Genomic DNA, 52,171 nt, shown 5'->3' with positions numbered 1-52,171 from the left:
CGATCGAGGACGTGCGGCGCCCCGGAGGCGCTGGGCGAAAACCAGGCCCGTCCGGCGATCGAGGACGTGCGGCGCCCCGGAGGCGCTGGGCGAAAACCAGGCCCGTCCGGCGATCGAGGACGTGCGGCGCCCCGGAGGCGCTGGGCGAAACCAGGCCCGTCCGGCGCTCGGGAACAGACCCCGCACCGGGGCCCGGGCCCCCGCGAGCCCCTACTCGCCCGACTCCGCCGCCAGCACGGACCGCTCCAGCTTCTCCAGCAACCCCGCCAGCTGCGCGCACTCCTCGGCCGACAGCCCCGCCAGCATCCGCCGCTCATTGTCCAGATGCTCCGAGAACAACGCGTCGATCACCGACAGACCCTCGTCCGTGAGCCGCGAGTGCACCACCCGGCGGTCCTGCGGATCCCGCTCCCGCCGGATCAGCCCGTCCTTCTCCAGCCGGTCGATCCGCAGCGTCACCCCCGCCGAACTGATCAGCCCCGAATCGGCCAGCTCACCCGCCGTACGCCGGAACGGCGCCCCCGCCCTGCGCAGCGCCGTCAGCACATCGAAGCCCGCCATCGACAGGCCCTTGCGCTCCACCGGCCGCGAGATCGCCGCGCTGTACCGCAGGAACGCCCGGTGCAGCCGGCCGAACACCTCCAGCGGAGCCGTGTCCAGCTCGGGCCGCTCCCGCCGCCAGTCCGCCACGATCGACGCCACCGCGTCCTGCCGGGGCACGAGCCCACCGGAACCGCCGGACCCGCCGGAACTCGCGGAAGCCTTCTTCGCCATCCCGGGCACTCCTCCGTACAGGTACACCTTCGTCAAGAATCTTAGCCCTCAAAGGACCGGCCCGGGCCCCCGTCAGCCCACGGAGAACCCACCTGCGATCCGCCCCCCGCATACGGCAGCATGGCCCCCATGTCCGTACTGACGCGCGATGAAGCGCAGGCCCGAGTCCAGTTCCTCGACGTACAGCGGTACACGATCGATCTCGATCTGACCACAGGGGAGGAGACCTTCGACTCCCGCACCGTCATCCAGTTCACCGCCCTCGCCGACGGTGACACCTTCGTCGAACTCAAGCCCGCCACCCTGCGCTCCATCAGCCTCGACGGGCACCCCCTGAACCCCGCGGACCTCGACGAGAACCGCTTCCCCCTCACGGCCCTCACCGCCGGCCCCCACGAACTGCGCGTCGACGCCGCCATGCGCTACTCCCGCACCGGCGAAGGCATGCACCGCTTCACCGACCCCACCGACAACGAGACCTACCTCTACACCCAGCTCTTCATGGAAGACGTCCAGCGCGTCTTCGCCGCGTTCGACCAGCCCGACCTCAAATCCGTCTTCGCCCTCACCGTCACCGCCCCCGAAGGCTGGACCGTCCTCGGCAACGGCATCGCCCAGCACACCGGCGACGGCCACTGGACCCTCGCCCCCACGCCCCCCGTCTCCACCTACCTCGTCGCCGTCGCCGCGGGCCCCTGGCACTCCGTGACCACCGAACACGCCGGACTGCCCTTCGGCATCCACTGCCGCCGCTCCCTCGCCCCCCACCTCGACGCCGACTCCGACGAGATCTTCGACATCACCCGCGCCTGCTTCGACCGGTTCCAGGAAAAGTTCGACGAGCCCTACCCGTTCGACTCGTACGACCAGGCCTTCGTCCCCGAGTTCAACGCGGGCGCCATGGAAAACCCCGGCCTCGTCACCTTCCGCGACGAATTCGTCTACCGCTCCGCCGTCACCGACACCGAACGCCAGACCCGCGGCATGGTCATCGCCCACGAAATGGCCCACATGTGGTTCGGCGACCTCGTCACCCTCGCCTGGTGGGACGACATCTGGCTCAACGAGTCCTTCGCCGAGTACATGGGCTACCAGACCCTCGCCGAAGCCACCTCCTTCACCGACACCTGGGTCGACTTCGGCGTCGCCCGCAAGGGCTGGGGATACGACGCCGACCAGCGCCCCTCCACCCACCCCGTCGCCCCCGACCCCGCCGCCGTCCCCGACACCGCCTCCGCGATGCTCAACTTCGACGGCATCTCCTACGCCAAGGGCGCATCCGCCCTGCGCCAACTCGTCGCCTGGCTCGGCGAGAAGGACTTCCTGGCCGGCATCAACACCCACTTCGCCCGCCACAAATTCGCCAACGCCACCCTCGCCGACTTCATCGACAACCTCGCCTCCGCCACCGACCGCGACGTCCACGCCTGGGCCGACCAATGGCTGCGCACCACCGGAGTCGACACCCTCACCCCCCACATCACCGAAACCGACACCACCTGGTCCCTCACCGTCGACCACCAGGGCACCCGCCCCCACCGCATCACCGTCGGCACCTACGACCACGCCATCGACACCCAAGCCGGCCCCGAGCGGCTCGTCCTGCGCGACCGCTTCGACATCGGCATCCCCCACGACACCCCCCAGGACAGCGCCACCGCCCGGACCGGCCGCCGCCCCGCCCTCGTCGTCCTCAACGACAACGACCTCACCTACGCCAAGATCCGCCTCGACCCGGACTCCTGGAACACCGTCCTCAACAACCTCTCCGGCATCCCCGACGCCCTCACCCGCGCCGTCGTCTGGAACGCCGCCCGCGACATGGTCCGCGACGGCGAACTCGCCCCCACCACCTACCTCGAAGCCGCCCGCACCCACCTCCCCCACGAAACCGACCTCGCCCTCCTCCAAGGCGTCCTCGCCTTCGCCGACACCCAGGTCGCCGCACGCTACGTCACCCCCGGACAACGGCCCGCCGCCCTGGCCACCCTCACCGCCCTCACCCGCGACCTCATCCGCCGCACCGAAGACGGCACCCACCCCGGTCTCCGCCTCACCGCCGTACGCCACTACATCGACGCAGCCACCCAGCCCGACACCATCCACGGCTGGCTCACCGACGGCACCGTCCCCGGCGGCCCCGAACTCGACCCCGAACTGCGCTGGCGCATCCTCACCCGCCTCGCCGTCCTCGGCGCCACCGACGAAACCGCCATCGCCGCCGAACTCCGAGCCGACCCCAGCGCCACCGGACAAGAAGGCGCCGCCCGCTGCCGCGCCGCCCTGCCCACCCCCGAAGCCAAAGCCGCCGCCTGGCACGCCCTGTTCACCGACGACACCCTCTCCAACTACCTGTTCACCGCCACCGCCCAAGGCTTCTGGCAGCCCGAACAGACCGACCTCGTCACCGCCTACGTCCCCCGCTACTACCCCGAAGCGACCGCACTCGCCGCCCGCCGCGGCCCCGCCATCGCCGAAGCCGCCGGACGCCACGCCTTCCCCGCCCACGCCATCGACGCCGACAGTCTCCACCTCGGCGAACAAGCCCTCACCGACCAGGCCCTCACCCCCGCCCTCCGCCGCAAACTCACCGACCAGATCGACGACCTCCGCCGCGCCCTCACCGTCCGCGACGCCCACTGACCCACACCCCGCACCACCCCACCACCCGTGCCCGGCCCGCCCTCACCCCGAGGACAGGCCGGGCACACCCGTATGCGGACACCCAACCGCGCGCACCCCTACCACCCGAACCCCCCGCCAACACCCTCGAACACCCACCCATCCCCCTTTCGAGTTCAGATCACCAGGCTCCCCGGCAGCGCCCACCGAAACCCGGACAAGCTGCAATGTCCACCCGCGCGCACCCGAAGGGCCACCCAGCCATGCCCACCCCACCCCTCGCCGGATCCACCACCGGCCCCACCGCCCTGCGCCCCCTCATCGACACCGTCCTCACCGCACTCCAAGAAGGCGCCCGCCGCCGCGCCGGCCCCCTCCCCGCCGGCGGACCCGACACCGTCACCACCCACATGCGCACCGCCCTCGACCCCACCATCCCCGAACACGGCACCGGCCCCCACCACGCCCTCGCCACCCTCATCGGAGCCCTCACCGAAGGCGCCGCCGACCCCGCAGACCCCCTCTGCGCAGCCCACCTCCACACCCCACCCCTCGCCCTCGCCACCGCCGCCGACCTCGCCGCCTCCGCACTCAACCCCTCCATGGACTCCTGGGACCAGGCCCCCGCCGCCTCCACCCTCGAAGCCGCCACCACCCAAGCCCTCGCCGCCGAGATCTACCCGCACCACACCCACCCCGACGCCCTCATCACCACCGGCGGCACCGAAGCCAACCAACTCGCCCTGCTCCTCGCCCGCGAACGCCACGGCACCATCCAGACCATCACCGGCACCAACGCCCACCACAGCATCACCCGCGCCGCCTGGCTCCTCGGCCTCCCCGCACCCCTCACCATCCCCGCCCCCCACGGCACCCTCGACCTCGCCGCACTCCACACCACCCTCACCCGACAACAAGGCCCCACCCTCGTCACCGCCACCGCAGGCACCACCGACACCGGCCAGATCGACCCCCTCACCGACATCGCCGACCTCTGCCACACCCACGGCGCCGAACTCCACATCGACGCCGCCTACGGCGGACCCCTCCTCCTCAGCCCCACCCACCGCCACAAAGTCAACGGCCTCGACCGCGCCGACAGCGTCACCCTCGACCTCCACAAACTCGGCTGGCAACCCGCATCAGCCGGCATCCTCGCCGTCCCCGACCACCACCACCTCGACCCCCTCCACCACCACGCCCCCTACCTCAACGCCGACGACGACACCCACGCCGGACTCCCCGACCTCCTCGGCCGCTCCCTCCGCACCACCCGCCGCCCCGACGCACTCAAAATCGCCGTCACCCTCCAAGCACTCGGCCGCACGGGCCTCGCCGACCTCATCGACCGCACCTGCGCCGCCGCCCACCACCTCGCCGACCTCATCACCAAGACCCCCACCCTCGACCTCTACGACCGCCCCACCATCACCACCGTCCTCTTCCGCCCCACCAACTCCGACGACCACACCGTCGCCACCCTCCGCCGCACCCTCCTCACCCGAGGCCACGCCGTACTCGGCCGCGCCCGTACCCAGGGCCGCCTCTGGCTCAAAGCAACCCTCCTCAACCCCCACACCACCCCCGACGACCTGCAAAAACTCCTCGACCTCGTCACCCACCTCACCACCGAACTCACAGAAGGCAGCACGCACCGATGACAGCCCGGCCCGACCGGCCCACCCCCCAGACCGACCAGCCACACGACCTCGTCGGCATCGGCATCGGCCCCTTCAACCTCTCCCTCGCCGCCCTCACCCACGGCCTCCCCACCCCCCTCACCGCCGCCTTCTACGAACAACGCCCCGCCTTCCACTGGCACCCCGGCCTCCTCATCGACGGCGCCACCCTCCAAGTCCCCTTCCTCGCCGACCTCACCACCCTCGCCGACCCCACCAGCCCCTGGACCCTCCTCAACTACCTACGCACCCGCGACCGGCTCTTCCCCTTCTACTTCGCCGAGCGCTTCCACATCCAACGCGCCGAATACGACGCCTACTGCCGCTGGGTCAGCGAACAACTCCCCGGCCTCCACTTCAGCCACCACATCGACGCCATCCGCTGGAACCACCGACACGCCCACTTCGACATCGACTTCACCCAACTCGACCCCCACGGCGAAGCCGAAGCCCTCGGCCGCACCCACGCCCGCAACCTCGCCCTCGGCATCGGCACCGAACCCCACATCCCCGCCCCCCTGAAACCCCTCGCCGACGCCGGAACCGTCCCCCTCATCCACTCCGCCGACTACCTCCACCACCGGGAACAACTCCTCGCCGCCGAACACATCACCGTCATCGGCTCAGGACAATCCGGCGCCGAAATCTTCCTCGACCTCCTCCGAGCCCGCCCCGCCGGCAACGAAAAAATCCACTGGCTCGCCCGCACCCCCGCCTTCGCCCCCATGGAGTACTCCAAACTCGGCCTCGAACACTTCACCCCCGACTACACCCGCTACTTCCACGCACTCCCCGAACCCGTACGCGACCAACTCGTCCCCCACCAATGGCAACTCCACAAAGGCATCGACCACGACACCATCACCGCCATCCACGACGAGCTCTACCGCCGCACCCTCCACGGCGGCTGGCCCGACGCCACCCTCACCCCCGGCGTCCACGTACGCACCGCAGGCCGCGTCGCCACCACCCGCATCGAACTCCACCTCGAACACACCCAACAAGGCACCCGCACCCGCCTCACCACCGACGCCGTAGTCCTCGCCACCGGCTACCGCGAACGCCCCCTCGACCACCTCCTCGGCAACCTCGCCACCCACCTACGCCGCGACACCGCCGGACGCCCCCGCATCGACCACCACTACCGCCTCGACCTCGACCCCGCCATCACCGGCGCCATCTACGTACAGAACGCCGAACGCCACACCCACGGCGTCGGCGCCCCCGACCTCGGCCTCGCCGCCTGGCGCAGCGCCACCATCCTCAACAACCTCACCGGCACCACCCCCTACCCCCTCCCACAACGCACCGCCTTCACCACCTTCGGCCTCACCCCCCAGAACCCGAACATCCCCGCCCAACCCCCCACCCTCATCCCCCTCGTCCAAGGCAACTGACCAGCCGCGGACACACAAAAAAGCGGCCGCCCACCTCCCCCCAAGGGAAGCGAGCGGCCGCCTCACACACACCCGCACACCGACCGGAACACCGGCACACCGGACACCCGCAGCCGGAACACCGACGCCTAGAACACCGGCGTACCGTCCCGCGTCAGACGCCAGCCCACCGAAGCGAACTGCGCACCATCCACCGACCCCTTCGCCTGCACCCACCCGATGATCGTGTTCCGGATCTCCTCCGAATTCGCCCACACCTGCTTCGCACCCGGCACATGCGGGAAATTACCCCCACCGCTCGCCCGGTAATTGTTCACCGCCAGCACGAACTGCGCCGCCGGATCGATTGCCTTCCCCTCGAACGAAAGATTCACGATCCGAGAACCATTCGGCTTCGCGATGTCGATGTCATACGTCAGACCCGACACCGCGTCATAGTTGTAATCCGGCGTGTTGTCCGCGTTCGTCAACTTCGCCGTGTCCACCGGAACACCCGCCGCCGTCTGCACGTAATACCGCGCCGAGAACTCCAGATAGTCCTTGATCTGCGCACCCGTCAGCAACCGCGCCTCAAGCGTGTTCTCGAACGGATACAGACCCGCCGCATCCTTGATCGTCACATTCCCCGCCGGAATCCGCGCCGTACGCGAGAAACACGACGCCTGCGACAGCACCGGCAACGCCGCGTACTCGCCACCCGCCAGCGCCGCCTTCACCGTCTCCGCCTGGACGACATTGATCAGATCGATGATCGGCTCGTCCTTCCACGCCGCCTCAGCCGTCGTCATCGCCGCAGTCGACGTACCGATCACCTGATTGACGTACGCCACCACCTTCTTGTGCTCGTCCACCAACAGCTTCGTGACCTTCGGATCCTCCGCCACCGTGTTGGAGTTCAGCACCCGGGAACCAGCCTTCTCGACCACCCAGCGGCCCCTCTCCCACACCACATCGAAGTCGAACAGCGTCAGCCGCTGCCCCCACTTCAACGGCTCCGACAGCACCACCTTCTTGCCGGTCTCCTTGTTCTCGACGAAGTACTCCGGAATCTCCAGATGGGCGTGACCCACCAAAATCGCGTCGATCCCCGGCACCTGCTCCGCCACCAGACCCGCGGCGTTCTCCACGTACGGAACCTGATCCCCGTACGACGACGTCCCGCTGTTACCCGAATGCGCCGCGACGACAACCACGTCCGCACCCATCGAACGAAGCCGCGGCACATACTTCGCCGCCTGCTCCTCCAGACCCGGGAACACCATCTTCCCGGCCACGTTCGCCTTGTCCCAGATCGCGATACCCGGATTCGTCAGCCCCAGGATCCCCACCCTCACGTCCCGCCCGTGCGGCGTACGCAACGTCTTGATCACATACGGCGCGAACGCCGGCCGCAACGTCTTCGCATCCAGCGCGTTCGCACCCAGCAGCGGGAAATCACACTGCTCCTCGAACTTCCGCAGCACCGGAATGCCGTAATTGAACTCATGGTTGCCCAGCGCCGCCGCGTCATAACCGATCGCGTTCATCGCCTGCGCCATCGGGTGCACCGGCCCGTGCTTCGCCGTGATCGGATCGATCTTCGCGTAGTAGTACGACAACTGCGTGCCCTGGATCGTGTCACCCGCATCGATCATCAGGGTGTTGTGACGGCCCTTCTCCCGGCGCACCTGGTCCACCAGCGTCGAGATCTTCGCCAGCCCCACGTCGTTGTGCGCCTTGTCGTCGAACTCCTGGTCCGTGAAGTAGTCCCAGTTGAAGACGTTCCCGTGCAGATCCGTCGTACCCATCACCGTGAACGAGTACCGCTTCGGCGGACGCCCGTGCCCGGCCCCCCGGCCCTGCGCCGAGGCAGGCGCCGCGGCACCACCCGTGATCGCCGCACCGGCCCCGGCCGCGGCCGATGTGCCCAGGAACGTCCTTCGGTTCAGCGGCATCTCGTCTCCCACATCTCAGTTCACTCCGTGCCCAGTTCGATCCGTACACCACGCGCGTAGACCCCACGCACGCGTGCACAACGCGCGTAGATAATCACCCACGCACCACCCCCGGCAACACCCCCGACAGGTTTCTGTTCGATGACCACCCCCCGACGCACCGGTTGCCACAGCGAACCCCGCACCGACCCCACTCACCCCCACGACACCCGAACCCCCTCCCCGCACGCTCATCCGAGCACTCGGCCGCACACTTCAACCCTTGTCAAAACCCCTTCACCCAGAGGTCGTTGAGCAGTCATGCGCAGCCAATTAACTACCCGTAGGTAAGGTCTAGGCTCAGACCATGCGCCGAGCCAAAATCGTTTGCACCCTAGGACCCGCCACCGACACATACGACCAGATCAAAGCCCTGGTCCACGCGGGAATGGACATCGCCCGCCTCAACCTCAGCCACGGCACCTACGCCGAACACGAAGACCGCTACCACCACGTACGCAAAGCGTCCGACGAAACCGGACGCAGCGTCGGCATCCTCGCCGACCTTCAAGGCCCGAAGATCCGCCTCGGACGCTTCCGCGAGGGACCCGTACTCCTTGAACGCGGCGACGACTTCACCATCACCGTCGAACCCATGGAAGGCGACCGCCACGCCTGCGGCACCACCTACAGCGGCCTCAACACCGACGTCACCGCAGGCGAACGCATCCTCATCGACGACGGCCGCGTCACCCTCGAAGTCACCCGGGTCGACGGCCCCCGCGTCCACACCACCGTCATCGAAGGCGGCATGGTCTCCGACCACAAAGGCCTCAACCTCCCCGGCGTCGCCGTCTCCGTCCCCGCCCTCTCCGAAAAGGACATCGAAGACCTCCGCTGGGCCCTGCGCACCGGCGCCGACGTCATCGCCCTCTCCTTCGTCCGCAGCGGACGCGACATCGAAGACGTCCACCGCATCATGGACGAGGAAGGCCGCCGCCTCCCCGTCATCGCCAAGGTCGAGAAGCCCCAGGCCGTCGACAACATCGACGACATCGTCGCCGCCTTCGACGGCATCATGGTCGCCCGCGGCGACCTCGGCGTCGAAATGCCCCTGGAGCAGGTCCCCATCGTCCAGAAGCGCGCGATCAAACTCGCCAAGCGCAACGCCAAGCCGGTCATCGTCGCCACCCAGATGCTGGACTCGATGATCGACAACTCCCGCCCCACCCGCGCCGAGGCCTCCGACGTCGCCAACGCCGTCATCGACGGCACGGACGCCGTGATGCTGTCCGGCGAGACGAGCGTCGGCAAGTACCCCATCGAGACCGTCCGCACCATGTCCCGCATCGTCGAGGCGGCGGAAGAGGACATCCTCGCCAAGGGCCTCCCGCCCCTCACGGACCGCAACAAGCCCCGCACCCAGGGCGGCGCGGTCGCCCGCGCGGCAGCGGAGATGGGCGACTTCCTCGGCGCGAAGTTCCTGGTCGCCTTCACGCAGAGCGGCGACACGGTCAAGCGGCTCTCCCGCTACCGCTCACCCATCCCGCTCCTGGCCTTCACCCCGGACCCGGCCACCCGCTCCCAGCTGAACCTCACGTGGGGCGTGGAGACCTTCCTGGGCCCGCACGTGGAGTCGACGGACGCGATGGTGGCGCAGGTGGACGAGGAGCTGCTGAAGATCGGCCGCTGCCAGAAGGGCGACGTCGTGGTCATCACGGCCGGCTCCCCGCCCGGCGTCGCGGGCTCGACGAACCTGGTGCGCGTGCACCACATCGGCGAGGACGACGGCCCTCAGTAGGGGGCTCGCCCAGTATTTCGGCCCGACGTGTGCATCCATGAGCGCCACGGATGCCCGTCGGGCGACGGAGATGTTGTACTCCTTGCCCGCGCGGGTGCAGTGCGTCCACTCGATGCCGAGCTTGTCGAGGGTGTCGGTGTAGAGGCGGCGGATGTCGTCCGAGACGTTGGTGAACCAGTACCGCGGATACTCGTACCGCTTCCGCACGCCGCCCACCATCCTGGTGGTCCAGTTCATGTTCCGGCATCCGTCGGAGTGGATGAGGCCACGGATGAAGTCCCAGGGGTGGGCGTCGACGATGTCTTGCTGCCAGGTTTCGAGGGCGATGCGGCGGTCGTGCTTTCTGCCTGGGCCGTGCTGGGGGAAGAGGCAAGTCCAGTGCTTGGTGAAGGACTTGACCTCGACGCACCCGCTTCTGTGGCGCCGCCCTGTGCGTGGCAAGGGCATTACTCGGCGCATCGCAGATTCGGCTTCACCGATGAGGCCTGGGTGCAGGTCGCCGCAGAAGATCGAGAGGTGATGCTGCTTCGGCTTGGAGATGATGTGCCCGTCGCCGAGGTAGAGGCCCAGTAAGTAGGCGTAGGCGAGATGGTCGAAGTCGCGGCCGGTACACATAGGGCAGTCGGTCGGCCGCTCGAATTGAATCCCGCGTTGCTTGCGATCCTCGTGCAGCCACCAGCCGACTGTTCCGCGGGGCACATTGAGGAGTTCTGCGACCGTTCGATTTGTGGTTCCGCTCCGTAAGAGGGCGAGCGCTTCGTCACGTATCGACGGATTGTGCTGTTCCATGCAGCGAAGTCTCGTGCGAGCTACGCGAGTGTGTGCCCAGGTTGAACATGAGTTCACTGGCAGGAGTGAAGATCGCCAAGCCTCTGTGAACCTTGGAATGAAAGGGAAAGTGCCCTGGGTGGGATTCGAACCCACGCTGTCGGTTGTTTGAGAACCGTGTCTCTTCCGCTGGACTACCAGGGCTGGCATTAGGATCAAAGGCTAGCGTTGACCCGCTGTGACTCAAACATACAGGAGCTAGGTAGGCTCAGGTAGCAGCACCTGCCCTGAACGAGGAGCCCCGTGACCACCCCCGAGTCGCCCCAGCCCGTCGCCGACGACGACAAGTCGCACGTCCCGCCGCTGACGACCCGCGTCGTCATCGCCGAGGACGAGGCCCTGATCCGCCTCGACCTCAAAGAGATGCTCGAAGAAGAGGGGTATGCGGTCGTCGGTGAGGCCGGGGACGGGCAGCAGGCGGTCGAGCTGGCCCGGGAGCACAAGCCTGACCTGGTGATCCTCGATGTGAAGATGCCGGTCCTCGACGGGATCTCCGCCGCCGAGAAGATCGCCGAGGAGTCCATCGCGCCCGTCCTGATGCTGACCGCGTTCTCGCAGCGCGACCTCGTCGAGCGCGCCCGGGACGCCGGGGCGATGGCATACCTGGTGAAGCCGTTCAGCAAGAGCGATGTCGTGCCGGCCATCGAGATGGCGGTGTCGCGGTTCGCGGAGCTGAAGGCGCTGGAGGGCGAGGTCGCGGACCTGGCGCAGCGGCTGGAGACGCGGAAGCTGGTCGACCGGGCGAAGAGCATTCTGCAGACGGACTACGGTCTCTCGGAGCCGGCCGCGTTCCGGTGGATCCAGAAGACGTCGATGGACCGGCGGCTGTCGATGCAGCAGCTGGCGGAGGCGTTGATCGAGGACGCCGAGGAGAAGAAGCGGGCGGCGGAGTAGCCGTACCCGTACCCGTACGTGTGCACGAAGAAGCCCGCGCCCCGGATGTCCGGGGCGCGGGCTTCTTCGTACGCGGGCTCAGTCCTCGCCGAGGTACGCCTTGCGGACGGACTCGTCGTGGAGGAGGTCCGCTCCGGTGCCGGAGAGGACGATCTTGCCGATCTCCATGACGTGGCCCTGGTCCGCGAGGGAGAGGGCGGCCTGGGCGTTCTGCTCGACGAGCAGGATGGTGGTGCCGGAGGCCTTGAGTTCGACGATGGTCTCCATGATCTTCTGCATCATGATCGGGGAGAGGCCCATGGAGGGTTCGTCGAGCATGAGCAGTTTGGGCTGGGACATGAGGGCGCGTCCCATGGCGAGCATCTGCTGTTCGCCGCCCGAGAGGGTTCCGGCGGCCTGCTTCCGGCGTTCCCCGAGGATGGGGAAGAGGTCGTAGGCGCGCTGGATGTCCTTCTCGATGCCGGCCTTGTCGTTGCGGAGGTAGGCGCCGAGGAGGAGGTTCTCGGTGATCGTCAGCCGGGGGAAGATGTGGCGGCCCTCGGGGGAGTGGGCGAGGCCCAGGGCGACGATCTTGTGTGCGGGGATGTTGGTGAGTGGTTTGCCCTCGAAGAGGATGCGGCCGCCGATGGGCTTGAGCAGTCCGGAGAGGGTGCGCAGGGTGGTGGTCTTGCCGGCGCCGTTGGTGCCGATGAGGGTGACCACCTGGCCGGCGTCGACGGTGAAGGAGATGCCTTTGACGGCTTCGATCTTGCCGTAGGCGACGCGGAGGTCCTCGACCTCGAGCAGTGCGGTCATCGGGTGTCCTCCTCCTCGGTGGTGGTGTCCTTGGTGCTGGTGGGTGCTGCTGCTTCAGCCTTGGCTTCGGTTTCGGTTTCGGCCTCGGCCTCGGCCTCGGCCTCCGCCTCCGCCTCTGCCTCGGCCTCCGCTTCCGCCTCTGCCACTGCTTCCGCCGCTTCGACTTCGGCGACTTCTTCGGCGCCGGGGGCGCCTTTGAAGGGGGTGCCGAGGTAGGCGGCGATGACGCGGTCGTCGCTCTGGACGACGGAGGGGGTGCCTTCGACGAGCTTTTCGCCCTGGACGAGGCAGGCGACGCGGTCGCACAGGTTGAAGATGAAGCGCATGTCGTGCTCGATGACGAGGACGGCGATGCCCTGGTCCCGGATGGCGAAGATGAGTTCTTCGGTGACGCGGGTTTCCTGGGGGTTCATGCCTGCGGTGGGCTCGTCCAGGAGGAGGAGTCCGGGGTCGCTGGCGAGGGCGCGGGCGATTTCCAGCTTGCGCTGGTCTCCGTAGGGGAGGTTGCGCGCGAGGTGGTCGGCCTTGTCCTGGAGGCCGATGAACTCGAGGAGTTCCATGGCGCGTTCGCGGCTGCCGTTTTCGGCCTTCGTGTAGCCGGGGAGGCGCAGGAGCGCGGACCAGAGGCCTTCCTTGGTCCTGGTGTGGCGTCCGACGAGGACGTTCTCCAGGACGGTCATGTTGGCGAAGAGCCTGATGTTCTGGAAGGTGCGGGCGATGCCTGCCTTGGTGACGAGGTGGGGCTTGGGCGGCAGGACGGTGCCCTTGTAGCGGACTGTGCCCTCGGTGGGGACGTACAGGCCGGTGAGGCAGTTGAAGAAGGTGGTCTTTCCGGCGCCGTTGGGGCCGATGAGTCCGACGATCTCGCCCGCGTCGACGGTGAGGTCGACGCCCCGTACGGCGGTGAGTCCGCCGAAGCGCATGGTGACGCCGCTGGCGTCGAGGACGGTGGTGGCGGTCTTCGTGGTGGTGGTCATGGTGGTCACGCCCCCGCCTTGGCGATGCCTGCGCCGCTGTCTTCGGACTGCCGTGGTTCGGGCACGTCGATCGGTTCGTCGTTCTCGTGGAATTCGAGCTGTTTCCTGCGGTCGGCGACCAGGCCTTCGGGGCGGAAGCGCATCAGGAGGATGAGTGCGATGCCGAAGAGGAAGAGCTGGTAGTCCTGCATGAACTGCAGCTTGGCCGGGATGAGGTAGAGCAGTGCGGCGCCGACGAAGGGTCCGCTGAGGGTTCCCATGCCGCCGAGGATGACGGCGGCGAGGAGGAAGGCGGAGTTCGGGGGTACGGAGCCGGCGAACTGGTACTGCTCGGGTGTGACGGTGTAGTTGACGTGGGCCTGGACGGTGCCGGCGAGTCCGGCGAGGGTGGCGCCGAGGGCGAAGGCGAGGAGCTTGAGCCGGAAGGCGTTGATGCCCATGGCGGTGGCCGCGGTCTCGTCCTCGCGGATGGCGACCCAGGCGCGGCCGATGCGGGAGTCTCCGGAGCGTCGGAAGACGAGGACGACGACGGCGGTGACGACGAGCATCAGCAGGTAGTAGTTGGCCGGCCTGCTGAGGGTGAAGGGGCCGACGTCGTGGCTGAGTCCGAAGTCGAATCCGAAGAAGTCGAGGTCGGGGATGCTGGGGATGCCCTGGGAGCCGTTGGTGAGGTCGGGTCCGCTGTTGCCGTTGAGGTTGTTGACGGTGACGCGGAAGATCTCTCCGAAGCCGAGGGTGACGATGGCGAGGTAGTCGCCGCGCAGCCTCAGGGTCGGGGCGCCGATGAGGACGCCGAAGATCAGGGAGACGACGGCTCCGGTGAGGACGGCGGCCCAGAAGGGGAACTGGACGCCGATGGCGGAGAGGGGTGCGCCGGAGACAAGGGCGGCGGTGTAGGCGCCGACGCCGAGGAAGGCGACGTAGCCGAGGTCGAGGAGGCCCGCGAGGCCGACGACGACGTTGAGGCCGAGTGCGACGGTGGCGAAGATGAGGATGTTCGCACCGATGAGGGCGTATTCCGCGGTGTCCTGGGTGAAGGGGAAGCAGAAGGCCGCGGCCAGGGCTGCGGTGAGGGTGACGTTGCGGTGCTTCGTGGTCAGCGCGGTGATGCGGGCGATGAGTCCGGCCCGGGTGAGTGCGGTGAAGGCGAAGCCTGCGGTGATGAGGAAGCCGATGAACTGTTCGGATTCTTCGGTGGGGATGTCGACGCCGAAGGTGAAGATGTAGAGCGCGACGCCGAAGGCGCCGGTGATGATCAGGATTTCGGCCCAGGCCGGGAGGGTCTTGGCGCGGCCGACGGAGGGTGCGGCGAGGCTGTTGCGGAAGAGTTTCCACGGGCCGGGCCGGGGTTCGTCGGCGGGGAGCGGTTGGTCGCTGGGGAGTCCGAGGGCGGCGAGGAGGGCGATGAGCGCGCCGATGCCGCTGACCCAGGCTCCGGGTTCCAGGTTGACCACGCCGCCGAGTTCGTAGGCGATGGCGCCGAGGGTGTAGCCGGTGGTGCCGAGGGTGGCGAGGGCGAGGAGGCGTACGGGGCTGTTGGTGCCGCCGGGGGTGAGCCAGCGCAGGCCTCGGATGCCGTATCCGCCGAGCGTGAAGACGAGCGTGAGGATCGCGGCGGTGAGGGTGAGGATCTGGAGGCCGCCGGGGTAGCCGGTGACGGTGAGGTCGCCGGGGAATTCGGAGGTCCAGGTCCAGGGGAGGAAGGTGCCGGCGAGTGCGATGGCCGCGCCGGCGGCGGTGGCGATCCGGGCGAGGGGCGCGGGCAGCGGGATGAGTGCGTTCTGGGTGGTCATCCGTATCACGCCCGATCCGCGACGCGTTCGCCGAGCAGGCCCTGGGGCCGGAGCAGCAGGACGACGATGAGGAGGACGAAGGCCCATACGTCCTTCCAGGCGCCGCCGCCGAAGAGGTCCATGCCGGGGACGTCGCTCATGTAGCCGGTGGCGAGGGATTCGGCGACGCCGAGTACGACTCCGCCGAGCATGGCGCCGTAGATGTTGCCGATGCCGCCGAGTACGGCTGCGGTGAAGGCTTTGAGGCCCATGAGGAAGCCCATTTTGAAGCCGATCTGGCCGTTCTTGAGCCCGTAGGCGACGGCGGCGACGGCGGCGAACGCGGCACCGATGGCGAAGGCCATGACGATGATGCGGTCGGTGTTGATGCCCATGAGCTTGGCGGTGTCGGGGTCTTGCGAGGTGGCTTGCATGCCGCGGCCGGAGCGGGTCTTGGAGACGAAGAGGCCGAGGGCGATCATGCAGACGGGTGCGGCGATGAGGACGAAGAGGTCACCGCGCTGGATGTGGGCGCCGAAGAGGTCGAACGCTTCGCCCTTGAACTGGGGGAAGGGGCGGTCCTTCGTGGCGTTGGGGTACCACTTCCAGATGGCCTGCTGGAGTGCGAGGGAGAGTCCGATCGCGGTGATCAGCGGGGCGAGCCGGGGTGCGGTGCGCAGCGGCCGGTAGGCGAAGCGTTCGGCTGCGACGCTGACCGCGACGGAGCATATGACGCCGCCGATGATCATGAGGGGGACGATCGCGAGGAGGTTGGAGCCGGCCGGCATCCAGAGGTACACGGTGAGAGCTCCGAAGCCTCCGATCATGAAGATCTCGCCGTGGGCGAAGTTGATGAGCTGGATGATTCCGTAGACCATCGTGTAACCGATCGCGATGAGTCCGTACATCGCGCCGAGGATGAGTCCATTGGCCAGCTGTTGCGGCAGTTCGTGCACCGCAGGGCCTCCGTGGAGTGGTTCGGATATGGCACCGCGCGGGAGTGCTCGTAGCGCTCCCGCGCGGTCTGGTGTCAGTCAGTGAGTGACCGGGAGCTTGTTACGGCTTGTAGGCCTCGCTGAGCTTGGACGTCCACTTGCCGCCGTCGACCTGGTAGGCGGTCATCATGGTGTTGGTGGTGTCGCCGAATTCGTCGAAGGAGACGGGGCCGGTGACGCCTTCGAAGTTGACCTTGCTGACGGCTTCGAGGACCTTGGCGCGGGCGTCGTCGGGGAGCTTGCCGTCGTTGGCGGCGACGACGGCCTTGACGGCCTCGATGATGGCCCAGGTGGCGTCGTAGGTGCCGCCGCCGTAGGCCTCGTAGGCGTCCTTGTATCCGGCCGTCTTGTAGTCGGCGATGAACTTCTTGGCGGAGTCGAGCTCTTCGACGGGCTTGCCGACGGAGGTGGCGATGTCGCCCTGGGCCTTCTTGTTGAGCTTGATGAAGTCGGCGCTGTACATGCCGTCGCCGCCCATGAGGGGGATCTGGACGCTGTCCTTGAGCTGCTGGCTCAGGGGTGCGCCGGCGGGGTACTCACCGCCGTAGTAGACGGCCTTGGCGCCGGACTTCTTGACCTTGGTGACGACGGCGTTGAAGTCGCGGTCGTCGGGGTTGACGTGGTCGGAGCCGGCGATCTTGCCGCCGAGGCCGGTGAAGGTCGCCTTGAAGGAGGCGGCGAGTCCGGCGCCGTAGGGCTTCTGGTCGTCGATGAGGTAGACCTGCTTGATCTTCGCGTTGTTGTACAGGTACTTCGCGGCGAAGGCGCCCTGGATCTGGTCCGTGGTGGCGGTGCGGAAGTAGGTCTTGAAGGGGCGCTTCTTGTCGCCGGTCTTCCAGTTGTCGCCCTGGGTGAGCTCGGTGCCCGTGTTGGCGGGGGAGATCTGGGTGAGGCCTGCGTCGTTGAGCGGCTTCTGCATCGACTGGGAGACGCCGGAGTTCAGCGGGCCGACGACGCCGACGACCTTTTTGTTGTCGATGAACTTGGTGGCGTTCTGCTGGCCGACGGAGGGCTGGGCCTGGTCGTCGAGGGGCTGGACCTCGAAGGTGATGCCCGGGACCGTCTTGTCCTTGTTGGCCGTCTTGGCGGCGAGGTCGGCGGAGTTCTTGATGCCGAGGCCGAGGGCGGAGAGGTCACCGGTGAGCGGTGCGTCGACGCCGATGACGACGGTCTGGGTGTCGCCGCTGCTGCTGTCCTTCTTGTCGTCGTCGCGCGACCCGCAGGCGGTGAGTGTCAGTGCTCCTGTGGTGAGCACTGTGGTGAGGATGAGCAAAGAACGGTGTCGCACGAAAGGTCCTTTCCCTGGCGCGGCCTCCTCTGCTTGAGGTGCCGTGTCGTTCGCCGGGCCGTACTGGGGTGGTACAGGGCCGTGCTGCAGACGCGCCCGGCGGCGCGGTGACTGGCGGTGACTCTAAGGGCAGGGGTGGGGGTCGGGGATGGGGGTGGCGCAGGATGTGACTGTCTTGTTATGCCCTTGAGCAAGGCTTGAGGTGACTGTGTGGACATGTACGGCTTTTTACCGGACGGTGAAGTGACCGCATGCTGAGAACGCGCAGCTCTGCTAAGGGGCTTGAGCGATCTTGGTGCTGTCGCGCGGTGGGGGTGTGTGGGGGCGCGGGAGGGCGCGCCTAGGTGCCCGGTGCCTGCGGGGCCGGGTCGGTCGTGCGGCGTCGGCCGGGTGCGCATTGCGGGTTTGTTACGCAGTGTTACGTCCGGCGTGGTGTGGTCGACGCGGTGTGGTGGGTGGGCAGGCGGGGCGTGGCTGATGAGTGGGCCACGGAACGGCGGGGGTGGTCAAGGGCGTTGTCCGCCGGTGTTGTGCAAGTTCTGTGTCGGGGGCGGTGGTTGTGCCCGGGTATGGCGCTGCCCGGCCGGGTTCGTGCTCCGGCCGGGCAGGGGTGGTGCGGGGTGGTGGGGGGTCAGGCGGCGTCGGGCTTGGGGGCGTCGCGCAGGAGGCAGGTGAGGCGGGCGGTGCAGACGCGCTTGTCGTGTTCGTCGGTGATGACGATCTCGTACGTGGCGGTGGTGCGGCCGCGGTGTACGGGGGTGGCGACGCCGGTGACGAGGCCGCTCCGTGCCCCTCGGTGATGGGTGCAGTTCAGGTCGACGCCGACGGCGACCTTGGTGGCGCCGCCGTGGAGCATGCTGCCGACGGAGCCGAGGGTCTCGGCGAGGACGGCGGAGGCGCCGCCGTGCAGGAGTCCGTAGGGCTGGGTGTTGCCTTCGACGGGCATGGTGCCGACGACGCGTTCCGCGGAGGCTTCGGTGATCCGGACGCCCATGCGTTCGCCGAGGTGGCCCGCGGAGAAGAGGGCGGGCAGGTCGACGCCGAGGGCGGCGTACTCGTCGATGATCTCCTGGGGGAACTGGGGTGTGGTGTGCTCGCCCATGGGTCCGGCTCCGATCGTCTGCGGTGGTTCGCTGCTGTGTGCACGTTCCTGTGTGCACTGTTCTTATCAGACGACTGAGCGGGCGCTTAGTGTGCCCGCCCGGAGAGTGTCAGCGCACGTTCTCGAAGCGCACCACGACGGACTTGCTGGCGGGGGTGTTGCTGGTGTCGGCGGTGGAGCCGAGGGGGACCAAGACGTTGGTCTCCGGGTAGTAGGCGGCGGCGCAGCCCCGGGCGGTGGGGTAGTGGACGACGCGGAAGCCGGGGGCGCGCCGTTCGGCTCCGTCCTTCCATTCGCTGACGAGGTCGGTGTAGGAGCCGTCGGCGAGGCCGAGGGCGGCGGCGTCGTCGGGGTTGACGAGGACGACGCGGCGGCCGCCCTTGATGCCGCGGTAGCGGTCGTCGAGGCCGTAGATGGTGGTGTTGTACTGGTCGTGCGAGCGCAGGGTCTGCAACAGGAGGCGGCCTTCGGGGAGGTCGGGGAACTCGACGGGGGCGGCGGTGAAGTTCGCCTTGCCGGTGGCGGTGGGGAAGCGGCGGGAGTCGCGGGGGGCGTGCGGGAGGGTGAATCCGTCGGGGTGGGCGACGCGGGCGTTGAAGTTCTCGAAGCCGGGGACGACGCGGGAGATGCGGTCGCGGATCGTCGCGTAGTCCTTCTCGAACTCCTCCCACGGGGTGGTGGAGGCGGGGCCGAGCACGGCGCGGGCGAGGCGGGCGACGATGGCGGGTTCGGAGAGCAGGTGGGGGCTCGCGGGGGTGAGGTTGCCGCGGGAGGCGTGCACCTTGCTCATGGAGTCCTCGACGGTCACGAACTGCTTGCCGCCGGCTTGGACGTCCTTGTCGGTGCGGCCCAGGGTGGGCAGGATCAGGGCGCGGGCGCCGGTGACGGCGTGGGAGCGGTTGAGTTTGGTCGAGACGTGGACGGTGAGGCGCGCGTTGCGCATGGCGGCCTCGGTGACGTCGGTGTCGGGGGAGGCGGCGACGAAGTTGCCGCCCATGGCGAAGAAGACCTTGGCGTCACCGTCGCGCAGGGCCTGGATGGAGCGGACGACGTCGTAGCCGTGGTGCCGCGGTGAGGTGATGGAGAATTCCCTGTCGAGGGCGTCGAGGAACGCGGGTGCGGGCCGCTCGAAGATGCCCATGGTGCGGTCGCCCTGGACGTTGGAGTGGCCGCGCACGGGGCAGACGCCGGCGCCGGGCCGGCCGATGTTGCCGCGCAGCAGCAGGAAGTTGACGACTTCGCGGATGGTGGCCACGGAGTGCTTGTGCTGGGTGAGGCCCATGGCCCAGCACACGATGGTGCGCTTCGACGCGAGGACCAGGGCGAGGGCCTCTTCGATGGCGGTGCGTTCGAGGCCGGTCGCGGCGAGGGTCTGCTCCCAGTCCGCTTCGGCGGCCGCGGCGGCGAACTCCTCGTAGCCGTGGGTGTGTCCGGCCACGAAGACCTCGTCGACGGCGCCCTCGGTCGCGAGGATCATCTTGTTGAGGAGCCGGAAGAGGGCCTGGTCGCCGCCGATGCGGATCTGGAGGAACAGGTCGCACAGTGCCGCGCCCTTGACCATGCCGAGGGGGGTCTGCGGGTTCTTGAAGCGTTCGAGTCCGGCCTCGGGCAGCGGGTTCACCGAAATGATCTTCGCTCCGGCGGACTTGGCCTTCTCCAGGGCGGAGAGCATCCGGGGGTGGTTGGTCCCGGGGTTCTGTCCGGCGACGATGATCAGATCGGCGTGGTGGAGGTCCTCCAGGGAGACGGAACCCTTTCCGACGCCGATGGTCTCGGTGAGGGCCGAGCCGGACGACTCGTGGCACATGTTGGAGCAGTCGGGCAGGTTGTTGGTGCCGAATTCGCGGGCGAAGAGCTGGAGCAGGAACGCGGCCTCGTTGCTGGTGCGCCCGGAGGTGTAGAAGAGGGCTTCGTCGGGGGAGCCGAGTGCGCCGATTTCCTCGGCGATGACGGCGAAGGCGCGCTCCCAGGTCACGGCCTCGTACCGGTCGGCGCCCTCGGGCAGATACATGGGTTGCGTGATGCGGCCCTGCTGGCCGAGCCAGTAGCCGCTGCGGGTCGCGAGGTCGGCGAGGGGGTGCGCGGCGAAGAAGTCCGGGGTGACGCGGCGCAGGGTGGCCTCTTCGGCGACGGCCTTGGCGCCGTTCTCGCAGAATTCGGCGGTGTGCCGCTTGTCGGTTTCGGGCCAGGCGCAGCCGGGGCAGTCGAAGCCGTCCTTCTGGTTGACCTTGAGGAGGGTCTGCGCGGCACGGCGGACGCCCATCTGCCGCTGGGCGACGCGCAGGCTGTGGGCGACGGCGGGCAGCCCGGCGGCGGCGTGCTGGGCCGGCTCGACGCGGGGCGCGTCCTGGACCGGGTCTCCCGCGGGCGGCTTGGTGGCCATCGTGCTCTCCTTCGGGCCTGCCGCGGACCCGGGTGCGGTCCGCTGGGGGTGATTCCTTCTCCTCGATCCTGGCACGCGGCCGGGGCGGGCCGCCCGCCGCGCCGCCGTCGGCGGCCCGGGGCGGTCGCCGGTCCGGATTGTCAGTGGTACGTGGCAGGATCGGGGTGTGGCTGAGACGGCATCGAAGAAGACGGCAGACAACCGACCGCGCCTGCTCCTGATGGACGGGCACTCCCTGGCGTACCGGGCGTTCTTTGCGCTGCCTGCGGAGAATTTCACGACGGGGGCGGGACAGCCGACGAACGCGGTGTACGGCTTCGCGTCGATGCTGGCGAACACGTTGCGTGACGAGGCGCCGACGCATTTCGCGGTGGCGTTCGACGTGTCGCGCAAGACGTGGCGCTCACAGGAGTTCCCGGAGTACAAGGCGAACCGTTCGAAGACGCCGGACGAGTTCCGGGGCCAGGTCGAGCTGATCGGCGAGCTGCTGGACGCGATGCACGCCGAGCGTTTCGCGGTCGACGGCTTCGAGGCGGACGACGTCATCGCGACGCTGGCGACCCAGGCCGAGGCGGCCGGGTTCGAGGTGCTGATCGTCACCGGCGACCGGGACTCGTTCCAGCTGATCACGGACAACGTGACGGTGCTCTACCCGACCAAGGGCGTCTCCGAGCTGACGCGGTTCACGCCCGCGAAGGTCGAGGAGAAGTACGGGCTCACCCCGCAGCAGTACCCGGACTTCGCGGCGCTGCGCGGTGACCCCTCGGACAACCTTCCGGGCATCCCCGGGGTGGGTGAGAAGACGGCCGCGAAGTGGATCAACCAGTTCGGTTCGTTCGACGAGCTGGTGGCGCGCGCCGAGGAGGTCAAGGGGAAGGCCGGGCAGAATTTCCGCGACCACCTGGACGCGGTGCGGCTGAACCGGCGGCTGACCGAGATGGTCCGCGATGTGGAGCTGGCGAAGACCCCGTCCGACCTGGAGCGCGCTCCGTACGACCGCACGGCGGTCACCGGGGTGCTCGACGTGCTGGAGATCCGAAACCCGAGCCTGCGTGAGCGGCTGCTCGCGGTGGACCCGGGCAAGGCCGAGGACGAGGCTCCGGCGCCGGCCGCGGGCATCGCGCTGGACGGTTCGGTGCTGGGCGCGGGCGAGCTCGCGCCGTGGCTGGCCGAGCACGGCTCCCAGCCGCTCGGCGTCGCCACGGTCGACACCTGGGCGCTCGGCAGCGGCACGGTCACGGAGATCGCGCTCGCCGCGGCCGGCGGGGCCGCCGCCTGGTTCGACCCGGCGCGGCTCGACGAGGCGGACGAGCAGGCGTTCGCGGCGTGGATCGCGGACCCGGACCGGCCGAAGGTCATGCACAACGCGAAGAGCGTGATGCGGGTCTTCCCGGAGCACGGCTGGCGGACCGAGGGCGTCTCGATGGACACCGCGCTCGCCGCGTACCTGGTCAAGCCGGGCCGGCGCTCCTTCGCGCTGGACGCCCTGGCCGTGGAGTACCTGGGGCGGGAGCTGGCGCCGGCGGCGTCGTCCGACGGCCAGCTGGCGTTCGGTGCGGACGACCAGGCCGAGGCCGACGCGTTGATGACGCAGGCCCGTGCCGTCCTCGACCTCGGTGACGCGTTCACGACGCGGCTGAAGGAGGTCGGCGCCGCCGAGCTGCTGCACGACATGGAGCTGCCGACATCGATCCTGCTGGCCCGTCTGGAGCGGCACGGCATCGCGGCCGACCGGGCCCATCTGGAAGGTATGGAGCAGCAGTTCGCGGGCGCCGTGCAGCAGGCGGTGAAGGAGGCGCACGCCGCGGTGGGCCGTGAGTTCAACCTCGGTTCCCCCAAGCAGCTCCAGGAGGTCCTCTTCGGCGAGCTGAACCTGCCGAAGACGAAGAAGACGAAGACGGGGTACACCACCGACGCCGACGCCCTGGCGTGGCTGGCCGCGCAGACCGAGCACGAGCTGCCGGTGATCATGCTGCGCCACCGCGAGCAGGCGAAGCTGCGGGTGACGGTCGAGGGCCTGGTCAAGACGATCGCGGCGGACGGCCGTATCCACACCACGTTCAACCAGACGGTGGCGGCGACCGGCCGGCTGTCCTCCACCGACCCCAATCTGCAGAACATCCCCGTCCGTACGGACGAGGGCCGGGCGATCCGCCGGGGCTTCGTCGTCGGCGAGGGCTTCGAGACGCTGATGACGGCGGACTACAGCCAGATCGAGCTGCGGGTGATGGCGCACCTGTCCGAGGACGCGGGCCTGATCGAGGCGTTCACGTCCGGCGAGGACCTGCACACCACGGTCGCCTCGCAGGTCTTCGGCGTCGGGAAGTCCGCGGTCGACCCGGAGATGCGGCGCAAGATCAAGGCCATGAGTTACGGGCTGGCGTACGGGCTGTCCGCGTTCGGTCTCTCCCAGCAGCTGAACATCGAGGCGGGCGAGGCCCGGGGCCTGATGGACACGTACTTCGAGCGGTTCGGCGGGGTCCGTGACTATCTGCGCCGGGTGGTGGAGGAGGCCCGGGCCACCGGCTACACGGAGACGATCTTCGGCCGTCGCCGCTACCTGCCGGACCTCAACAGCGACAACCGTCAGCGCCGTGAGACGGCCGAGCGGATGGCACTCAACGCACCGATCCAGGGCACGGCCGCGGACATCGTCAAGGTCGCCATGCTCCACGTCGACCGGGCGCTGACCGACGCGAAGCTGAAGTCGCGGATGCTGCTCCAGGTGCATGACGAAATCGTGCTGGAGATCGCCACGGGCGAGCGGGAGCGGGTGGAGAAGATCCTGCGCCACGAGATGTCGGCGGCGGTGCGGCTGCGGGCGCCGCTGGACGTGTCGGTCGGGGTGGGCGGGGACTGGGAGTCCGCCGCTCACTGACGCGGGGCTACGCCGCCTGCGGTGCCCTCAGTCGCCGGCCCGGCTCGCGTCCCGGGCCGGGCCGGCGACGGGGTGCGCCGGTGCGGGGGCGCCCCGGCGCCGCAGCCGCATCCACACCCCGTACAGGACGAGTCCGGCCGCGAGCCCCGCGCCCGCGCCGAAGCAGGCGGTCGGGATGATGTCGAGCGGGGTGTCGATGCGTCCGAAGTACGCGTACCAGCGCGCGCACCGGTGCACGGCGCCCAGCAGGACGCACAGCCCGATGGCCGCTCCCGCCCACCACCGTTCCCGGGGTCCCAGGGCGGGTACGGACGCCGGTACCGGAAGGGCCCCGGTCCGGCGCAGCCCGGACCCGGTGAACCACACGAGCACCGTCAGAGCCAGGGCCGAACTGCCGTACTGCACCAGTTGGAACACCGGGTATCCGCCCACCTGGTGGTCCAGCACCGGGATCAGCCGCACCCCCCACCGGTCGTGGTGGGTGAAGGCGTCCCAGCAGACATGGGTGGCCGCCCCGATGACGGCCGAGACCACGAACCACACACCGTCCCGCAGGCCGCGAGGCCCGTGCTCCGGTGGGCGCCGGGCCCCGCGGACCCATGCGTGCACCCGCCCCTGCCATCCCGAGGGCAGGAGCGCCACGAGGGGTTCGCGCAGCAGCAGCCACAGCGCCACGGTCGCCGCGGTGATCAGGACGTCCACCGTGAACACGCCCCACCAGGCGTGGGTGACCTGCCCGAACTCCATGGCGCCCGGTACGGCGGTGTCCGCGTAGTACGTCACGTCGGGGGCGAACGAGCCGGCGACGAGAGCCGAGGCGAGGAGCGGTCCGCGCCCTGTTCCGTCGCGGCGGACGCCGGGGAGGACGGCTGCGGCGTGGCTGAGCGTGAACGGCATGGGGGAAGTATGCGCGAGCCGTCGTCACGAATCTTTCACCAACCGGACAACTTGCGGACCCGAAGGTGAGAAACCAGTAAGAAGCGGTCAGGCCGCTGTGTGCGCGCGGCACAAGTTGCCGTAGGGTCGCCTGAGTCCAGGCGCAGGGGAGCGCGGACAGCTGACGAGGGGGAGGGCCACACGTTATGGCAGCGCAATTCGGTCGCCGGCTGCGCAGAGGGGCGACCACGACTGCCGTGGCGGCCGCGGCTGTGGCGGCACTCACCGCTTCGCAGGGCCCCGGTTCGCCTCTGATCGCGTCCGACGGGGACCAGCCGACCGCCGGTTCGACGCCCTCGGGTGACGGTGCCGCGTCCGGCAACTCGCCCTACTTCACCGACCTTCCGCCGCTGGCCACGCCCGACAAGCCGGGCGCCTCCGTCAATCTGCCGGTGACGGGCAGCGCGGAGTCGGGCATACCGGCGTCGGTCCTGGCGGCGTACAAGAAGGCCCAGCAGACCATCGGCGTCACGGACGCCGCCTGCCGGCTGCCGTGGCAGCTCCTCGCCGCGATCGGCAAGGTCGAGTCGGGACAGGCCCGCGGCGGCCGCGTCGACGCGCAGGGCACCACCTTCTCGCCGATCCTCGGCCCGGCCCTCAACGGCCAGGGGTTCGCCCTGATCAAGGACACCGACCACGGTGCCTACGACGGGGACTCCACGCACGACCGGGCGGTCGGCCCGATGCAGTTCATCCCGTCCACCTGGGAGACCTGGGGCCAGGACGGCAACGCCGACGGCCGCCGGGACCCCAACAACATCTACGACGCGGCGCTCGCCGCCGGGCGCTATCTCTGCGCCGGCTCCCGCGACCTGTCGCTCGCCGCCGACGTCGACCGGGCGGTCCTGAGCTACAACCACTCGGACGAGTACCTGCGTACCGTCCGCTCCTGGTTCGCGTACTACAACCGGGGCACCCACGAGGTGCCGGACGGCACCGGCGTCCTGCCCGCCGACACCGGCACGGGCACGCTCCCGGACCTCGGCACCGGCACCCATGGCGGCGGCCCGTCCTCCTCCCCGTCGCCCTCGCCGTCCGGTACGCCGACTCCCACCCCGACGCCCCACCCCCCGGCCAAGCCGAGCCCCACCCCCACGCAGCCGGGCAGCGGTCCTGGCGGCTCGACGACGTCCCCCGCCCCGACCCCCGAGCCCACGCCGACCCCGGCGCTCGCCGCCGTGCAGAACGCGGGCACCGGCGAACTGACCGCCACGGCGGGCGACGCCTTCGCCCAGCGGATCAAGGTCCGGGCGAAGAGCAACCTCGGCAAGCCGCTCGCCAAGGTGTCCGTGACCTTCACCGTCGTCGGTGACACGGACACCACGTTCGACGGCGCGAAGAAGTCCGTCACCCTCGTCACCGGGTCCGACGGCACCGTCACCGCACCGGTGCTGAAGGCGGGCGAGAAGACGGGTGCGTTCACCGTGCGCGCGACGGCGACCGGCACCTCGCTGCCCGCCGTCAGCTACCCGGCGACCGTCACCGCCCGGCAGGCCGACGCCATCGCCAGGACGGGCACCGCGGAGCTGACCGCCGTGGCGGGCCAGACGTTCGCCGACGTCACCGCCGCGGCCACGTACAAGGGCGCCGCCGCCGACCGGGTCGCCGTCACCGCCACCATGATCACCGACGATGACAAGCCGGTGGAGAACGGCAAGGGCCCGTACTTCACGGACGACGCCGGGAACCCGGTCCGCACCCTCGTGCTGACCACGGACGCCGACGGCAAGCTCACCCTGTCGCACATCTACGCCGACGGCGCCGCGGGCACGTACAAGCTGCGCCTGACCACCGAGGGCGGCGCCACGGTCGTCATCGAGCTCACGGTCCAGGCCCCTGCCGCCTGACCCACGCACACCAGGGCCCCACCGCCCCGAACAGCCCCTTCGCCGGCACCCGGCCAAGGGGCTGTTCTACGTGTTCTCATCTCCGGCCGGAGTTGCTACGGTGCCCCAGCCCTGACGACCCATCAGTTCCGCGCCCCGGGAGGACGAGCATGCGTGCACTGGTCGCCGCCGCCATCGGACTGGCCGCCGCCCTCGCCCTCGTCCTCACCATCAGCGCGATCGGCGCGCCACCCGGGGAGACCTCGCCCGAACCCCTGCTGACCACGGTCCCCGGGCCGAAGAACTAGTGCCGCGGAACGCAGAGGAAGGACACCCATGCGCAGCCGAGCCGGCCTCGTACTCCTGGCCTTCGCCGTCTTCTTCGCCGCGCTGTCGCCGCTGCTGCGCTGGTACGCCTTCCCGCGGCTCGCGAAGATCCCGCCGAACCAGTACCAGGAGACCGTGCTGGAGGCGAAGCCCGCGACCCTGCTCGACTACAGCACCCTCACGGCCAAGAAGGTCGACAAGATCACCATCGTGCAGACCCTCAAGGGCAACGTGGAGGAGTCCGAGAAGATCGAGCGCAGCGCCGGCCGCGACGTCGTCGTGTGGGACGCCCTCTCGTACGTGCAGGGCCCCGACGGCAAGATGGTCTCCAAGATCCCCGAGCGCTACATCTTCGACGCGCACAGCCAGGACCCGGTCCACGCCACGGGCGAGATGGTCGACGGCGACCCGGTGAGCCGCGAGGGCATCGAGTTCAAGTGGCCCTTCCTCACGGAGAAGCGCGACTACCAGTACTTCGACGCCCAGACCCGCACCAGCTCGCCCATCCACTACAAGGGCACCCGCGACTTCCGGGGCATGGACGTCTACTACTTCGAGCAGACCGTCCCATGGACCAAGGTCCCCATGCCGAAGACGATGCCGATCGAGGGCATCACCCCGGAGCAGCTCGCCAAGACCGGCATCAGCCGCTGGTACACCACCAAGCGGATGTTCTGGGTCGACCCGGTCACCGGGGCGCCGGTCAACGGCGAGGAGGTGCACAAGGAGGAGCTGCGGAACGCGAAGGCGATGGGCATGTCCCAGGACACCGTCACCGTGTTCGCCGGGCACGTGAAGATGCGCGAGGACTACGTCGTCTCGATCGTCGACCTCGTCAAGTCCCAGCGGCTGCTCGTCCTGCTGCTGACCTCGTACCTGCCCTGGGGCTTCCTCGTCCTCGGCTGCGGGCTGCTGGCCCTTTCGCTGTGGCTGGAGGCACGCTCCCGGCGGCCGGGGCGAGCACAGCCGCGACCCGCGTCCGACCCCGTCCCCGACCCGGCGCCTACTCCCGCCTGAGCCGGGCCTTGGTGAAGCGGGTCGCCTCCACCGTCGTCGGGTCCTCGGGCCACGGATGCCTCGGATAGCGGCCGCGCAGCTCGGCCCGCACCGCCTTGTAGCCCTCCCGCCAGAACGACGCGAGATCCGCCGTCACCGCCGCCGGGCGCCCGGCGGGGGAGAGCAGGTGCACCAGGACCGGGACGCCGGCCACCCGCGGGGTCTCCTGGAGACCGAACAGCTCCTGCAGCTTCACCGCGAGGACGGGCTGCGGACCGCCGTACTCCACCCTGATCCGTGAACCGCTCGGCACCTCGATCCGCTCCGGGGCCAGCTCCTCCAGCCGTGCCGCCTCCCCGGTCGCCCACGGCAGCAGCCGTCGCAGCGCCTGCCCGGCGTCGATCCCGGCCAGGTCCGAGCGCCGGCGGGCCCGCGACAGCTCGGGCTCCAGCCAATGCCCGGTACGGTCCAGCAGCGCCTCGTCCGAGACGTCCGGCCAGGGTGCGCCGAGCTCCCGGTGGAGGAAGGCCAGCCGCTCCCGCAGCTGTCCCGTGTCCCGGCTCCAGCGCAGCAGCCCCAGACCCTCCCGCCGCAGTCCCTCCACCAGGGCCTCGCGGACCAGCGCGGGATCCGGCCGCTTCAGCGGGCGCGCCGACAGTTCGACGGCGCCGAGCCGCTCCACCCGGCGGGCCACCACGTCCTGGCCGTCCCAGCGGACCTCCTCGCCCGCGAACCGCAGGTGCCCGGCCGCCAGCCGTGCCGTGTCCTCGTCGATGACGGCCGCGAGCCGGACCTGCGCGGACGCGGCGTGCGCCGGACGGTCCGCGACCGCGACCGCCAGCCACGTCGCACTGCGCAGTCGCGATCCGTCCCGCAGCTCCGCGCCCGTGCCGGACGCCATCAGGAACGTCCCCTCGCCCCTGGCCCGCGCCACCCGCTCGGGAAACGCCAGAGCCGCCACCAGGCCCGCGGCGGCATCATCGGTACCGGACGGGCCGGACCCGCCGTCGCCGCCCGCCGAGGAGCCGCCCTTCGCCGTGGAGCCGCCCGTGGAGGAGCCGCCCGCCGAGGAGCCGCCCTTCAGCGAGGACGAGAGCCGCCGCACCTCCTGCCGCCAGCGCCCCGCGTAGCCGTCCTGGCCGCGTCGCGCGGCACGGAGCGCGGCCGCGAGATCGTCGCCGTAGTCCCGCGGCGGTTCCTCGCTGAGCAGCGCCACCACCTCCGCGGCCCGGCGCCCCCCGACCTCGGCCGCCCCGTCCAACAGCGCCCGGGCCAGCCGTGGGTGCAGCCCCAGCCGGGACATCCGTACGCCCCGGTCGGTCACCTTCCCCCCGGCCTCCACCGCGCCGACCGCCGTCAGCACCTCGCGCGCCGCGGCCATCGCACCGGCCGGCGGCGGGTCCAGCAGCGCGAGCCCCGCGGCGTCCGGATCGCCCCAGCAGGCCGCCTGGAGGGCGAACGCGGCCAGATCGGCCACCTTGATCTCGGGGGAGGGGAACCGGGCGAGCCGCCCGTCCTCCGCCTGCTCCCAGCAGCGGTAGACCGTCCCCGGAGCCTCGCGGCCGGCCCGGCCCGCCCGCTGGCGGCCCGCCGCCTGCGAGGCCCGCACCGTCGTCAGGGCGCTCAGCCCCCGCGCGTGATCGGTGCGCGGTTCCCGCGCCAGCCCCGAGTCGACGACGGTCCGCACCCCCGGCACGGTCAGCGACGACTCCGCCACCGAGGTCGCCAGCACCACCCGCCGCCCCTCCGACGAACCCGCCAGCACGGCGTCCTGCACGGCCGCCGGGGCCCGCCCATGCACCTGCAGCACCTCGGCGGCCACCCCGGACAGCTGACCGGCGACCCTGCCGATCTCGCCGACCCCCGGCAGGAAACACAGCACGTCGCCGTCCCGCTCGGCCAGCGCCCGCCGCACCACGGAGGCGACATGGGTCAGCAGCGCCGGATCGACCCGCATCCCGTGCGGCGGCCGCACCGGACGGGCGGGCGGGGCCCACACCACCTCCACCGGGTGCGACACGCCCCGCGCCTCGATCACCGGAGCGTCGCCGAGCAGCCGCGCCCAGCCTTCCGCGTCCGTGGTCGCCGACGCGGCGACCAGGCGCAGGTCGGGCCGGATCGCCTCCCGTACGTCCAGGAGGAACGCGGCCACCGTGTCCGCGTCCAGATGGCGCTCGTGGCACTCGTCGATGATCACCACGTCGACGCCCGCGAGTTCCTGGTCGCGCTGGAGCCGCTGGAGCAGCACCCCGGTGGTGAGGACCTCCACCACCGTGTCCGGCCCCACGACGCGCTCCCCGCGCACGGTGAACCCGACCCGTTCGCCGGTCCGCTCGCCCAGCAGCCACGCCATGCGCCGGGCCGCGGCGCGCGCGGCGATCCGCCGTGGTTCGGCGACCACGACGCGGCGCGCCGGGCCCTGGCCGGTCAGACCGGCCAGGACCAGCGGGACGAGGGTGGTCTTGCCGGTGCCGGGCGGTGCGCACAGCACCGCGACCCCGCGGTCGTCGAGCGCCCGCCGCAGCGCGGGCACGGCGGTGCGGACGGGCAACTGGTCCAGGGCGTCGGTGCGGATCACGCCCCCAGTCTCGTACGCGGGGGCCGCGGCCCGGTCACCGGACGGCGCTCAGCCCCGTGCGCGGACGAAGAACAGGGGTTCCGGCGCCCGGCCCCGTGCGCGGACGATGACGGGGGCCCAGGGGCCCGCTCCCCGGCACGGACTCCTCGGAGCCGTCCCGGCGCTCAGTCCCGTACGCAGACGAAGATCGCGGTCCCCGGGATCAGGTTGCCGCGCAGAGGTGACCAGCCGCCCCACTCCTGGTGGTTCCACGCGGGCCACTCCGGTTCGACCAGGTCGGCCAGGCGGAAGCCGCCCGCCACCACGTCCCGCACCCGGTCGCCGAGCGTGCGGTGGTGTTCCACGTACACCGCCTCGCCCCGTTCGTCCTGCTCCACGTAGGGGGTGCGGTCGAAGTACGAGGCGGCGACGGACAGGCCTTCGGGCCCCGGCTCGTCGGGGAACGCCCAGCGGACCGGGTGCGTGACGGAGAAGACCCAGCGGCCGCCGGGGCGCAGCACCCGGTGGACCTCGCGGAACACCTGGACCGGGTCGGCGACGAACGGCACCGCGCCGTAGGCGGAGCAGGCCAGGTCGAAGGAGCCGTCCCGGAAGGGCAGCACCCCCGCGTCCGCCTCGACCAGCGGAATGCCGTCACCGATCCGCAGTGCGTGCTGGAGCTGGCGGTGGGAGAGGTCGAGCGCGACCGGCCGGGCACCCTGCGCGGCGAGCCAGCGCGAGCACTGCGCCGCGCCGGCGCCGATCTCCAGGACGTCGAGGCCCTTGAGCGACCCGGCGGGTCCGAGCAGCCCGGCCTCGGCCTCGTCGAGCCCCTCCGGACCCCAGACGAAGCGGTCGTCGCCCAGGAAGCCGCCGTGGTCGTTCTGGTACTCGTCGGCGTTGCGGTCCCACCAGCCGCGGCTGGCCCGGCTGCTCTCGGCCTCGTCGGCGCTGCGGCGTGTCGCCTCGGGTTCGGCCGCGTAGATCTCTTGGCTCATCGTGTCCGTCGTTGTAGTTTGCCTTCACCCCGTCGTACGCGGTACGTACCAGGGGGGACCGGTGTGTGCGGAACCCGTGTGTCCGGAACATCTCCGGGGCCGATGTGGCCTCGGTGAACCTGAGTTGTGCCGGGTATGGGTCGTTCCGCCCCTGGTGTGCGCCTTCGCGCATTGACCGTGCCCTGCTGCCCCCGTATGCTACAAGTTGCGCTGCGAGCCTGCGCGCCTCAGACCTAGCAGGCCGCGCTCGCATCTGTATGTATGTCCCCTCGGTTCACGAGAGGCGCCTCCCGGTCCACGGGACCGGCGCTTCCCAGGCTGTCCGGCTTCTGCAGAGGCGATACGGGCTCTCGGCGTAGCAGTACCTACGACTCACTGTCCGTACCGGAGCCCTTTCCCACATGACGAGCAGCACCGAGACCACCGCCACCACTCCGCAGGTTGCGGTCAACGACATCGGCGACGCGGACGCGTTCCTCGCGGCGATCGACGAGACGATCAAGTACTTCAACGACGGCGACATCGTTGACGGTGTCATCGTCAAGGTTGACCGGGACGAGGTTCTCCTCGACATCGGTTACAAGACCGAAGGCGTCATCCCGAGCCGCGAGCTCTCGATCAAGCACGACGTCGACCCGAACGAGGTCGTCAAGGTCGGCGACGAGATCGAGGCCCTGGTTCTCCAGAAGGAGGACAAGGAAGGCCGCCTGATCCTCTCGAAGAAGCGCGCTCAGTACGAGCGTGCCTGGGGCACCATCGAGAAGATCAAGGAAGAAGACGGCATCGTCACCGGTACCGTCATCGAGGTCGTCAAGGGTGGTCTCATCCTCGACATCGGCCTCCGTGGCTTCCTGCCGGCGTCGCTCGTCGAGATGCGCCGCGTCCGCGACCTCCAGCCGTACGTGGGCAAGGAGCTCGAGGCCAAGATCATCGAGCTGGACAAGAACCGCAACAACGTGGTCCTGTCCCGCCGTGCCTGGCTCGAGCAGACCCAGTCCGAGGTCCGCCAGACGTTCCTCACGACCCTCCAGAAGGGTCAGGTCCGCTCCGGCGTCGTCTCCTCGATCGTCAACTTCGGTGCCTTCGTGGACCTGGGTGGCGTCGACGGTCTCGTGCACGTCTCCGAGCTGTCCTGGAAGCACATCGACCACCCCTCCGAGGTTGTCGAGGTCGGCCAGGAAGTCACCGTCGAGGTCCTCGACGTGGACATGGACCGCGAGCGCGTGTCCCTGTCGCTCAAGGCGACGCAGGAAGACCCGTGGCAGCAGTTCGCCCGTACGCACCAGATCGGGCAGGTCGTTCCCGGTAAGGTCACCAAGCTCGTTCCGTTCGGTGCGTTCGTGCGCGTCGACGAGGGCATCGAGGGCCTGGTCCACATCTCCGAGCTGGCCGAGCGCCACGTGGAGATCCCGGAGCAGGTCGTCCAGGTCAACGACGAGATCTTCGTCAAGGTCATCGACATCGACCTCGAGCGTCGTCGCATCAGCCTCTCGCTGAAGCAGGCCAACGAGTCCTTCGGTGGCGACCCGGCCTCGGTCGAGTTCGACCCGACGCTGTACGGCATGGCCGCGTCGTACGACGACCAGGGCAACTACATCTACCCCGAGGGCTTCGACCCCGAGACCAACGACTGGCTCGAGGGCTTCGAGGCTCAGCGCGAGGTCTGGGAGACCCAGTACGCCGAGGCGCAGCAGCGCTTCGAGCAGCACCAGGCCCAGGTCATCAAGTCCCGCGAGGCCGACGAGGCCGCTGCTGCCGAGGGCGCTGCCGCCCCGGCCGGCAGCGCTCCGGCTGCCTCGGGCGGCAGCGGTGGCGGCTCGTACTCCTCGGAGTCCGCGGACAACTCCGGCGCCCTGGCGTCGGACGAGGCCCTGGCTGCCCTGCGCGAGAAGCTGGCGGGCGGCCAGAGCTGACGCTCTGACCTTCCGGCCGGTCATCGGCTGCAGTAGATGACGGTGAGGCCCGCTCCCTTCGGGGGGCGGGCCTCATGCGTGTCCGGGGCGCCGCTACGGGGTGACGGCGATGTTGGTCAGGCCGTAGCCGCCGGAGACGGTGTTGTTCGCGTAGACCGTCGTGGGGCAGCTCGCGCTGTAGTTGGTGACGTTGAACGCGAGCCGCTTGTCGCCCGTCGAGCCGGACAGGTCCGAGGTGTTGTTGCGGAAGACGGTTCCGCAGCCCCAGCCGCTCTGCTGGGAGTGCGTCTCGTAGCCGTTGGCGGTCGTACGGGAGCCGTGGTTGCCCTCGACCAGGACGGCGTTGCCCTTCACGTCGACCCAGGAGTCGTCGTAGTTGGCGCCGGTCAGTCCGCTGCCGTCGAAGGTGTTCCCGGCGATGCGCGCACCGGTGGTGCCTTCCTTGATGTCGACGTTCTCGCCGCCGACGCCCGGACCGATGGTGTTGTCCAGGATCTGCACCCGGTCGCTCCGGTCGGAGAGGTCTCCCGCGGTGCCGACGTAGACGCCCTCGCCCATGCCGCGGCCGTCGTGCCCGGTGTCGTAGATCCGGGAGGCGCGAAGGACGCCGTCGCTGCTGGACTTGCGGAAGTGCACCCCTTCCATGTCCAGATCGTGCACGGTCACCGAGTCGATGATCACGCCGTTGGCGCTGTCGGCCACGATTCCCTTCTGGCCGCCGGTGACGGTGAGGCCCTTCACCGTCCAGTACGAGGCGCCGTTGAGGTGCAGGCCGTAGCCGCCGCCGGCCGTGAGCACCGCCCCCGCCGAGCCGGTGAGGGTGATGCGCGCGGAGGCGGTGCCGGGCACGAGTGCCTTGAAGTTTCCGGTGTACGTGCCGTCCGCGAGGTGGATGGTGTCGCCGGGAGCGGCCGCGGTGAGCGCCGCCTTCAGCTGCGCGGCGGTGCTCACCTCGATGACCGTCGCGGCCCCTGCCGGACCGGCTAAGGAGAGGGTGAGCGTGCCGGTGGCGAGGACGGTGGCCAGCAGGGCGGGGAACAGGGTGCGGGTGCGCATGGGGGATGCCTTCCCGTGAAGGGTTCAGGACGTTCTCGTACATGAATGTGGGGCGAGTGTCTGAACTTGTTGCCCAGTGACGGTAGGGACGCGGTGTGGCCATGTCAAGGTCTGGACCAATAGTCGCGGATGTGGCGGGCGGGGTGAACACAGGGAAACGTGCGGGATACACGAGTAGCTGACGGCCCGTAACACACCCTTGCCAGGATCCCGGCAACCTCAAGATCCGAAGGGGAGCCGGGACATGACTCACGCTTCGCACCACTCGCCCGCGACACCGGGCGCGAGCCGCCGTACCTTTCTGCGCAACGTCGGTCTGTCCGGCGGGGCAGGCGCGATGTTCGCCACCATGGGGGCGCTCGGCCTCGCCCCCACGGCCCAGGCCGCAGGGCGCGAACCGGCCTTCCGTGCCCCGAGCAGGGGTGACTTCCACCTGAAGGGGAAGGCCGCCGCCAAGGTGGTCGTGGTGGGCGGCGGCATCGCCGGTCTCGCCACCGCCTACGAGCTCGGCAAGGCGGGGTACGACTGTACGGTCCTGGAGGCCAGGAGCCGGACGGGCGGCCGCAACTTCACCGTGCGCGGTGGTGATTCCACCACCGACATCTACGGGGTCAAGCAGACCGCGCGGTTCTCCGACGGGCAGTACATGAACGCCGGACCTGGCCGGATTCCGCAGTGGATGGTCACCCTCGACTACTGCCGTGAACTCGGCGTTCCCATCGAAGTGTTCACCAACGTGAACGCCAACGCCTATATCTACAACGAGAAGTCGGGCATGAAGGCCCCCGTGCGCTACCGCACGGCCAAGGCCGACGTGTACGGCTACGTGGCCGAACTCCTCTCCAAGGCCACCGACAAGGGAGCGCTCGACCGGCAGATCACCGCCGACGACCAGGAGCGGCTGCTCGAGTTCCTCAAGGACTTCGGCGACATCGGTGACAGCCTCGACTACACCGGCAGCCCCCGGCGCGGGTACCGCGTCGACCCCGCCGCCGCAGGGACCCCCGGTGAGGTGCTCGGGTCCGTCCCCTCCGCCTCCGAGGTCTTCGCCAGCGGTGTCGGGCGGTACTTCGCCTTCGAGTTCGAGTACGACCAGGCGATGCTGATGTTCCAGCCGGTCGGCGGCATGGACCGGATACCGGCGGCGCTGACCCGGGCGATAGGGGAGCGCAGGATCCGCACCGGCGCGGCCGTCACGGACATCACCGGCACCGCCCACGGCGTCACCGTCACCTACACCCAGGCCGGGCACACCCGCAGCATCGAGGCGGACTACTGCGTCGCCGCCCTGCCGCCCAACATCCTCGCCAAGACCTCCCACAACCTGGGCCCCGCCGTGCAGACCGCGCTGGAGGCCTGCAGGCCCTCCTCGGCCGGAAAGATCGGGCTGGAGTACCGGAGCCGCTGGTGGGAGAGCGACCACCAGATCTACGGCGGCATCACCGAGACGGACATGGACCTGGCCCACATCTGGTACCCGTCCTACGGTCACCAGGGCAGCCGGGGCACCCTCGTCGGGTACTACAACACCGGTGCCAACGCCGACGCGTACGCCGCCCTCAGCCCACGGGAACGCGAGGCGCGCGCCGTCGCGCAGGGCGTGAAGATCCACGGGGAGAAGTACCGCACGGAGCTCGCCACCTCCTTCTCCCACCACTGGCGGCAGACGCCGTACCTGGAGGCCGCCTGGCACTCCCTGGCGGGCGGCCCCGACGCCCCCGTCTTCGCACCGCTCAACCAGGCAGCGGGGCGGGTGTACTTCGCGGGTGACTACCTGAGCCACGCGGACGCCTGGCAGCACGGAGCGTTCACGTCCGCACGAAAGGCGGTCACGGCACTGCACGCGCGGGTACTTGGGTAAACACCATGTGAAGGGGCACGGGCGGGAATGCCCGTGCCCCCCGGGACGTTCTTCTTCAGGAACACAAGGAGGAGCGGTAACCGTGCCTGATCCGCAGAGTTTGTACGAATGGGAACCGAAGGGCCTGGCTGTCGTCGACATGGCGCTCGCCCAGGAGTCGGCCGGCCTGGTCATGCTCTACCACTTCGAGGGCTACATCGACGCGGGTGAGACCGGTGAACAGATCGTCGACGGACTGCTCGAATCGCTGCCCCACCAGGTCGTGGCCCGCTTCGACCACGACCGCCTCGTCGACTACCGCGCACGGCGCCCCCTCCTGACGTTCAAGCGCGACCGCTGGTCGGCCTACGAGACCCCGACGCTGGACGTCCGGGTGGTCCAGGACGCGACCGGAGCTCCCTTCCTCCTGCTGTCCGGCCCGGAGCCCGACGTGGAGTGGGAGCGGTTCGCCGCCGCCGTCGAGCAGATCGTCGAACGGCTCGGTGTCCGGCTCGCCGTCACCTTCCACGGCATCCCGATGGGCGTGCCGCACACCCGTCCGGTCGGCGTCACCCCGCACGGCAACCGCACCGACCTCATGCCCGGCCACCGCAGCCCGTTCGACGAGGCACAGGTACCTGGATCCGCCGCTGCCCTCGTCGAGTACCGGCTGATGGAGGCCGGACACGACGTCCTCGGCGTCGCCGCCCACGTACCGCACTACGTCGCGCGCTCCGCCTACCCCGACGCGGCGCTCACCGCACTGGAGTCGATCACGGCGGCGACCGGACTGGTCCTGCCGACCGTCGCCCACTCCCTGCGCACCGAGGCGCACCGCACCCAGACGGAGATCGACCGCCAGATCGACCAGGGCGACGAGGAACTCGTCTCGCTGGTCGAGGGCCTGGAGCACCAGTACGACGCCGTCGCCGGTTCCGAGACCCGGGGCAACCTGGTCGCCGAGCCGGTGGACCTGCCGTCCGCCGACGAGATCGGCCTCGAATTCGAGCGGTTCCTCGCCGAGCGCGAGGGCGACGGCTGACCTCGGGCCGGACCCACTTTCAGCGGCCCCGCAGGCGGCACTAGGCTGCCGCCCATGCTGAAAGTGGGCCTGACCGGTGGCATCGGCGCCGGCAAGAGCGAAGTGTCCCGGATGCTCGCCGGATACGGAGCCGTCCTCATCGACGCCGACCGGATCGCCCGCGAGGTCGTCGAGCCGGGCACCGCCGGGCTCGATGCCGTCGTCGAAGCGTTCGGCGCCGGCATCCTCACCCCCGAGGGGACGCTGGACCGGCCGAAGCTCGGCTCGATCGTCTTCGCCGACAGCGAGCGCCTCGCCGCCCTCAACGCGATCGTCCACCCGCTGGTCGGCGCCCGCTCGGCGGAGCTGGAGAAAGCCGCGGGCCCCGATTCCGTGGTGGTCCACGACGTGCCCCTCCTCACCGAGAACGGCCTCGCCCCCCTCTACGACCTGGTCGTCGTGGTCGACGCCGCGCCGGAGACCCAGCTCGACCGCCTCGTACGGCTGCGCGGAATGACGGAGCAGGAGGCGCGCGCCAGGATGGCCGCGCAGGCCACCCGGGAGGAGCGGCGCGCGGTGGCCGACCTGGTCATCGACAACGACGGACCGATCGAGGCCCTGGAACCGCAGGTCCGCTCGGTCTGGGGAGAGCTGGCCCGCCGCGCCGCGGCCGGCTGACCCCGGGCCGGAACACCGGCGGCCGGGCAGACGTTCACCTGACGGTGGACGAGGGAAGGATGCGACTGTGCCCGAGAGGAACCCCGAAACACACGTCATCGACTTCCGTGCGGCCGAGCAGCTGCTGGCGGCGCGCGACCCCCGGGGCGCCGTGCACCTGCTCGACTCGGTGATCGCGTCCCACCCGGAGAACACCGCGGCCCGGCTGCTGCGTGCGCGCGCCTTCTTCGCCGCCGCCCAACTGCGCCCCGCCGAGCTGGAGTTCGAGCTGGTCCTGGAACGGGAGCCGGACAACGCGTTCGCACACTTCGCCCTCGCCCGCACCTTCGAGCGCTCCGGCCACCCGGAGCGGGCCACCCGCCACTTCCGGCTGGCGGCGGCGCTCGACCCGAACCCGGAGTACCTGAAGGCGGCCCGCTTCGACGCGCAGGGCTGACCCCCGCCCGCCGACGCGGATACGGGACGCGCAGGGGGGGCCGACCCCCGTCCGCCCACGCGGATACGGAGGGCTGAGCGCTGCCTCTACTCAGTGCCCCTAGCGTCAGTGCCCCTCGCGTCAGTGCCCATAGCGCCCCCGGCCCCCGTGATCGGGTTCGTACGGCGGGACGGAACGGCCCGGCTGGTAGTGCGGCCCCTGGTGCAGGTGGTGGACGATCACGGTGAGGTCCACCAGGACGAGCACGAGCAGCACCCCGCAGGCCGCGGCCCACCCCGGCCGGTCGGTCAGTGTGAACGCGGTCAGGCCGAAGACGGCCCAGGCCAGGCCCCATAGACTCAGCCAGAGCCGCATCCGCAGAGGACTGCGGGCTGTCGTCGGTTCATTACCGGTACGCATGGCGATCGCCTCTCCTACCAGCATGAACCCGCGACGGCGTTTGTGCAGGAACCGACGGAAGAGAGTGGGGGCCGGCCGTGAACGGCGCAGCATGGGGGAACGCCGAGGTCCGCGGGGCCCGGGTCCGCGGATGTCTGCTGGGCGGGGCGATCGGGGACGCCCTCGGCAACCCGGTGGAGTTCCTGTCCCTGGCCGGCATCCGCCGGGCCCACGGGGAACAGGGCGTGCGGGGCCTCACCGCCGACGAGGAGGGGATCGTCGGACGGATCACGGACGACACCCAGATGACCCTCTTCACGGCCGAGGGACTGATCCGGGCGCACTCCCGGGCCCTGGGCAAGGGCATCGGCGGCGCCGAGACGGCGATCATCAGGAACGCCTATCTGCGCTGGCTGGACACCCAGAACCATCCCGCGCCGCCGGCCCGGGGCGGAGACGACCCCGTGCGGACCGGGTGGCTCAGGCAGCAGCCCTGGCTGTACGCACGCCGAGCCCCCGGAAACGCCTGCCTGACCGGCCTCGCCGCCGGGCACATCCCCGAGCCGGGGGCCCCGATCGGCGAGCCGGGCCCGGTGAACACCGGTTCCAAGGGCTGCGGCACCGTCATGCGCTCCGCCCCCTTCGGCCTCACCGGCCAGGACGGCCCCGAGGCCTTCGCGCTCGCCGCCCGGTGCGCGCAGATCACCCACGGCCACCCCACCGGCGCCCACGCCGCCGGAGCGCTCGCGGCGATCGTCGCCCATCTGCTGGAGGGCGACTCCCTGCCGGGGTCCGTCCTGCGGGCCATGGACCTGCTGGCCCGCCACCGGGGGCACGAGGAGACGACCGCCGCCCTGCGTGGCGCCGTCGAGCTGGCCGCGCAGGGAGCGCCTGGCGCCGAGAAGGTGGAGTCGCTCGGCGCGGGCTGGGTGGCCGAGGAGGCGCTGGCCATCGCCGTGTACTGCGCGCTGGTCCTGCCGGAGGCCGGTCAGGTGGGCGAGTCGCTGCTGCTCTCGGTCAACCACTCGGGCGACAGCGACTCCACCGGAGCGGTCTGCGGCAACCTGCTCGGCGCCCACCACGGCGACACCCACCTCCCACCCTCGTGGCTGGTGCGCACCGAGGGCCGGGCCCTGATCGCCGAAGTGGCCGACGACCTGTCCCTGGAGTTCACGCACGCCGTCGACTGGCCGCACGGGCGCTACCCCGGGTGCTGAGCCGGCGGGTCAGCCCGTCAGCATCGCCGCTCGCAGCGTCTCCACGGTCGCCGCGTCGAGCGTGATCCCCTCACGTACGTACGTGTCGACGTACCCCGCCCACGGGCCTCCAGCACCTCAGCGCGGCACCGGTGGCCCGTCGTTCGGTGTGACCGGTTCGTTCGGTGTGACCGGGGAACGCCGGGTGCCGACCGTTCGTTCGGCAGGCGTGAGCGAACGAGCGGTACGTGAGGGATATGCGGGGACGGGGCCCGGCGCGATCACCCCCGACGGCTGCGCGGTCGAGCTGTACGCGCGGCTGGCCGTCGGTGACGAACCGGATGTGATCGCGGCGGCCGTCCCCGCCGGATCGAGCATTCTGGAACTGGGCTGCGGGGCGGGCCGGGTGACGCATCCGCTGATCGGCCGGGGCTTCGACGTCACGGCGGTGGACGAGTCGGCGCAGATGCTGGAGCAGGTGCGGGGTGCGCGCACGGTGTGCAGTCCCATCGAGTCCCTGGACCTCGGCGACGAGACCTTCGACGTGGTCATGCTGGCGTCGTTCCTGGTGCACTCGGGCGACCACCAGGTGCGGGAGGGGCTGCTGCGGACCTGCCGGAGATATGTGCGCGACGGCGGATCGGTACTCCTCCAGCGCGAGGGCGAGGACTATCACGTCCGGCTGCCGCGCGAGCGTGTCCATCCGGCGGGGTACACCACGCGGATCGTCTCCTCCGATCCGGTGGGGGACGGGGTGCACTCGGTGCACGTCGGGTACGAGTTCGAGGACGCGCGCTGGACGCAGACCTTCCTGTCGAGGCCGCTGTCGAAGGAACAGTTCGAGGGGTATCTGGAGGCGGCCGGACTGCGGGTGGACCGCTATCTCACGGACGACGGCATATGGGTGCGGGCCGTGCCCAAGTAATCGGGACGCAGGGCGAATGCGCGAGCGCCGGAGCGATGAGTTTCGGTCGGGGAGCCGGTCTGACCTGGTGTGAGCGACACCGCGCACCGCTTCCCCGAGGAGACTCCCATGTCCGAGATCACGACGGCCCCGTCCACGCCGGCCGTCTCCACCGCCCCGTCCGCTGCCGCCGGCCGCCGTGTCCGGGGCGCCGTCGCGCTGGGTGTGGCGAGGTACGCGCTCGCCCTCTTCCTGGGTTTCAGCGGAATCGCCAAGCTGATCGCCCATGAGTCCGCCATCGAGTCCTTCGAGCGGATGGGCTGGGGCCAGGGCGCGATGTACGCCATCGGCGGGCTGGAGACGGCCGGGGCGATCGCCCTGCTGATCCCGGTGCTCGCCGGGGTGGCGGCCCTGGCCTTCTGCGGGCTGCTGGCAGGTGCGTCGATCGTCCAGCTGACGCTCCTCGACCCGCCGAACGCGGTCATGCCCGCGCTGCTCATCGTGGTGATGGTCCTGATCGCCCGGGAGCGCCGGGGCGAAACGGCGGCGTTGATCGCGTGGGCCCGCCGCGGTGCGTGAAGCCGACGCCGGTGCGGACACGCACCGGGTGCGCGACAGCCCGGCACCGCGCCGCATCCACCGGATGCCTGCGGTGCCAGGCTGCCGGGCACCCGGTGAGGCCGCGCGCCCGTGGGGGTCTGCGTCCGGCCCGTCGTCATCAGCGCGCCCGCGCGCTCGGGGCCGGTGCTGCCGGGCCCGCCACGCCGGCGGACCGCCGGATCAGTGGACGGTGGTGAAGCTGCGCCAGGGCGGCGCGCCGGGCGCGTTGACGTCGGTGAACGTGGTGGCGACATAAGTCGTACCCGGGCCGGTGCAGTTCGGTGTGGGGTACAGGATGATGTCGATCAGGGTTTCGTTGGAGACTTCCTTGGCCCCCGCGGGGGCGAGCCGGTGGCAGCCCTTCACCGCGGGGCTGTTCAGCAGGATCACGGCGTCCCGCTCGGTCGTGTAGATGACCGGGCCGACGGCGGTCCGGCCGAGGCCCGAGCAGCCTGCCACGGTGAGGGTCAGGAGCGCGGTCCCGGCGGCGATGCCGAGACGGCGGCGTCGGTGGTCGATCACGGGCATGGGCGGGTCCTCGTCTGTCTCGTCCGGATCATCCGTACGCACTCCGTCACGTCACCTCCGAACGCCACGGAGGGACGTGCTGACGCTGGTCACCCTGCCCGCTCCCGGGGGGCCCGGCATCCGGGAAGCGGCCGGGCGGGGGACGGGAGGACGGACGGAGGTTCGCCCGCTGTCCAGAGGGGGCATAACGTGGTAATAGCGCTCAATACGGCGTGAGGCAGATGTTCCGGTTCTCCCGGATGGCAGGGGGCCGTCATGGTCCAGGAGCTATTGATCGTGGTAGTGGCGGCGGTAGCGGCGGCCGCCTTGTACATGGCAGCGGCCGCGCGGGTCGTCAAGCAGTACGAGCGTGGCGTGGTGCTCAGGCTCGGCCGGCTCCGCAACGACGTGCGCGGGCCCGGATTCACCATGGTGCTGCCCGGCGTCGAGCGGCTGCGCAAGGTCAACATGCAGATCGTGACGATGCCCGTGCCGGCGCAGGACGGGATCACCCGGGACAACGTCACCGTGCGGGTGGACGCCGTCATCTACTTCAAGGTGGTCGACGCGGCGAGCGCGGTCGTCGAGGTGGAGGACTACCGGTTCGCCGTCTCGCAGATGGCACAGACATCGTTGCGTTCGATCATCGGAAAGAGCGATCTGGACGATCTGCTCTCCAACCGGGAGAAGCTCAACCAGGGCCTGGAGCTGATGATCGACAGCCCCGCGGTCGGGTGGGGCGTGCAGATCGACCGGGTCGAGATCAAGGACGTCTCGCTGCCGGAGACGATGAAACGCTCCATGGCCCGCCAGGCGGAGGCCGACCGTGAGCGGCGTGCCCGGGTCATCAACGCGGACGCGGAACTCCAGGCGTCCAAGAAGCTGGCCGAGGCGGCGTCGGAGATGTCCGCGGAACCCGCCGCGCTGCAGCTGAGGCTGCTCCAGACCGTGGTCGCGGTGGCGGCGGAGAAGAACTCGACCCTGGTGCTGCCGTTCCCCGTGGAGCTCCTCCGCTTCCTGGAACGGGCCCAGCAGCAGCCGGCCCCGCCGCAGCAGACCGGCCGGCCGGTGCCGCAGGCGGTGGACCGCCGGGCATCGGAGGCGCCGAGCGCGGAAGGCGTCCTGGACGAGGCGCAGCCCGTGGACCGTGCGCCGGAGGCGCCGAGCGCGGAAGATGTCCTGGACGAGGCGCAGCCCGTGGCCCGTGCGCCGGAGGCGCCGAGCGGGGCCGGGGAGTCCGCGCCGCCGACGGCCGAGTCCGAGGCACCGTGGGCCGAGCCCTCCGCACCGCCCCCCTCCGCGCCGCCGGCGGCGGGTCCCGGACCCCTGCGTCCCGCCGCGCCGGAGGCGCCGGCCCCGGCTTCCGGGCGGCCCCGCCCCGTCGGCTCGAAGCCGCTCACCAGACACTGACCCGGCGGTCCCCCGGGCGCTGCCCCGGTCATACTCCGGCCGCTGCCGGACCCCGTACGAGCTGCGGGCACGGCGGCGGCCGGTCCGCTGTCAGACCCCCCGCCTAGACTCGCGAGTCGAAGGGTGCCCGTGCCGGACAGGCTGACCAGGCACGCAGGACCGAGGACACAAGGGCTCACCAACGGGGCCCGGACGGGAAGGGGAGGAGGGAGCGTGGGCATGGGTATCGCACCGCCGCCGCAGGACGCGGCGGTCGGCCGTCTGCTGCGCTGCGCCGCGGTCTTCCTGCCCGGCACACTCCCACGCGAGGGGCGTATCGCGTTCTGGGACCCGGAAGGGCGCCCCCTGCCCGGCCCGGGCGACCTGTGGGGGCCCGGCGCAGAGGCCCCGGCGGGCGCCGCAGGACCCGCGGAGGCGGACGGCTCGGGGGTACGGTCCTCCGAGATCACCGTCGTCCGGCGCCAGGGCGACCAGGGCGACGTCCGACGGAGCACCGTGCCCGCCCTGCTTCTCCCGGTGGCCGAAGCCGTGCCCCTGCTGGCCCGGGCACGCCACCTGCGGTCCGCCCACCCCGCCACCCGCTGCTGGGGCGCCGCAGCCCTGCACGCACTCCACCTCGTGTCCCGCGGCCGGATGCTCCCCGGACTGACGGCCGACGACCACGACGCCTGGCGGGCCGGACCGCGCGACGCCGAGGACGTCGCCCATCTGCGCGCGGTCGCCGCCGCCATGCCCGCCGAGGGATACGCGGTCCCCTTCCCGGACCGCACCCCCCTTCAGGTTCCCGACCCCGTGCCGCTCATCGGCGCCTTCCTCGACGCGGTGGCCGACACCCTGCCCCGGACACCCGCGGCCGCCTTCGCCATGGGTGCGCCCTTCGCGGCCCGGGAGGGCCGGCACCTGCCCGGCGCGCGGGAGTGGGCCGTGGAGGTCGCGGCCGGACTGGACGCGGGCGTACGGGTGTCGCTGCGCCTGGACCTGTCCGCGTACGAGCTCTTCGACACGACCGGCGCCGATGACATGCGCGGCGACGCCGACGACACGGCCGACGGGCGCGCGCCCGTCGCCGCCCGGCACGCCGGCGCCGCCGTCACGCAAGTACACAGCCTCGCCGACCCCACCTACGTCGTGGACGCGGCCGCCCTCTGGAACGGCACCGCGGGCGAGCCCTTCGGCCCGCGGGCACAGATCGACGCCGTGCTGGCCCTGCGCCGCGCCGCCCGCGTATGGGCCCCGCTGGAACGACTGCTGGACCAGCCCGTCCCCGACGTACTCGCCCTCACCGAGGACGAGTTGCAGGAGCTGCTGGGCGCCGCGGGGGCGCGGCTCTCGGCCGCCGGAGTCAGCGTCCACTGGCCCAGGGAGCTCGCCCGCTCCCTCACCGCGGCCGCGGTCGTGAGGCCCGCGCCCGGCTCGGCCACCGACGGCACCTCGTTCTTCGACGCCGACCACCTCTTCGCCTTCGACTGGCAGCTCTCCCTGGGGGACCAGAAGCTGACCGAGGCCGAGATGGACGTGCTCGCCGAGGCGCACCGGCCCGTGGTGCGGCTGCGCGACCAATGGGTCGTCGTCGACCCCGCACTCGTGCGCAAGGCACGCAAGCGGGAGCTGGGCCTGCTCGACCCGGTGGACGCCCTCGCCATCGCCCTGACCGGCAGTGCCGAGGTGGACGGCGAGCAGGTCGAGGCGGTTCCGGTCGGCGCGCTGGAAGCGCTGCGCGCCCGCATCGTCGAGGACGACACCCTCATCGCACCGCCGCCCGGCCTCGACGCCACCCTCCGCGACTACCAACTACGCGGTCTGGCCTGGCTGGACCGGATGACGTCGCTGGGCCTCGGCGGCTGCCTCGCCGACGACATGGGCCTCGGCAAGACGATCACCCTCATCGCCCTGCACCTGCACCGCGCCCACCCCGCGCCCACGCTGGTGATCTGCCCCGCCTCCCTGCTGGGCAACTGGCACCGGGAGATCAACCGCTTCGCCCCCGGCGTCCCCGTGCGCCGGTTCCACGGCGCCGGCCGCACCCTGGCCGGGCCCGACGGCGGCTTCGTCCTCACCACGTACGGCACCATGCGCTCCAGCGCGGCCGAACTGGCCGCCCACAGCTGGGGACTGGTCGTCGCCGACGAGGCGCAGCACGTGAAGAACCCGCACTCCTCCACGGCGAAGGCGCTGCGCACCATCCCGTCCCCGGCCCGGGTCGCCCTGACCGGCACCCCCGTCGAGAACAACCTCTCCGAGCTCTGGGCGCTGCTCGACTGGACCACTCCCGGGCTGCTCGGCCCCCTCAAGGCGTTCCGGGCCCGCCACGCCCGCATCGTGGAGAACACCGGCACGGCCGCCGGGATCGCCAACGACGAAGCGGTGGAACGCCTCTCCCGGCTGGTCCGGCCCTTCCTGCTGCGCCGCAAGAAGTCGGATCCCGGCATCGCCCCCGAGCTGCCGCCCAAGACGGAGACCGACCACCCGGTCTTCCTCACCCGTGAACAGGCCACCCTCTACGAGGCCACGGTGCGCGAGACCATGGCGTACATCGAGGCATCGGAGGGCATCGCCCGGCGCGGCCTGATCATGAAACTGCTGGCCTCGCTCAAGCAGATCTGCAACCACCCCGCGCAGTACCTGAAAGAGGAACCGACCCGTCTCACCGGCCGGTCGGGGAAGCTCGCCCTGCTCGACGAACTCCTCGACACGATCCTCGCCGAGGACGGCTCGGTGCTCATCTTCACCCAGTACGTGACGATGGCCCGGCTGCTCTCCGCGCATCTCACCGCGCGGGCGATCCCCTCCCAGCTCCTGCACGGCGGCACGCCGGTGGCCGAGCGGGAACGGATGGTGGACCGATTCCAGTCCGGTCAGGTGCCGGTCTTCCTGCTCTCCCTCAAGGCCGCGGGCACCGGGCTCAACCTCACCCGGGCCGCCCATGTCATCCACTACGACCGCTGGTGGAACCCGGCGGTCGAGGAGCAGGCCACGGACCGCGCCTACCGCATCGGGCAGACCCAGCCGGTCCAGGTGCACCGTCTCATCGCCGAGGGCACCGTCGAGGACCGGATCGGCGAGATGCTGCTGGCCAAGCGGGCCTTGGCCGACGCCGTGCTCGGCACCGGCGAGAGTGCGCTGACCGAGCTCAGCGACCGTGACCTGGCCGATCTCGTCTCGCTCCGGAGGCCCGCATGAGCCCCCGCCCCGCTTCCGGACCTCCGGCGGCCGGCCGCCCCGATCCGCGGCCCGTCGCCCGCTCCCGGCCGGGCCCCGACGACCTGCGGCGGACGTTCGAGGCCGTGCCGGCGCGCACCTCCGGCGACGACGAGCCGTTCGCGGACAGCTGGTGGGGCCGCGCCTGGGTGGCGGCGCTGGAAGCCCTCTCGATGGACGGGCCGCGACTCTCCCGCGGACGCGCGTACGCGGACAGCGGGAACGTCGCCGCGATCACCGTCACCCCCGGCCGGGTCGTCGCCTACGTGCACGGCAGCCGCCCCCGCCCCTACCGCGCGGAACTCCGGCTGCGCACGCTCACCGACCCCGACTGGGACACCTTCCTCGACGAGGCCGCCGCCCGCCCCGGCAACCTCGCCGCACTGCTCGCCAAGGAGATGCCGCACTCCCTCGCCGACACGGCCGCCGCCGCCGGCATCCCCCTGCTCCCCGCGGCGGACGACCTCGATCCCGGCTGCTCCTGCCCCGACCGCGGCTGGCCGTGCAAGCACGTGGCGGCGCTCTGCTACCAGATGGCCCGCCTCCTGGACGCCGACCCGTTCGTCCTGCTGCTGCTGCGCGGCCGGGGCGAGCGGGAACTCGTGGAGGAGCTGGGCCGTCGCAACGCCGCCCACTCGGCGCGGGAGCGGCCCGCGGCGCCCGCCGCCCCGTCCGTACCGGCACGGGAGGCCCTCGCCGAGCGCTTCCTGCCGCCGCTGCCCGCCCCGTTCCCGGTGGAGCCGCATCCGGGCCAGCCGCCCTCGTACCCGGAGTTCCCCGGCGCACGGGATCCGCTTGCCCTGGACCAGCTGGCCACCGACGCGGCCGCCCGCGCCCACGCGCTCCTGACCACCGGCGTCGACCCGCTGGCCGGGCTCACGGCCTGGCAGGACGCCGTCCGGCTGGCAGCCGCCCGCCCCACGGCCGGACTCACCGCCACCACCCGCGCCCTCTACCGCGAACTGGCGTCCGCCACCGGCCGCACCACCACCGACCTCGCCCGGGCCGTCGCCGCCTGGCGCCAGGGCGGAGCCGAGGGTCTCGCCGTCCTGGAGACACCGTGGGACCCCCCGGCCGGCCCGTTCGACCGCGCCCGCCCGGCCCTCGCGGCGGCCGGCTTCCCCCGCTTCCAGCCGTGGCGCAACCACCTCAACCACCCCGGCGGCACACTCCAGCTCCGCTTCGGCCACGACGGCCGGTGGTACGGCTACGAGTCCGACCCCGGCGCGGACGAGTGGTGGCCCAGGGCCACGCCGGACTCCGACCCGGTGGGCGCGCTCCTGGAACTCAGCGGAGGCTGATCCGGGGCCGCCCCTTCAGCTGTTCAGGTACACGAGCAGGCCGATCACCAGCACGGCGAGGACGGGCAGCATGATCAGCCGCGCCTTGCGGAACGACTCGTCGTCCTGCTGCGCCAGCCCCCGCCCGGCGCCGTGGACGGACGCCAGGTGCTCCCCGGCCATGTCGATGATCCGCCGTGTCGTCAGCAGCGACGGCGACCAGTCGCAGTGCGTGCAGACGAGGAAGTCCCGGTACGGGTCGTACCGGAAGTCCCGCTCGATGTTGACCGTGAAGACCTGGCCCTCTTCGGTCGTCGCGGTGAAGTGACGTACGGGTGTGCCCATGCGGCGTGCTCCCTGCTGGTCGGCGTCCGGTGCCACGGCACCCGGCCGCGGCACAGTACCGGACGGCTCAGGAACCGCCCCGGGCGGGCAGCACGGCGTCGACGGCGGCAGCGGCGAAACCCGGCGGAACCGGCTCGCTGCGCAGCAGGGCCCGCATCCATACGGCTCCGGCGATTAGGTCGAGCAGCAGCTTGGGATCGACGTCCACGGGGAGTTCGCCGCGTGCGGCGGCCCGGGCGAACACCGGCTGCCCCGCCGGACGACTGCGCCCGCCGGACGACTGCGCCCGCCAAACCGCGGACATGGGCGTCGTACGGAAGCCCTCCGAGGACCGGGCGCGCACCGGTGCGCCACAGGCGCGGGGGCCGTCCGCGCCCGGCAAAAAGCGCTGGTGCGGCCCGTGTTGACGTTGCTAGATTCCGGGACGTGGCGAAACTCAATCAGATCATCGCAGTGGAGAAGGGCGTCAAGTCCAAGGCTCACCAGGACCTGACGGCGGCACATCACGGCCTCCAGAAGGCCGGACTGCTGGCCGGGATCTCCCGGACGTACCAGCCGAAGGACGAAGAGGGTGAGCAGCTGCCGCCCGAGTCGACCCTGGTGCAGATCAAGGCCGAGGACGTGCTGCGGGAGACCGCGGCGACCCTCACCCGTCTCTTCGACGTGACCGCCACGAAGGACTGGGCGAACTGCGCGGCCCGCGCCGACGTCTCGGTCGACGGACGCGTGCTGGTGAGTGACGTGCCGGTGTCGTACCTGCTCTTCCTGGAGAAGCAGCTCACCGACATCAACACCTTCGTCCGCAAGCTCCCGGTGCTCGACGCCTCCGAGGCGTGGACCCAGGACCCCTCGACGGACTCGTGGAAGACCGAGCCGGTGCGGACCCTGCGTACGAAGAAGGTCCCCCGCAACCACGTGAAGGCGGAGGCCACCGAGAAGCACCCGGCGCAGGTCGAGGTGTACTACGAGGACATCCCGATCGGTTACTGGACGACGGTCAAGTTCTCCGGGGCGCTGCCCGCGCGGCGCATCAACGAACTGCTCGACCGGGTGGAGAAGCTCCAGCAGGCCGTCAAGTTCGCCCGCGAGGAGGCCAACGGCGTGGACGTCACGGACCAGCGGGTGGGTGATGCGGTCTTCGGTTACCTCTTCGGATGAGGTGACCGACCATGGAATCCCCGGCGGCGGCCGACGCGGCCGGGGTGCGCGAGGAGCGCAAAGCTGAAACTGAAGTTTGTCGTGACGACGCGGTTCAAGTGGAGGTTCGAGTCCTCCCCCCGGCACTTTTCGTACCTCCGGTACGGACGCGCGCCGGGGTGGCCCAAATGGCAGAGGCAGACCGCGATCAATCTCAGACTCTTGCTCCAGACTCAGCATGCGCCGCCTATCGCCGGATCAACCGGGCCCGTGCCCGTGCGCGTCGAGATGCCGGTTCGACTCCGGCCCGCGGAGCTTCGGTCTGCGGTCGTCTAAAGGCAGGACGCGGCGACATAAAACTGACACGGGACCTTTAAAAGTGCCGGCGTGCCGTACAGGCGGCAATCACAGGGCTCGGGGGCCGGCTACGCCCCCGGGCCCGCTCCCGTTCCCGGGCCCCGCGTCACGCCGCTGCGCGTAGCGACACCCCTCGGCCGGCGAAGAAGCGCTCGAACGCGGCCAGGGGAAGGTCCGCGGCCCGGGTCGCGGCCGTCGTGCCGGACGGGTTGTGGAAGTGGACGCCCGCCCCGTCGGCCGTGCGGGACGTCACGAGCACCAGGTGCCCGCCGCGTCCCGGGGCGGGCCGCCGCGGGTGGCGGATCGCGTAGTGCACCGACGCCATGACGGACCTGCCCTCGTCCAGCAGTTCCAGGATCTCCGCCGGTGCGAGATGCCGGTGCACCGTGGCGTCCAGGCCGTGCTTCTCCCGTGCGTACGCGGCGAAGGGCGCGTAGACCAGGCCCCGGATCACCCCGTCGTCGTCCTCCGTGTACGCGCCGTACCCCAGCGCTCCGTCCCGGAGCGCGAAGAGCGACGGGGCGTCGGCGCCCAGCGCCATGCGCAGACAGGTCATCCCGCACAGATGACCCGCCCAGCGTGCGTACTCCTGCGGCGAACGGGCTCCCGACTCCGCCCAGGCGGGATCGGTGACCGGATCGCGGCCGCCCTCGACGATCGCGCCGACGAGGTCCGGGGAGGCGAACTGGGTGTGGACGGGGGTCAGGCAGTCGGGGCAGCTCACAGTCGGTCGGAATTCCCTTCTCACCGGCGGCGGTTCGGTCCGGCAGCCGTCACATCCGGGCGGGGCTCACTGACGGTATCCGGCCAGGAAGCGGCCGATCCGGCTGATCGCCGCGTCAAGATCGTCAGCGTACGGGAGGGTCAGGATCCGGAAGTGGTCGGGCCGCGCCCAGTTGAAACCGGTGCCCTGTACGACCTGGATCTTCTCGCGCAGCAGCAGGTCCAGGACGAACTTCTCGTCGTCGACGATCCGGTGCACCTTCGGGTCGATGCGCGGGAAGGCGTACAGCGCGCCCTTCGGCTTCACGCAGGACACCCCGGGGATCTCGTTCAGCTTCTCCCAGGCGCGGTTGCGCTGCTCGTACAGCCGGCCCCCGGGCACCACCAGTTCCCGGATCGACTGGCGGCCGCCGAGCGCGGCCTGGATCGCGTACTGCGCCGGGGCGTTGGGGCACAGGCGCATGGAGGCGAGCATGGTCAGCCCCTCCAGATAGCTGCGGGCGTGCTGCTTCGGACCCGACACCACCATCCAGCCCGAGCGGAACCCGGCCACGCGGTACGTCTTCGAGAGACCGCTGAAGGTGAGGCAGACCAGATCGGGGGCGAGGGTCGCCACGCTGTGGTGCTCGGCGTCGTCGTACAGGATCTGGTCGTAGATCTCGTCGGCGAACACCATCAGGCCGTGCCGGCGGGCCAGGTCGAGGATGGCTTCCAGGACCTCGCGCGGGTAGACGGCGCCGGTCGGGTTGTTCGGGTTGATGATCACGACGGCCCTGGTGCGGTCAGTGATCTTCGACGCCATGTCGGCGAGGTCGGGATTCCAGTCCGACGCCTCGTCGCACACGTAGTGCACCGCCTTCCCGCCGGCCAGCGTCGTCACCGCGGTCCACAGCGGGTAGTCGGGGGACGGGATGAGCACCTCGTCGCCGTCCTCGAGCAGCCCCTGCACCGCCATCGAGATCAGCTCGGAGACGCCGTTGCCGAGGAAGACGTCGTCGACGCCGACCTCCGTCAGCCCCATCGCCTGATAGCGCTGCGCCACGGCCCGGCGGGCGGACAGGATGCCGCGCGAATCCGTGTAACCGTGGGCCTGCGGGAGCATCCGGATCATGTCCTGGACGATCTCCTCCGGCGCCTCGAAGCCGAACAGGGCCGGATTGCCCGTGTTCAGCCGCAGCACGCTGTGGCCCGCCTCCTCCAGGGCGTTGGCCTGTTCGATGACCGGTCCCCGGATCTCGTAACAGACCTCGTTGAGCTTGCTGGACTGGCGGAATTCCATGCGGTGCCTCCCCGACCCGATTGCGATACTTGGTTTTACCAAGCTCGGGCTTGGAAAGTCCAACAACATGTCTAGACTGCGTCGCATGCCACGTCAGCAACAGCCCGAAACCCGCCCGGCCCGCCGTCGGAGTTACGACCAGTTCTGTGCCGGCGCCAGGGCCCTGGACGCGGTC

The 52,171-nt window shown here is 70.6% G+C and carries 41 protein-coding genes, 2 tRNA genes and 1 pseudogene (1 of these 44 cut by a window edge); 23 read left to right on the top strand and 21 right to left on the bottom strand.

Features of this window, described 5'->3' with window-relative positions; genetic code table 11:
• Nucleotides 1-210 precede the first annotated feature (210 nt).
• Nucleotides 211-774, bottom strand: a complete 564-nt coding sequence (locus tag ABZ454_RS07965) for a MarR family transcriptional regulator (RefSeq protein WP_356314884.1) — start codon at nt 772-774, stop codon at nt 211-213.
• Between the two features lie 129 nt (nt 775-903).
• Here ABZ454_RS07965 and pepN point away from each other — a divergent pair, with 129 nt between their 5' ends.
• The 3 genes from pepN to ABZ454_RS07950 all read left to right on the top strand — a co-directional run bounded on the left by pepN (nt 904) and on the right by ABZ454_RS07950 (nt 6,472).
• Nucleotides 904-3,417: an aminopeptidase N gene (pepN, locus tag ABZ454_RS07960; protein WP_359536530.1), complete on the top strand. Its 2,514-nt coding sequence runs from the start codon at nt 904-906 to the stop codon at nt 3,415-3,417.
• A 242-nt stretch (nt 3,418-3,659) separates the two neighbouring features.
• On the top strand, nt 3,660-5,057 hold the full coding sequence (locus ABZ454_RS07955) for an aminotransferase class V-fold PLP-dependent enzyme (protein WP_359536529.1): 1,398 nt from the start codon (nt 3,660-3,662) through the stop codon (nt 5,055-5,057).
• Nucleotides 5,054-6,472: a SidA/IucD/PvdA family monooxygenase gene (locus ABZ454_RS07950; protein ID WP_359536528.1), complete on the top strand. Its 1,419-nt coding sequence runs from the start codon at nt 5,054-5,056 to the stop codon at nt 6,470-6,472. Before ABZ454_RS07955 ends, ABZ454_RS07950 begins: the two co-directional genes overlap by 4 nt.
• A 128-nt stretch (nt 6,473-6,600) precedes the next feature.
• Here the strand turns inward: ABZ454_RS07950 and ABZ454_RS07945 are convergent, their stop codons facing one another.
• Entirely contained in the window at nt 6,601-8,406 is a 1,806-nt protein-coding gene (locus tag ABZ454_RS07945; protein ID WP_359536722.1) for a 5'-nucleotidase C-terminal domain-containing protein, read from the bottom strand.
• 346 nt (nt 8,407-8,752) lie between these two features.
• Between ABZ454_RS07945 and pyk the strand changes: the two genes are divergently transcribed.
• Entirely contained in the window at nt 8,753-10,186 is a 1,434-nt protein-coding gene (gene pyk, locus ABZ454_RS07940) for a pyruvate kinase (protein ID WP_359536527.1), read from the top strand.
• 12 nt (nt 10,187-10,198) lie between these two features.
• Here the strand turns inward: pyk and ABZ454_RS07935 are convergent.
• Nucleotides 10,199-10,975: pseudogene (locus ABZ454_RS07935) on the bottom strand (helix-turn-helix domain-containing protein); the annotation flags it as partial.
• Nucleotides 10,976-11,085: 110 nt separating this feature from the next.
• A tRNA-Leu gene (locus ABZ454_RS07930) sits at nt 11,086-11,158 on the bottom strand.
• A 99-nt stretch (nt 11,159-11,257) separates the two neighbouring features.
• On the opposite strand from ABZ454_RS07930, the gene ABZ454_RS07925 reads away from it, so the two are divergent.
• Nucleotides 11,258-11,908 carry a response regulator gene (locus ABZ454_RS07925; RefSeq protein WP_356314868.1) on the top strand — a complete coding sequence of 217 codons (651 nt, stop codon included), beginning with the start codon at nt 11,258-11,260 and terminating at the stop codon, nt 11,906-11,908.
• A gap of 78 nt (nt 11,909-11,986) precedes the next feature.
• Here ABZ454_RS07925 and ABZ454_RS07920 read toward each other — a convergent pair whose 3' ends face one another.
• The 7 genes from ABZ454_RS07920 to ABZ454_RS07890 form a co-directional block, all read right to left on the bottom strand.
• A complete protein-coding gene (locus tag ABZ454_RS07920; protein WP_356324248.1) occupies nt 11,987-12,703 on the bottom strand; it encodes an ABC transporter ATP-binding protein in 717 nt (238 codons plus the stop codon).
• Nucleotides 12,700-13,680 carry an ABC transporter ATP-binding protein gene (locus ABZ454_RS07915; RefSeq protein WP_359536721.1) on the bottom strand — a complete coding sequence of 327 codons (981 nt, stop codon included), beginning with the start codon at nt 13,678-13,680 and terminating at the stop codon, nt 12,700-12,702. Before ABZ454_RS07915 ends, ABZ454_RS07920 begins: the two co-directional genes overlap by 4 nt.
• Nucleotides 13,681-13,685: 5 nt before the next feature.
• On the bottom strand, nt 13,686-15,473 hold the full coding sequence (locus ABZ454_RS07910; protein ID WP_356324246.1) for a branched-chain amino acid ABC transporter permease: 1,788 nt from the start codon (nt 15,471-15,473) through the stop codon (nt 13,686-13,688).
• A gap of 5 nt (nt 15,474-15,478) precedes the next feature.
• A complete protein-coding gene (locus ABZ454_RS07905) occupies nt 15,479-16,408 on the bottom strand; it encodes a branched-chain amino acid ABC transporter permease (RefSeq protein ID WP_356324244.1) in 930 nt (309 codons plus the stop codon).
• A 100-nt stretch (nt 16,409-16,508) separates the two neighbouring features.
• Complete coding sequence (locus ABZ454_RS07900) at nt 16,509-17,720, bottom strand: branched-chain amino acid ABC transporter substrate-binding protein (protein ID WP_359536719.1); 1,212 nt, start codon at nt 17,718-17,720, stop codon at nt 16,509-16,511.
• A 646-nt stretch (nt 17,721-18,366) separates the two neighbouring features.
• Entirely contained in the window at nt 18,367-18,837 is a 471-nt protein-coding gene (locus ABZ454_RS07895; protein WP_356324242.1) for a hotdog fold thioesterase, read from the bottom strand.
• 109 nt (nt 18,838-18,946) lie between these two features.
• Nucleotides 18,947-21,220 carry an FdhF/YdeP family oxidoreductase gene (locus ABZ454_RS07890; protein ID WP_359536526.1) on the bottom strand — a complete coding sequence of 758 codons (2,274 nt, stop codon included), beginning with the start codon at nt 21,218-21,220 and terminating at the stop codon, nt 18,947-18,949.
• Between the two features lie 166 nt (nt 21,221-21,386).
• On the opposite strand from ABZ454_RS07890, the gene polA reads away from it, so the two are divergent.
• The gene (gene polA, locus ABZ454_RS07885; RefSeq protein ID WP_356324237.1) at nt 21,387-24,098 is read left to right on the top strand and encodes a DNA polymerase I; all 2,712 of its coding nucleotides are present in this window, start codon (nt 21,387-21,389) and stop codon (nt 24,096-24,098) included.
• A 27-nt stretch (nt 24,099-24,125) separates the two neighbouring features.
• Here polA and ABZ454_RS07880 read toward each other — a convergent pair whose 3' ends face one another.
• Entirely contained in the window at nt 24,126-24,995 is an 870-nt protein-coding gene (locus tag ABZ454_RS07880) for a DUF4184 family protein (protein WP_359536525.1), read from the bottom strand.
• Between the two features lie 185 nt (nt 24,996-25,180).
• On the opposite strand from ABZ454_RS07880, the gene ABZ454_RS07875 reads away from it, so the two are divergent.
• The 3 genes from ABZ454_RS07875 to ABZ454_RS07865 all read left to right on the top strand — a co-directional run bounded on the left by ABZ454_RS07875 (nt 25,181) and on the right by ABZ454_RS07865 (nt 28,204).
• Nucleotides 25,181-26,881: a lytic murein transglycosylase gene (locus ABZ454_RS07875; RefSeq protein ID WP_359536524.1), complete on the top strand. Its 1,701-nt coding sequence runs from the start codon at nt 25,181-25,183 to the stop codon at nt 26,879-26,881.
• A 149-nt stretch (nt 26,882-27,030) separates the two neighbouring features.
• Nucleotides 27,031-27,168, top strand: coding sequence for an SPW_0924 family protein (locus ABZ454_RS07870; protein ID WP_356324231.1), 138 nt, complete (start codon nt 27,031-27,033; stop codon nt 27,166-27,168).
• Between the two features lie 28 nt (nt 27,169-27,196).
• The gene (locus tag ABZ454_RS07865) at nt 27,197-28,204 is read left to right on the top strand and encodes a DUF3068 domain-containing protein (protein ID WP_356324229.1); all 1,008 of its coding nucleotides are present in this window, start codon (nt 27,197-27,199) and stop codon (nt 28,202-28,204) included.
• Here ABZ454_RS07865 and hrpB read toward each other — a convergent pair.
• Nucleotides 28,191-30,761: an ATP-dependent helicase HrpB gene (hrpB, locus tag ABZ454_RS07860; RefSeq protein ID WP_359536523.1), complete on the bottom strand. Its 2,571-nt coding sequence runs from the start codon at nt 30,759-30,761 to the stop codon at nt 28,191-28,193. The genes ABZ454_RS07865 and hrpB overlap by 14 nt on opposite strands.
• Nucleotides 30,762-30,925: 164 nt before the next feature.
• Nucleotides 30,926-31,738: a class I SAM-dependent methyltransferase gene (locus ABZ454_RS07855; RefSeq protein ID WP_359536522.1), complete on the bottom strand. Its 813-nt coding sequence runs from the start codon at nt 31,736-31,738 to the stop codon at nt 30,926-30,928.
• A 401-nt stretch (nt 31,739-32,139) separates the two neighbouring features.
• Between ABZ454_RS07855 and rpsA the strand changes: the two genes are divergently transcribed.
• The gene (gene rpsA, locus ABZ454_RS07850) at nt 32,140-33,651 is read left to right on the top strand and encodes a 30S ribosomal protein S1 (protein ID WP_124267717.1); all 1,512 of its coding nucleotides are present in this window, start codon (nt 32,140-32,142) and stop codon (nt 33,649-33,651) included.
• A gap of 93 nt (nt 33,652-33,744) precedes the next feature.
• Here the strand turns inward: rpsA and ABZ454_RS07845 are convergent, their stop codons facing one another.
• On the bottom strand, nt 33,745-34,707 hold the full coding sequence (locus ABZ454_RS07845) for a right-handed parallel beta-helix repeat-containing protein (RefSeq protein WP_359536521.1): 963 nt from the start codon (nt 34,705-34,707) through the stop codon (nt 33,745-33,747).
• Nucleotides 34,708-35,044: 337 nt separating this feature from the next.
• Here ABZ454_RS07845 and ABZ454_RS07840 point away from each other — a divergent pair, with 337 nt between their 5' ends.
• The 4 genes from ABZ454_RS07840 (at nt 35,045) to ABZ454_RS07825 (ending at nt 38,682) form a co-directional block, all read left to right on the top strand.
• Nucleotides 35,045-36,568 (top strand): FAD-dependent oxidoreductase, encoded by a 1,524-nt coding sequence (locus ABZ454_RS07840; protein ID WP_356324250.1) that lies wholly within the window; start codon nt 35,045-35,047, stop codon nt 36,566-36,568.
• Nucleotides 36,569-36,650: 82 nt separating this feature from the next.
• Entirely contained in the window at nt 36,651-37,589 is a 939-nt protein-coding gene (locus ABZ454_RS07835) for a PAC2 family protein (RefSeq protein WP_356324219.1), read from the top strand.
• Nucleotides 37,590-37,643: 54 nt separating this feature from the next.
• Nucleotides 37,644-38,246 (top strand): dephospho-CoA kinase, encoded by a 603-nt coding sequence (gene coaE / locus ABZ454_RS07830; RefSeq protein WP_359536520.1) that lies wholly within the window; start codon nt 37,644-37,646, stop codon nt 38,244-38,246.
• A gap of 67 nt (nt 38,247-38,313) precedes the next feature.
• On the top strand, nt 38,314-38,682 hold the full coding sequence (locus ABZ454_RS07825; RefSeq protein WP_356324215.1) for a tetratricopeptide repeat protein: 369 nt from the start codon (nt 38,314-38,316) through the stop codon (nt 38,680-38,682).
• 120 nt (nt 38,683-38,802) lie between these two features.
• On the opposite strand, the gene ABZ454_RS07820 is transcribed toward ABZ454_RS07825, so the two are convergent.
• The gene (locus ABZ454_RS07820; RefSeq protein WP_356324213.1) at nt 38,803-39,081 is read right to left on the bottom strand and encodes a DUF6343 family protein; all 279 of its coding nucleotides are present in this window, start codon (nt 39,079-39,081) and stop codon (nt 38,803-38,805) included.
• A 77-nt stretch (nt 39,082-39,158) separates the two neighbouring features.
• On the opposite strand from ABZ454_RS07820, the gene ABZ454_RS07815 reads away from it, so the two are divergent.
• The 3 genes from ABZ454_RS07815 to ABZ454_RS07805 all read left to right on the top strand — a co-directional run bounded on the left by ABZ454_RS07815 (nt 39,159) and on the right by ABZ454_RS07805 (nt 41,739).
• Nucleotides 39,159-40,277 carry an ADP-ribosylglycohydrolase family protein gene (locus ABZ454_RS07815; protein ID WP_359536519.1) on the top strand — a complete coding sequence of 373 codons (1,119 nt, stop codon included), beginning with the start codon at nt 39,159-39,161 and terminating at the stop codon, nt 40,275-40,277.
• Nucleotides 40,278-40,485: 208 nt separating this feature from the next.
• The gene (locus ABZ454_RS07810; protein WP_359536518.1) at nt 40,486-41,181 is read left to right on the top strand and encodes a class I SAM-dependent methyltransferase; all 696 of its coding nucleotides are present in this window, start codon (nt 40,486-40,488) and stop codon (nt 41,179-41,181) included.
• Between the two features lie 108 nt (nt 41,182-41,289).
• Nucleotides 41,290-41,739 carry a DoxX family protein gene (locus ABZ454_RS07805; protein ID WP_359536517.1) on the top strand — a complete coding sequence of 150 codons (450 nt, stop codon included), beginning with the start codon at nt 41,290-41,292 and terminating at the stop codon, nt 41,737-41,739.
• 201 nt (nt 41,740-41,940) lie between these two features.
• Here the strand turns inward: ABZ454_RS07805 and ABZ454_RS07800 are convergent, their stop codons facing one another.
• On the bottom strand, nt 41,941-42,288 hold the full coding sequence (locus ABZ454_RS07800; RefSeq protein ID WP_359536516.1) for a hypothetical protein: 348 nt from the start codon (nt 42,286-42,288) through the stop codon (nt 41,941-41,943).
• Nucleotides 42,289-42,543: 255 nt separating this feature from the next.
• Between ABZ454_RS07800 and ABZ454_RS07795 the strand changes: the two genes are divergently transcribed.
• The 3 genes from ABZ454_RS07795 (at nt 42,544) to ABZ454_RS07785 (ending at nt 48,176) form a co-directional block, all read left to right on the top strand.
• Nucleotides 42,544-43,677, top strand: a complete 1,134-nt coding sequence (locus ABZ454_RS07795) for a slipin family protein (RefSeq protein WP_359536515.1) — start codon at nt 42,544-42,546, stop codon at nt 43,675-43,677.
• A 219-nt stretch (nt 43,678-43,896) separates the two neighbouring features.
• Nucleotides 43,897-46,857 (top strand): DEAD/DEAH box helicase, encoded by a 2,961-nt coding sequence (locus ABZ454_RS07790; RefSeq protein WP_359536514.1) that lies wholly within the window; start codon nt 43,897-43,899, stop codon nt 46,855-46,857.
• Entirely contained in the window at nt 46,854-48,176 is a 1,323-nt protein-coding gene (locus ABZ454_RS07785) for an SWIM zinc finger family protein (RefSeq protein ID WP_359536513.1), read from the top strand. The genes ABZ454_RS07790 and ABZ454_RS07785 overlap by 4 nt, the downstream gene beginning before the upstream one ends.
• Before the next feature lie 15 nt (nt 48,177-48,191).
• On the opposite strand, the gene ABZ454_RS07780 is transcribed toward ABZ454_RS07785, so the two are convergent.
• Both ABZ454_RS07780 and ABZ454_RS07775 read right to left on the bottom strand, forming a co-directional pair.
• A complete protein-coding gene (locus ABZ454_RS07780) occupies nt 48,192-48,500 on the bottom strand; it encodes a hypothetical protein (RefSeq protein ID WP_359536512.1) in 309 nt (102 codons plus the stop codon).
• Between the two features lie 67 nt (nt 48,501-48,567).
• On the bottom strand, nt 48,568-48,843 hold the full coding sequence (locus ABZ454_RS07775; protein ID WP_359536511.1) for a TetR-like C-terminal domain-containing protein: 276 nt from the start codon (nt 48,841-48,843) through the stop codon (nt 48,568-48,570).
• A gap of 83 nt (nt 48,844-48,926) precedes the next feature.
• On the opposite strand from ABZ454_RS07775, the gene ABZ454_RS07770 reads away from it, so the two are divergent.
• Both ABZ454_RS07770 and ABZ454_RS07765 read left to right on the top strand, forming a co-directional pair.
• Nucleotides 48,927-49,658, top strand: coding sequence for a hypothetical protein (locus ABZ454_RS07770; protein ID WP_136328681.1), 732 nt, complete (start codon nt 48,927-48,929; stop codon nt 49,656-49,658).
• A 38-nt stretch (nt 49,659-49,696) separates the two neighbouring features.
• A tRNA-OTHER gene (locus ABZ454_RS07765) sits at nt 49,697-49,783 on the top strand.
• A 317-nt stretch (nt 49,784-50,100) separates the two neighbouring features.
• Here ABZ454_RS07765 and ABZ454_RS07760 read toward each other — a convergent pair.
• Together ABZ454_RS07760 and ABZ454_RS07755 are read right to left on the bottom strand one after the other, a co-directional pair.
• Nucleotides 50,101-50,718 (bottom strand): peptidase, encoded by a 618-nt coding sequence (locus ABZ454_RS07760; protein ID WP_359536510.1) that lies wholly within the window; start codon nt 50,716-50,718, stop codon nt 50,101-50,103.
• A 66-nt stretch (nt 50,719-50,784) separates the two neighbouring features.
• The gene (locus ABZ454_RS07755; protein WP_356321622.1) at nt 50,785-51,996 is read right to left on the bottom strand and encodes a pyridoxal phosphate-dependent aminotransferase; all 1,212 of its coding nucleotides are present in this window, start codon (nt 51,994-51,996) and stop codon (nt 50,785-50,787) included.
• Between the two features lie 85 nt (nt 51,997-52,081).
• Between ABZ454_RS07755 and ABZ454_RS07750 the strand changes: the two genes are divergently transcribed.
• Nucleotides 52,082-52,171 carry the start of a winged helix-turn-helix transcriptional regulator gene (locus ABZ454_RS07750; RefSeq protein WP_359536509.1) on the top strand. 594 nt of this gene lie beyond the right edge of the window, so only the first 90 of its 684 coding nucleotides appear in the window; the start codon lies at nt 52,082-52,084; the stop codon falls past the right edge of the window.

Source organism: Streptomyces sp. NPDC005803, assembly GCF_040630435.1.
In the GTDB taxonomy this organism is placed as follows: domain Bacteria; phylum Actinomycetota; class Actinomycetes; order Streptomycetales; family Streptomycetaceae; genus Streptomyces.
The sequence above is the reverse complement of the archived record's forward strand: the minus strand, read 5'-3'. Positions and strand labels throughout refer to the sequence as shown.

Bases quoted from the DNA above. Each gene is read 5' to 3' on its own strand.
- ABZ454_RS07965 (WP_356314884.1), bottom strand. From the start codon at position 774: ATGGCGAAGAAGGCTTCCGCGAGTTCCGGCGGGTCCGGCGGTTCCGGT.
- pepN (WP_359536530.1), top strand. From the start codon at position 904: ATGTCCGTACTGACGCGCGATGAAGCGCAGGCCCGAGTCCAGTTCCTC.
- ABZ454_RS07955 (WP_359536529.1), top strand. From the start codon at position 3,660: ATGCCCACCCCACCCCTCGCCGGATCCACCACCGGCCCCACCGCCCTG.
- ABZ454_RS07950 (WP_359536528.1), top strand. From the start codon at position 5,054: ATGACAGCCCGGCCCGACCGGCCCACCCCCCAGACCGACCAGCCACAC.
- ABZ454_RS07945 (WP_359536722.1), bottom strand. From the start codon at position 8,406: ATGCCGCTGAACCGAAGGACGTTCCTGGGCACATCGGCCGCGGCCGGG.
- pyk (WP_359536527.1), top strand. From the start codon at position 8,753: ATGCGCCGAGCCAAAATCGTTTGCACCCTAGGACCCGCCACCGACACA.
- ABZ454_RS07920 (WP_356324248.1), bottom strand. From the start codon at position 12,703: ATGACCGCACTGCTCGAGGTCGAGGACCTCCGCGTCGCCTACGGCAAG.
- ABZ454_RS07915 (WP_359536721.1), bottom strand. From the start codon at position 13,680: ATGACCACCACCACGAAGACCGCCACCACCGTCCTCGACGCCAGCGGC.
- ABZ454_RS07910 (WP_356324246.1), bottom strand. From the start codon at position 15,473: ATGACCACCCAGAACGCACTCATCCCGCTGCCCGCGCCCCTCGCCCGG.
- ABZ454_RS07895 (WP_356324242.1), bottom strand. From the start codon at position 18,837: ATGGGCGAGCACACCACACCCCAGTTCCCCCAGGAGATCATCGACGAG.
- ABZ454_RS07890 (WP_359536526.1), bottom strand. From the start codon at position 21,220: ATGGCCACCAAGCCGCCCGCGGGAGACCCGGTCCAGGACGCGCCCCGC.
- ABZ454_RS07880 (WP_359536525.1), bottom strand. From the start codon at position 24,995: ATGCCGTTCACGCTCAGCCACGCCGCAGCCGTCCTCCCCGGCGTCCGC.
- ABZ454_RS07875 (WP_359536524.1), top strand. From the start codon at position 25,181: ATGGCAGCGCAATTCGGTCGCCGGCTGCGCAGAGGGGCGACCACGACT.
- ABZ454_RS07870 (WP_356324231.1), top strand. From the start codon at position 27,031: ATGCGTGCACTGGTCGCCGCCGCCATCGGACTGGCCGCCGCCCTCGCC.
- ABZ454_RS07865 (WP_356324229.1), top strand. From the start codon at position 27,197: ATGCGCAGCCGAGCCGGCCTCGTACTCCTGGCCTTCGCCGTCTTCTTC.
- ABZ454_RS07855 (WP_359536522.1), bottom strand. From the start codon at position 31,738: ATGAGCCAAGAGATCTACGCGGCCGAACCCGAGGCGACACGCCGCAGC.
- rpsA (WP_124267717.1), top strand. From the start codon at position 32,140: ATGACGAGCAGCACCGAGACCACCGCCACCACTCCGCAGGTTGCGGTC.
- ABZ454_RS07845 (WP_359536521.1), bottom strand. From the start codon at position 34,707: ATGCGCACCCGCACCCTGTTCCCCGCCCTGCTGGCCACCGTCCTCGCC.
- ABZ454_RS07840 (WP_356324250.1), top strand. From the start codon at position 35,045: ATGTTCGCCACCATGGGGGCGCTCGGCCTCGCCCCCACGGCCCAGGCC.
- coaE (WP_359536520.1), top strand. From the start codon at position 37,644: ATGCTGAAAGTGGGCCTGACCGGTGGCATCGGCGCCGGCAAGAGCGAA.
- ABZ454_RS07820 (WP_356324213.1), bottom strand. From the start codon at position 39,081: ATGCGTACCGGTAATGAACCGACGACAGCCCGCAGTCCTCTGCGGATG.
- ABZ454_RS07805 (WP_359536517.1), top strand. From the start codon at position 41,290: ATGTCCGAGATCACGACGGCCCCGTCCACGCCGGCCGTCTCCACCGCC.
- ABZ454_RS07800 (WP_359536516.1), bottom strand. From the start codon at position 42,288: ATGCCCGTGATCGACCACCGACGCCGCCGTCTCGGCATCGCCGCCGGG.
- ABZ454_RS07795 (WP_359536515.1), top strand. From the start codon at position 42,544: ATGGTCCAGGAGCTATTGATCGTGGTAGTGGCGGCGGTAGCGGCGGCC.
- ABZ454_RS07790 (WP_359536514.1), top strand. From the start codon at position 43,897: ATGGGTATCGCACCGCCGCCGCAGGACGCGGCGGTCGGCCGTCTGCTG.
- ABZ454_RS07785 (WP_359536513.1), top strand. From the start codon at position 46,854: ATGAGCCCCCGCCCCGCTTCCGGACCTCCGGCGGCCGGCCGCCCCGAT.
- ABZ454_RS07780 (WP_359536512.1), bottom strand. From the start codon at position 48,500: ATGGGCACACCCGTACGTCACTTCACCGCGACGACCGAAGAGGGCCAG.
- ABZ454_RS07755 (WP_356321622.1), bottom strand. From the start codon at position 51,996: ATGGAATTCCGCCAGTCCAGCAAGCTCAACGAGGTCTGTTACGAGATC.